This is a genomic window from Streptomyces sp. NPDC054783 (genome assembly GCF_053611725.1).
Window position 1 is genome coordinate 249064 of record NZ_JBSHAY010000009.1, and the last position, 43579, is coordinate 292642.

Sequence of the window (43579 nt, forward strand, 5' to 3'; positions counted from 1 at the left end):
TTTACTGGGCCGGCCCCTGTGCGGGGGGTGCCCCCCGCCCCCCCCGGTTGTTCAAGGGGGCGGGGGGGTAACAGGCCCCCCGGGCCCCCCCCGCGCCCCGCAATCCCCCCTCACCAGTGGACGACCACCTTGTCGCCCACCCGCACCTGAGCGAAGAGCCGCTGGATCGCCGTCTGGTCCCGGACGTTCACGCACCCGTGCGAGGCTCCCGCGTAGCCGCGCGCCGCGAAGTCGTACGAATAGTGCACGGCCTCGCCGCCGCTGAAGAACATCGCGTACGGCATCGGCGAGTGGTAGAGCGTCGACACCCAGTTCCGCTCCTTGCGGTAGACGTGAAAGACACCCTCTCGGGTCGGCGTGTACTGCGCCCCGAACCGCACCGCCGTCGTCGAGAGCGTCCGCCCGCCGACCATCCAGCGCAGCGTCCGCGTCGTCTTGTCGATGCACAGCACGCGCCCGGTCATACAGCGCGGATCGGGCGCGCCGGCCGGCTGACCACCCATCAGGTACAGCTCCCACGTGCCGGGCTGGTGGGTCATCCCCACCAGCCGCTGCCAGGTGACGGTGTCCGTCCGCCCGGTCCGCGGCAGCCCGCGCTTGCCCTGGAACCCCTGGACGGCCTGCTCGGTCGGAGCGTCGTACGACCCCGTCGGCCCGTCGAACAGCCAGCCCAGCTGGCGCAGCCGGGCCTGCAGATCCCGTACGCCCACCCCGCTGTCGCCGCGCGAGTACATCGGCAGGGGAACGGGCGCGGGAGCCGGCGCGGCCGGGGAGGGCAGCCGGGGAGCGGGCGTGGCGGAGGTCGGCTGCTCCGTCCGGGTGGGCCGTGCCGGGCGGCTTTCCAGGGACGGCGCCGGGCTCTGGGCGTACACCGGGGCCCGGGGCTTGCCGTCGGCGTCCGTGGGCTGCACGGTGCAGCCGCACAGGGCGGTGAGGGCGGCGAGTGCGGTGGCCGACGTGAGGACGGCGGGTCTTCGCGAGATCGTCATGCCGGGATGCTTCCCCGCGTGACCGCCGCCGAACGACGGGGCATGGTGAGGGGTGACAAGACGTACTCCGGAGGCATCCATGACGCGTGAGTCCGAGTCGGGACTGCCCATCGAGCCCCTCTACGGGCCGCGGGACCTGCAGGGCTGGGACCCGGCCGGGAGACTGGGCGAACCGGGCATGTACCCCTTCACCCGCGGGGTCTACCCGACCATGTACACCGGCCGCCCCTGGACCATGCGCCAGTACGCGGGCTTCGGCACGGCCGCCGAATCCAACGCCCGCTACCGGCAGCTGATCGCCCACGGCACCACGGGCCTCTCGGTCGCCTTCGACCTGCCCACCCAGATGGGCCACGACTCCGACGCGCCCCTCGCACACGGCGAGGTCGGCAAGGTGGGCGTGGCGATCGACTCGATCGAGGACATGCGGGTGCTGTTCGACGGCATCCCGCTCGACCAGGTCTCCACGTCGATGACGATCAACGCCCCGGCCGCCCTCCTCCTGCTCCTCTACCAGCTGGTGGCGGAGGAACAGGGCGCGCGCGCCGACCAGCTGACGGGCACGATCCAGAACGACGTGCTGAAGGAGTACATCGCGCGGGGGACGTACATCTTCCCGCCGAAGCCGTCCCTGCGCCTGACGGCGGACATCTTCAAGTACTGCACCGCCGAGATCCCGAAGTGGAACACGATCTCGATCTCCGGCTACCACATGGCCGAGGCCGGGGCGTCGCCCGTCCAGGAGATCGCCTTCACCCTGGCGGACGGCATCGAGTACGTCCGCACGGCGGTCGCGGCCGGCATGTCCGTCGACGACTTCGCGCCGCGCCTGTCCTTCTTCTTCGTGGCCCGTACGACGCTGCTGGAGGAGGTCGCCAAGTTCCGCGCCGCCCGCAGGATCTGGGCGCGGGTGATGCGGGAGGAGTTCGGCGCCCGGAACCCCAAGTCCCTGATGCTCCGCTTCCACACCCAGACGGCGGGCGTCCAGCTGACGGCCCAGCAGCCGGAGGTGAACCTGGTCCGGGTCGCGGTGCAGGCCCTGGCCGCGGTGCTGGGCGGTACCCAGTCCCTGCACACCAACTCCTTCGACGAGGCGATCGCGCTGCCGACCGACAAGTCCGCCCGGCTGGCCCTGCGCACCCAGCAGGTGCTGGCCCACGAGACGGACGTGACGGCGACGGTGGATCCCTTCGCGGGGTCGTACGCGGTGGAGCGGATGACGGACGACGTGGAGGAGGCGGCCGTCGATCTGATGCGGCGGGTGGAGGATCTGGGCGGGGCGGTCGCGGCGATCGAGCGGGGCTTCCAGAAGGCCGAGATCGAGCGGAACGCGTACCGGATCGCCCAGGAGACGGACTGCGCGGAGCGGGTTGTCGTAGGTGTGAACCGCTTCCGACTGGACGAGGAGGAGCCGTACGAACCCCTGCGCGTCGACCCGGCCATCGAGGCCCGGCAGGCGGAACGCCTGGACAAGCTCCGGGCCGAGCGGGACCAGCGGGCGGTGGACTCGGCGCTGGACGCGCTGCGGAAGGCGGCGGAGGGGGAGGAGAACGTCCTGTACCCGATGAAGGAGGCGCTGCGGGGGCGGGCGACGGTGGGGGAGGTGTGCAACGCGCTGCGGGGGGTTTGGGGGGCGTATGAGCCCTCGGAGGCGTTCTGACTCCCCGGAACCGGAGTGTCAGACCCCCGTGCGACACTCCTTTCCATGTTCGGCGTCATCGACCTCCCCACCTATCTGGCAGGACTCGTCCTGATCGTCCTGCTGCCCGGGCCCAACTCCCTCTACGTCCTCTCCGTGGCCGCCCGGCGCGGCGTGCGGGCCGGTTACACCGCGGCCGCCGGGGTGTGGTGCGGGGACACCGTGCTCATGACGCTGTCCGCCGCCGGGGTCGCCTCGCTGCTCAAGGCCAACGCTCTGCTCTTCGGGATCGTGAAGTACGCCGGTGCCGGATATCTGACCTGGCTGGCGATCGGGATGCTGCGGGCCGCCTGGCAGATGTGGCGGACCCGCAGAGAGCAGGCCGTGGCGGAGGACACCCCGTCCGGCACCGGAGATGAGCGGCCCTTCCGGCGGGCGTTCGTCGTCAGTCTCTTCAACCCCAAGGCGATCCTGTTCTTCGTCGCCTTCTTCGTGCAGTTCGTGGACCCGGGCTATGCCTATCCGGCCCTGTCCTTCGTCGTCCTCGGCGCCTTCGCCCAGCTGGCCAGCTTCCTCTATCTCAGCGCCCTGATATTCAGCGGCACGCGCCTCGCCGCCGCGTTCCGCCGCCGCAAGCGCCTGTCGGCGACGGCCACTTCGGTGGCGGGCGCGCTGTTCCTGGGGTTCGCCGTGAAGCTGACGCTGGCCAGCGCGTAAGGCAGGGTCAGAAGCCGGCCTCGGCCAGGTAGGCCCCGACCCCGTCCGACGAGTCTCCCGCCCAGCCCACATAGCCGTCCGGGCGGATCAGGAAGGTGCCCGGGCCGTAGGAAACGCACCCCCCTGGACCGCCGACGCGTCGCCGACACCGCCCTGCGGCTGCTCAACGAGGTCGGCCTGGACGGCCTGACCCTGCGCGCCATCGCCAAGGAACTGGACGTCAAGGCGCCCGCGCTGTACTGGCACTTCAAGGACAAGCAGGCGCGCTGCTGGACGAGATGGCGACGGAGATGTACCGGCGGATGGCCGCCGGTACCGCGCTCGATCCCGCCGACAGCTGGCAGGAGCGGCTGCTCAAGGCCGGCCGCGGACTGCGGACCGCGCTGCTCGGCTACCGCGACGGCGCCAAGGTCTTCAGCGGCTCACGCTTCACGGGCACGGAGCACGCCCCCCAGCAGGAGGCCGGCCTGCGGCTGCTGACGGAGGCCGGATTCAGCCTCGCCCAGGCCGTCCACGCGGGCCGCACGGTGAACGCGTACACCATCGGCTTCGTCACCGAGGAGCAGGGCGTACAGCCCCTCCCGGGCGAACGCCGGGAGGGGTACGACATCGAGGAACGCGCCCGGCGGCCGGCCGGCCACCCGCTCGCCGCCGAGGCCGGCAAGCTGCTCTTCGACGGCTACGACGAGCAGTTCGAGGAGGGGCTGGCGATCGTGGTCGCGGGGATCGGGGCGCGGTACGGGATCGGCTGAGCGGCGATCAGCGCCGGGCGGCGCGTGCCCGGCTGCGTGCCCGGCGGATCGCCCGGGTGACCATCGGCGGGAGCAGGTCCACGGCAATCCGGCGGCCCCGGCCCGGGCCGCGCCGCGGCGCGCGCCTGGCCGGCGTCTGCGCGGGAGAGGGAGAGGCCGCCGAGGCCTCCTGGGGCACCGGTGCCGGCTCCGGCTCCGCGTCCGCGTGCTTGGAGGGCGGGAACTCCGGCGCCCGCATCCCCTTCGACTTCAGCCGGACGATCCGGTGCCCGGCGGCCTCCTGGACGCTCAGGTGGCAGTCGGACCGCTCCCGCACCATGGCCAGCAGTTCCTCCTGGACCGGCTCCGGGTCGCCCCAGGTGCCGTAGAGCTTCTGGGTGCTCAGACATATCGGGCGCAGGCCGCGGTTGAGCACGGCCTCCCAGGTGGCGATGGAGACTCCGGGGGTGTGCTCGGAGCGGAAGTCGTCCAGGACGACGATCCCGTCCGGGAGCAGCAGATCGCGGGCGGTTCCGATGTCGCCGTGCACATGTTCGTACAGGTGGGAGGCGTCGATGTGCACGAACCGGCAGGAGTCCGGCTCGACCTCGCCGGGCACCAGCGAGCTGGGGCCCTGCAGCACACGGGGCAGTTCGTCGTGGAAGGAGAGGTAGTTGTCCTCGAAGACGCGCCGGGTCAGCGCGCTGTACGACTTCGACGACTCCGCCTGGTTGGCGTCGTCCGGCGCGTCGCCCTCGAAGAGGTCGCACACCGTGTACCTCTCGCCCGGCTGCTGGTGCCGGCCGGTGAAGATCGCGCTCTTGCCCATGTAGACCCCGACTTCGAGCAGGTCACCTCGTATCTCGGTGGTCTCCTGCCGGTTCAGGAACCAGTCGAAGAGCAGCTGGTCGAGCACCGGGAACCAGCCGGGGACGTCGTCGAGACGGCGGGGCGGTCGGGTCGCTTCCTGGATGGTGGCCATGCGGGGTGGGCACTCCCTCGGTACGGCGGCTGTGGGTTCCCTGCGGGGGGCCTGTGAGGCAAGGGCTTTACGGTGCCTGCCCGAGGAGCAGGTTCAGAACCCAAGACCAGGTGAACGGCTGCCCAACTTCCGCTCCTTCAGTGCCCGCTTCAGCCGCGGCCCGAACGGCCTCTCCACGAACCGGTGGATCAGCCAGGCCAGCACCAGCATGCCGAGCACGGTCACCGCGAGCGTCGGCCACGCGGGCAGGCCGAGTCCCCGGTGCAGCACCCGTATGACGAACCAGCCGAGGTGCTCGTGGACCAGGTAGAACGGGTACGTCAGCGCGCCCGCCGTGACCAGCCACGACCAGGAGGCCCAGCGCGTCCAGCCCAGCGCCACGGCGGCGACGGCCGCGAAGGCGACGGTGACGATCAGGACGACGACGTAGGGGTCACGGTGCGGGTGCGGACCCCACAGGCCACGCGTGGCCTCGCTCTGGGCGAGCAGCCAGGACATCGCGACTATGCCCCACGCGAGCAGGTCACTGCCGAAGCGGTGTATCAGGTACAGCGCCAGACCGCCTATGAAGAACGGGGCGTACTCGGGCATGACGACCTGGTTCAGCAGCTCGTTGCCGGACGAGTGGCACAGGACGGCCGCCACGGTCCACACGCACGCGAACAGCACCACCCGGCGGTAGGTCACCCCTCGCAGGACGACGAGCAGCGCGAACAGCACGTAGAAGCGCACCTCGACCCAGAGCGTCCAGCACACGCCCAGCACCCGGGTCGCGCCCATCGGCTGCTGGAGCATCGTCAGGTTGACCAGGAACTCGTCGAGCCGGACCGCGTGGACGACGACGGGCAGGGCCAGGGACGCCAACGTGACCAGGACCAGGGCCACCCAGTACGCGGGGTACAGGCGGGAGACCCTGGAGCGGAAGAAGTCACCGAGGGTGCGGCCCCAGCTGCTCATGCAGATCACGAAACCGCTGATGACGAAGAAGAACTGCACGCCGAAATTGCCGTACACGGCGGCCCGGGACAGGGTCGGGAAGAGGTGGGCCGGACTCCCGTGCCAGGAAGCGGAGACCGTGCCGCCGCGGCCCGTGTAGTGGTAGAGGCAGACCATCAGCGCGGCGACGAGCCGCAGACCGTCCAGGGCGAGCAGACGGCTCCGGGGCCTGGAGACGGGGGCCGTTCCGGGGGCGGCGGGAACGGGAGCGGCGGTGAGGGCGGGGGATGAAGCAACCATGGTGTGGGGCGCCTTGCCAGGGTTTCGGCGCCTCACACCCACGACCGGGCCGTTCGGCACACTGTTCGTCAACTGGTCGGTGAACGTTCACTCGGTGGTGTCAGCGGCGCACCGAATTGCGCAGACTGCGCGCCTTCTTCGCCATCCGGCGGACCGTCGGGTTGCGCGGGATGAACGCCAGCTGGGCCGGCACCCCGCCGGGCAGGGCCAGCGAGGACAGGCGTCGGCGCTTGAAGTAGCGCAGGGTGCGCTGGTTCAGGTTCCGCGCCAGCCAGACCTCGGCCTCCGGGCGCAGGCTCGGGTAGATCTTCGGCTGCATCGCGAAGCCCACCGCGCGGATCAGCGCGCCGAGCGTGTCCACGTCCATGCCGGCGCGCTGCTCGGTCACCGCGCCGCGGTCGCCCAGGGCGGGCAGCAGCGCGTCGACGATGGTCACCGGGACGCGGTTGCTGTTCTCGTACGGCGTCAGCTGCTCCAGCAGCACCTCGGTGCCGATCCGGGCGACCGGCAGGCCGTACAGGGCCTTGGCCGTGAGCAGGGCGGTGGAGAAGCAGCCGACGACCAGCGCCGGACGCATGCGCTGGTACAGCACCTCGGCCAGGACCGGGGTGTCGAGCACGGTCAGCTCCACCTTCAGCCGCTCCGCCTCCTGCTCCAGCAGGCGGGTGAAGCGGGCCGGGGCGGACGGGTGCGGCTTGAACACCACCTTGGTGTGCCCGAGCGCGGCCGCGCCCTTCAGCATCCGCACATGCAGGTTCTCCTCCTGCTCGGCGGTGAGGATGTCCAGCGCGGACAGGTACTGGCCGAGCAGCAGCGCCGGCTCCTCGATGTCCGGCAGCTCGGCGCCGGCCGGCGCCAGTTCGGCGAGGACCTTGGTGAAGGCGGCCGTCTGCACGAGCTCGCCCTCGACACCGAACTCGGTCAGCAGCAGCGGCTTCAGGCCCGGCACCAGGTCCAGGTGCAGCACCCGGTCCACGCGGGTGCCGACCAGCGGGTCGATCTTGTTGCGGGTGGGGCCGTAGCTCATCAGGCCGTCGGCGTAGACCGTCACCGGCGCGCCGGTGAAGATCTGCGCGAGCGCCAGGGAGGGGTTGACCTGGATCGACTCGACGGCCAGCTCCACCTCCTCGTCGCCGAGTTGCCACTCGTGGCGCAGGAAGCGTTCCCACAGCGGCATGTCGTCCACGCGGGGTGCCCAGCCGCCCGGGTGGAACGGGAAGATGGTCTCGTTGTACAGGATCACGCCGTCGAAGCGGTCGCGCAGCTTCTCGAAGCCCGGCGCCTCGTCCAGGGCGGGCGTCGTCTCGGGCGTGGCCGCGTTGTTGCAGACCAGCAGGATCCGCCGGTCGGCCGGGCGGAAGCAGCCGGAGTCCAGGGCGGCGGCGAGCGTGGCCGTGCCGTAGAGCGTCGACGCCTGGAAGATCTGGGTGGTCACGCGGCGGCCCCCGCGGAGGCGGGACGGCGGCGCAGCCGGCGCAGCTTGGTGGCGCGCTGGAGGTCCATGGAGTTCAGTGCGTCGTCCAGCACGTCCTGCGGCATGCGCCGCAGGGCGGCGGCACTCATGGATTTCAGTTTCTTCGCCACCGCGGGCTCGAACCTTTCGATGGATCCCAGATGATGGGAAATGATGGCGCAATAGGTGCGGACCGCCTTCGGCAGCAGCTCATCGGCATCCCGGTCCTGGGCGGTTTCCGCAATGACCTGATCGAACGCGCGAATGAAATCGAGCTGCCGGACATCGCCGATCTGGGTGAGCGAGGAGGCGACTCCGCGCCGGTAGAACACGCCGAGCATGCTCACCGCGGCGAAGGATTCGGCCTCCCGGTGCAGCTTCCAGATCCACGGCCGGTCCTCGGCCGTGCGCAGACCGTCGGTGAAGTGCAGCAGCCCCTTGTCCACCAGCCGGCGGTGGTAGACGCCCGCCCACGCGTACGCGTAGTCGACGGAGGTGGACCGGTCGGCGGGCAGGATCGCCTCCCGCGGGCTGAGCACCAGGTTCCGCCGGCCGACGGGCACCCGGTTCACCGTGCGCGACCGCGCGGTGCACTGCACATGGTCGGTGCGGATGAAGTCGCAGCCGAGTTCCCCCATGGCCGTGACCAGCTGCGGGTAGTAGCCGGGGGCGAGCCAGTCGTCGCCGTCCAGGAAGGTGAGGTACTCGCCGCGCGCCCGGTCGATACCGGTGTTGCGGGCGGTCGCCAGCCCTCCGTTCTGCTCGTGCCGGACGTAGACCGCTCCGGGCAGCTCGCGCTCCGCGCGCGCGAGAATCTCTGGTGTCCCGTCGCGCGAACAGTCGTCGACGAGAATGAATTCGAAGTCCTCACGCGCGTTCGCCTTCAGGCTCCTGAGCGTGTCGGGCGCGTATTGCTGCACGTTGTAGAACGGCACGATGACGGAGAGCTTGACCACGGCTTGAACGTTAGGACGAAGCCCGTCATTCGTCTTGACCGCCCGCTTGATGCTGAGTGAACGGCATGTGGCGAAGCCGTGAACCAGGCTTTTTTCCCGCGCCACGGCGGCCCGATTCGCCATTCGGCGATGTGCTGTTAACCGTTTGTTGCATTCAGGTTGGGCGGAACCTCGGAATGGCTTCCTAGCGTCTTCGGCGTGCCAGCAAGTGCTACGAAGTCCCTGCGGGTCGCCGTCCTCGCCGATTCCGACACCCGGTGGAAGTGGGGTGCGCTCACCGCGCAGCGCCTCGCCCCCGCGGACGCCGAGATCCGGCTCGACGGCTACCTCCTGCGGGGGCGCGCCACCCCGACGGCCCGCCAGCTGAAGGAGGTCGGCGTCCGGGCGGACTCCCTCCGCGAGGTCACCGGCGTCGAGTTCCTGCGCGGAATGGGTGGAGCCGCCGAAGACCAGTACGACGTCCTCATCCTCGCGCTCGTCGGCGGCGGCGTCCAGGCCATGCTGCACGGACTGCGCGCCGCCTGGGCGGGCGCCGGCCGGCGCCCCGTCGTCGTCACCGGATACGTCGGTGTCGTCTACGAGAAGCTCGCCGACGGCCTGCTGCTGCGGCACGGCGCCGACCTGGTCCTCGCCAACTCCCGCCACGACGCGGACCGGTTCCGGGCCGTGTACGAGGGCGTGGGCGCCGACGCCTCCTCGGTCACCGAGGTCGCGCTGCCCTTCCTCGGCGGGGCGCCGTACACCGGTGAACACGAGCCGTACACCGTGGTGTTCGCCGCCCAGCCGTCCGTCCCGGACAGCCGCAAGGACCGTACGTACCTGCTGAACCGGCTGATCGAGCACGCCCGGAAGCACCCCGAGCGCGAGGTGCTGCTGAAGCTGCGCTCCAGGCCGGGCGAACACACCACCCACATCGAGGAACTGCCCTACCAGAAGCTGGTGCAGGGCAAGGACCTGCCCGCCAACTTCCGCCTGGTGTACGGCCACATGGGCGAGGTGCTGGACCGCACCGACCTGCTGGTCACGGTCAGCTCCACGGCCGCCCTGGAGGCCCTGCACCGCCGCATCCCCACGGTGATCCTGACCGACCTGGGCGTGCGCGAGGTGCTCGGCAACCACCACTTCACCGGCTCCGGGTGCCTCGCCTCCTGGGACCAGCTCGACGCCGGGCACCGTCCGGTGCCGGACGCGGAGTGGGTGGCCCGGCAGGGCGTGGCCGCTGGGGGTACCCCCTCTGGGGGAGGGTCGTACGACTCCTATTTCGCTACCGCCCGTGAACGCATCGCCAAGCTGCTCGACCGCCCCGGCGGTCTGCCGCCCCTGAACCCCTACTACACCCCCGAGACCGCGCCCGGCTATCTGCCCGGCATCCTCGCCCGCCACCACCTCGGCCCCGACGGCGTTCCGCTCCCCGGTGCGCCCGCCGCCGACAAGGAGCCCGGACCGGTCCGCCAGATCGTGCGCCGCGCCGCGCGTGGCGCCTACCGCCACGGCGTGCAGCGGGTCGCCCCGGTGATCCGCCGGATGGGGGAGCTGTGACCTCTCAAGGAGATCGGATGTCCAACTCGGAAGCGGGACAGGGCGCGACCGTGCGCCGGGTGCTCGCGGTGATCCCCGCCCGCGGCGGCTCGAAAGGCGTGCCCGCGAAGAACCTCGCCCCCGTCGGCGGAGTCCCGCTGGTGGCGCGCGCGGTGCGCGAGTGCCGGGCGACCCGGCTGGTGACCGACGTCGTCGTCTCCACCGACGACCAGGCCATCGCCGCCGCCGCCCGTGAGGCCGGCGCCGAGGTCGTGCTGCGGCCCGCCGCCATCGCCGGGGACACGGCGACCTCCGAGGCCGCGGTCCTGCACGCCATGGACGCCCACGAGGCGCTGCACGGCGCGACGGTCGACGCGGTCCTGCTCGTGCAGTGCACCAGCCCGTTCATCGTCCGCGAGGACATAGACGGGGTGGCCGGCGCGGTCGTCGAGAACGGCGCGGACACGGCCGTCACCGTGGCCCCCTTCCACGGCTTCATCTGGCGCGAGGCCGACGCGGCGTCCGAGGGCGGCGTGGGCGTCAACCACGACAAGTCCTACCGCCCGCGCCGCCAGGACCGCCCCCAGGACTTCCTGGAGACCGGCGCCGCCTACGCGATGGACGCGGCCGGCTTCCGCAAGCACCAGCACCGCTTCTTCGGCCGTACGGAACTCGTCCGCACCGACCCCGCCCGGGTCCTGGAGATCGACGACCCGCACGACCTGGCCCGCGCCCGCGCGCTGGCGCCCCTGTTCGACGCGGACCGCCCCGGTTCGCTCCCCGCCTACGGCGACATCGACGCCGTAGTCCTCGACTTCGACGGCACCCAGACCGACGACCGGGTGCTGATCGACTCCGAGGGACGGGAGTTCGTCTCCGTGCACCGCGGCGACGGACTCGGCATCGCGGCCCTGCGCAGAAGCGGCCTGAAGATGCTGATCCTGTCCACGGAACAGAACCCTGTGGTCGCCGCCCGCGCCCGGAAGCTCAAGCTCCCGGTGCTGCACGGCATCGACCGCAAGGACCTCGCGCTGAAGCAGTGGTGCGAGGAGCAGGGCATCGCGCCGGAGCGCGTGCTCTACGTCGGCAACGACGTCAACGACCTGCCGTGCTTCGCCCTCGTCGGCTGGCCCGTGGCGGTCGCGAGCGCCCACGACGTCGTACGCGGCGCCGCACGCGCGGTCACCACCGTCCCCGGCGGCGACGGCGCGATCCGAGAGATCGCCAGCTGGATCCTCGGCCCCTCTCTCGATTCCCTCCCCAAGTAAGGACATCCCCCTGATGAGCACCAACTCCCGTCTGCGTACGTTCGGTTCGCGTGAGGTCGGCCCCGGCCGTCCCGTCTACATCTGCGGCGAGATCGGCATCAACCACAACGGTGAGCTGGAGAACGCCTTCAAGCTGATCGACGTGGCCGCCGAGGCCGGCTGCGACGCGGTCAAGTTCCAGAAGCGCACCCCGGAGATCTGCACCCCGCGCGACCAGTGGGACATCGAGCGCGACACCCCCTGGGGCCGGATGACCTACATCGACTACCGCCACCGCGTGGAGTTCGGTGAGGACGAGTACCGCCAGATCGACGAGTACTGCAAGGAGAAGGGGATCGACTGGTTCGCCTCCCCGTGGGACACCGAGGCCGTCGCCTTCCTGGAGAAGTTCGACGTCCCCGCCCACAAGGTGGCCTCCGCCTCCCTGACCGACGACGAGCTGCTGCGCGCCCTGCGCGCCACCGGCCGCTCGGTCATCCTCTCCACCGGCATGTCGACCCCGAAGCAGATCCGCCACGCGGTCGAGGTCCTCGGCTCGGACAACATCCTCATGTGCCACGCCACCTCCACCTACCCGGCGAAGGCCGAGGAGCTGAACCTCCGTGTGATCAACACGCTGGAGAAGGAGTACCCGAACGTCCCGATCGGCTACTCCGGCCACGAGACCGGCCTGCAGACCACCCTCGCCGCGGTCGCGCTCGGGGCGACCTTCGTCGAGCGTCACATCACCCTCGACCGCGCCATGTGGGGCTCCGACCAGGCCGCGTCGGTGGAGCCGCAGGGCCTGGAGCGCCTGGTCCGCGACATCCGCGTGATCGAGGCGTCCCTGGGCGACGGTGTCAAGAAGGTCTACGACTCCGAGCTCGGCCCGATGAAGAAGCTGCGCCGCGTCGCCGGTGTCGTCGCCGAGGCGGAGATCGCGGACGCGGCCGGCGAGCCGGTCACGGTCTGAACCCTGACCTCTTGAGCCCCTTACGACGGGACGGTCGTACGCCGATGAGCCCCCGTGCCGGTCACGCCGGCCACCCTCCCCGCACGCTCGCCTTCGTGGAGAGCCCCGTCCAGCTGCTGAACGTGCTGGAGTGGGCGCATCTGCACGGACTGCGCGGCGCGGACCCGGACCGGCTGCCGGGTGCGGAGCCGCTGCCGGGCACGGACCCGCTTCCGTCCGTGCCCGCGCAGGTGCGGCGGACGGTGGCCGGCGACCCGCCGCAGACCGGCGCGGACCTCACGGTGGTCGTCCTGTCCCCGACCGACCCCATGACCCGGGGCCAGCTGCGCCGCATGGCGGACCTGGCGCGGGACGAGGGGTACCGGGTGCGCTGGGAGGAGGCGCGGGGTGGCCCGGCCGCGCCCTTCTCGACGATCGGTGGCCTGGCGGGCGCGCTCCGCCGGGCCGACCGGGTCGTGATGGGCGACCCGTTCTCGCGGTATGTGCAGTTGCTGCTGACGATCACGCGGGCGAAGGACCTGGTCGTGGTCGACGACGGCACGGCGACGATGGAGTTCGTCGCCCAGCTGGCCCGGGGCGAGCGGCTGGTCCGCTGGCACCGCAAGGGTGGCCGCCCGGGGGCCAGGGACCTGCTGTTCGCCCCGGTGTCCTCCTCGGCCCGCCGCCGGCTGACGCCGAGCGCCCGCCGCAGGGTCGAGGTCTTCTCCTCCATGCCGGTGACGGAGACCCCGCAGGGCGTCACGGTCACCGCGAACGACTTCTCCTGGACCCGGGCCCGCTTCGGGCCGCCGCGCATCACCAAGGGCGCGGACATGGTGGGAACGTCCTTGGTGGAAACGGGAGTTGTGGACGGGGCGGCCTATCTGGAGGCGGTCCGCCACCTGGCCAAGACCCACGGCGCGACCCGCTATTTCGCGCACCGCCGCGAAAGCGCCGAGAAACTCCACCGCCTGGCCGCCGAGACCGGCCTGGAGATAGTCCGCCCGGACCTCCCCCTCGAGGTGATCGCCCGCCGGGGCCCGATCGGCCGTACGATCCTCAGCTTCCCCTCGACGGTCGTCCACACCCTGCCGCTGGCCCTCGCGGGCACCGGCGTGAGGGTGGCGGTCTTCGACATCGACCCGACCTGGCTGACACAGACCGCGTCCCCGCGGGCACAGGGCTTCCTGTCGGGGGTCACCGGCACGGCCCGGGACGTGCACCGGCTGGCGGCGGTGAGCCCGGCTTAGCCCTCGGAAGGCAGGCCAGGTTCGCACAGGGCGCGAGGCCGGGTTCCGGGACGCGCCCCGCGCCCCACGACCGAGGGCCGACCGGGTGTCACGCTCCGTCGTCCGGCCTGCGGGCCAGGACGAACGCCCGTGCCCGCTTCTCCTCCCCGGCCGGTTCCCGGCGTACCGTCGCCACCAGCTCCAGCCCGGCCTCCTCCAGCACCGCCGTGACCTGCTCCGGCGTGCGCCAGTAGTAGTCGAGATCGATCTCGTGGCCGAAGCGCTCCGGGAGGTGCATCCGGCCGGGCGCCTCGGAGGTCTGGAAGGCGAGGAGGGCATGGCCGCCGGGCTGGAGGGTGCGGTGGAACTCCGCGCAGGCCGTCGGCAGGTGCGCGTCGGGGACGTGGATGGTCGAGTACAGGGCGAGAATCCCGCCCAGGGTGGCGTCCGGCAGGTCCAGAGACGTCATCGAGCCGACATGGAAACGCAGTTGAGGATAGGTATCGCGGGCCAGGGCCACCATGGCGGGCGAGAGGTCGACACCGAAGGCCGGGACCCCCAGCCCGTCGAGGAGCCCGGTGACATGGCCGGGCCCGCTGCCCAGGTCGGCCACGGGGGCCTCGCCGCGCTCGGTGACCAGCTCGGCAAAGGCGCTGATCAGGGTGCGGTCCAGGGGATGCCGGCCGCCGGCCGGGAACTGGGCGGCGTAGTCCTTGGCGATCGCGTCGTAGGAGGCCCGGGTGGTCTGCAGGAAGGTCTCGGCACCGTCGGTGCGGGAGCTCTCGGTCGCGTCCGTCACGGGTGCGGACCCTACCCGCCGGAGGGGCGGGGCGTGGTCCGGTTCGTGGACATGGCGCGCGGGAGTGCCGGGAGCCGTGGTATGCGTGGAAGGAGAAAGAAGGGTTTTACCCACCACAGTCCGCCGCCATGCGTCCGCCGGTCAGATTTTCTTCCCCTAACGGGCTGAAGTTTTGTTGATCGAGGGGTAGTTGACCAGCCGGGCGTCCTACCCTTCAGAGGGTGAAGCAATTGATGTCCCTAGAGTCCGAGGCCGGCCTCGCGGGGGATGTGCTCCCCGGCGTGCTGAGCGAAGCCCTGCACGCCGAACTCGTCGCCTTCCGTCGCGACTTGCACATGCACCCTGAGCTGGGCAATCAGGAGTTCCGTACGACCGCCGCGATCAAGGAGCGGCTGGAGCTGGCCGGGCTTCGGCCCCGGGTGCTCGCCAAGGGAACCGGACTCGTGTGTGACATCGGTGTGGCGGAGGGTGAGCGGCCGGCCGTACCGATGCTCGCGCTGCGCGCGGACATCGACGCCCTGCCCATTCCGGACACCAAGACCGACTGCCCGTACCGGTCGACCGTGCCCGATCGGGCGCACGCCTGCGGCCATGACGTGCACACGACCATCGTGCTCGGGACCGGGCTCGTGCTGGCCGACCTGCACGCCAAGGGCCTGCTGCCCCGTCCCGTACGGCTGATCTTCCAGCCCGCCGAGGAGGTGCTGCCCGGCGGCGCGCTGGACGCCATCGAGGAGGGGGTGCTGAAGGGGGTCGAGCGGATCCTCGCCGTGCACTGCGACCCCCGCGTCGACGCCGGGAAGATCGGGCTGCGGCACGGCGCGATCACCAGCGCCTGCGACCGGCTGGAGATCGCGCTCGACGGCCCCGGCGGCCACACCGCCCGCCCGCACCTGACCACCGACCTGGTCACCGCCGCCGCCCGCGTCGCCGTCGACGTGCCCGCGCTGATCGCCCGCCGCGTCGACACCCGGGCCGGGCTGGCGCTTACCTGGGGGCGGATCGAGTCGGGACACGCCCCGAACGTCATCCCGCAGCACGCCGAGCTCTCCGGGACCGTGCGCTGCCTGGACCTGGACGCCTGGCGGCAGGCCCCCGACATCGTGCACGCGGCCATTGACGAGATCGCCACCCTGCACCGGGCCAAGTCCGAGATCACCTATGTGCGCGGGGTGCCGCCCGTCGTCAACGACCGGGAGTCCACCGAGCTGCTGCGCCGGGCGATGGCGGCGCGCCGCGGCCGGGACGCCGTCGAGAGCACCGAGCAGAGCCTCGGCGGCGAGGACTTCTCCTGGTACCTGGAGCACGTCCCCGGCGCCATGGCCCGGCTCGGCGTCCGGAGCCCCGGCGAGCGCACCGTGCGCGATCTCCACCAGGGCGACTTCGACGCCGACGAGCACGCGATCACGGTCGGCGTGGAGATGTTCACGGCAGCGGCCTTCCTGGAGCCGAACGAGGTACAGGGCTGACCTTGCGTGTCCCCGGCGGGGCCTTGAGTGGGGACCGGGGGTCTCGAGGCCGGAGGCCGCCGCGTCCCCGAGGCGGGAGTCCGGGGGCCGGCGGCGGGGAACCGGTGTCCCTCGAGGTGGGAGTCCGGGGGTTTCGGGGTGGGGGGCCGGCGTGCCCCCGCGGCTGCAGTCCGGGGGCCTCGATGCAGCAGTGTGGGGCCCCGGGGCGGAGGGCCGGCGCGTCACCGAGGCGGAAGTCCGGAGGCATCGGGAGGCAGGAGTCCGGAGGCATCGGGAGGCGGAAGTCCGAGGGCCCCGAGGTCGGAATTCGAGGGCTTCGAAGGCGGGAACCAGGGCCCCGAGGGCCCTTACCCCGCGCGGCGCAACACACTCGTAAGCCATTCGTACACGCTGCGCAACAGGGCCATGAGAGGCCCGAGAGGCCGAGTTCAGACGCTGTTTGCCTCGAATCGATAACGGAGTCGCGAGAGGGTTTTTTGCGACATCTACGCGCGTTACGATGCCGCGAAGCCGACGCCGCCGGGGCGTTTCGGCTCGAGCACTGGCATGGTGCTCACATCAAGCGCCGACACGGCGCTCAGGTCAGGTGAAGGAGCCTCCCGTGCGCCGGGTAGCCAAGCTTTCCGCTGCGTGTGCCGCCACCGCAGCCCTCGCACTGACTGCCACCGCGTGTGGCAGCACGTCCTCCGACAACAACGCCTCGTCCTCCCCCTCGGGTGGCGGCAAGGGCATCAAGATCGGTCTCGCCTACGACGTCGGCGGCCGTGGTGACCGTTCCTTCAACGACTCCGCCGCGCGCGGTGCCGACAAGGCCGCGAAGGAGTTCGGCGGCTCCATCAAGGAGCTGACCGCCAAGACCTCCGACACCGAGGCCGACCGCGAGCAGCGGCTGTCGGACCTGGCCCAGGCCGGCTACAACCCGATCGTGGCGGTCGGTTTCTCCTACGCCACGGCCGTGGAGAAGGTCTCGAAGCAGTACCCGAAGGCCAGCTTCGGCATCGTCGACTCGGTCGTGAACGCGCCCAACGCCGACAGCATCACCTTCACCGAGGAGCAGGGCTCCTACCTCGCCGGTGTCGCCGCGGCGCTGAAGACCAAGACGAAGCACGTCGGCTTCGTCGGCGGTGTCGACACCCCGCTGATCAAGAAGTTCGAGGCGGGCTACGTCCAGGGCGTCCACGACACCAACCCGAAGGTCAACGTCACGGTCCAGTACCTGAGCCACGGCACCGACCTGTCCGGCTTCTCCAGCCCCGACAAGGGCAAGGAGGCCGCGCAGGGCATGCTGGACAGCGGCGCCGACGTCGTCTACACGGCGGCCGGCTCCTCCGGCAACGGCGCGATCGAGGCCGTCAACGGCAAGAAGGGCGCCTGGGCCATCGGCGTCGACTCGGACCAGTACAACATCCCGGGTCTGGCCAAGTACAAGAGCTCGATCCTGACCTCCATGGTCAAGAACGTCGACGTCGGCGTGTACGACTTCATCAAGTCCGTCCACGACGGCAAGCCGCTGACCGGCAACAACGTCTACTCGCTCGCCAAGAACGGCGTCTCGCTGGCCACCAGCGGTGGCTTCATCGCCGACATCCAGCCCAAGCTGGACGCCGCGAAGCAGAAGATCATCTCCGGTCAGATCAAGGTCAAGACGACGACCAACCAGTGACCCGACCGGTACGGCCGGCCCGTCGATCCGGCGGTCCGGCCGTACCGTGGGACTTGAGGCTCGGCGCTGGGGCGCCTTCCGGGGCCCCCGCCGAGCCATAACAATGTGTCAACTCTACGCGTGTAGCGTGGAGTTGCCGCGCTAGCGTCGCCGACGCCCGCCACCTCCCCCATGCAGCCCCTTTCCTCGAGGAGAGTGCGCCATCAACGCGTCCAGCCCTCCCGCTGCCGTCGAACTGCGCGGCATCACCAAGCGCTTCCCCGGCGTCGTCGCCAACCGCGACATCGACATCACGGTCCGCACGGGCACCGTCCACGCCCTGTGCGGTGAGAACGGTGCCGGCAAGTCCACCCTGATGAAGATCCTCTACGGCATGCAGCAGCCGGACGAGGGCACCATCACGGTCAATGGCGACCAGGTCACCTTCCACGATCCCGGCGACGCCATCGCCCGCGGCATCGGCATGGTGCACCAGCACTTCATGCTCGCCGACAACCTCACCGTGCTGGAGAACGTCGTCCTCGGGGCGGAGAAGCTGTACGGCATCGGCAACAAGGCCCGCGCCAAGATCAAGGAGATCTCCGACGCGTACGGCCTGAACGTCCGCCCGGACGTGCTCGTGGAGGAGCTGGGCGTCGCCGACCGCCAGCGCGTGGAGATCCTCAAGGTCCTCTACCGCGGCGCCAAGACCCTCATCCTGGACGAGCCGACGGCCGTACTCGTGCCGCAGGAGGTCGACGCGCTCTTCGACAACCTGCGCGAGCTGAAGTCCGAGGGCCTCACCGTCATCTTCATCTCCCACAAGCTGGGCGAGGTGCTGTCGGTCGCCGACGAGATCACCGTCATCCGGCGCGGCACCACGGTCGGCACGGTCGAGCCGCGCGGTACCACCCCGAAGCAGCTCGCCGAGCTGATGGTCGGCAGCGAACTGCCCACCCCGGAGACCGAGGAGTCCACCGTCACGGACGTCCCGATGCTGAAGGTGGAGGGGCTGCACCTGGCGCAGACCGACCTCGAGGGCATCGAGCGGATCATCCTGGACCAGATCTCCCTCACCATCCACCAGGGCGAGGTCCTCGGCATCGCCGGTGTGGAGGGCAACGGCCAGTCCGAGCTGGTCGAGGCGATCATGGGGATGCGCCACCCCGACGCCGGTGTCATCACCCTCGACGGCACCGACATCTCCCGCACCCCCACCCGCGACCGCCGCGAGGCCGGCATCGGCTACATCCCCGAGGACCGCCACCGCCACGGCCTGCTGCTGGAAGCCCCGCTGTGGGAGAACCGCATCCTCGGCCACGTCACCGAGAAGCCCAACTCCCGCGGCCAGCTGCTCGACATCAAGGCCGCCCGCACCGACACCGAGCGGATCGTGCAGGCGTACGACGTCCGCACCCCCGGCATCGACGTCACCGCGGCCTCGCTGTCCGGCGGCAACCAGCAGAAGCTGATCGTCGGCCGGGAGATGAGCCACAACCCCAAGCTGCTCATCGCCGCCCACCCCACACGCGGCGTGGACGTCGGCGCCCAGGCGGCCATCTGGGACTACATCCGCGAGGCCCGCCGCGAGGGCCTGGCCGTGCTGCTGATCTCCGCGGACCTGGACGAGCTGATCGGGCTCTCCGACACCCTGCGGGTGATGTACCGCGGCCGCCTGGTCGCCGACGCCGACCCCGCCACCATCACCCCCGAAGAGCTGGGCTCCGCCATGACGGGTGCGGCCACCGGCCACCTGGAGCACACAGAGGACGACGCGCGATGAACAAGCTGACCTCACGGATCGACAAGGAGCGGCTGCTCCTCGGCATCGCCGCGCCGGTGCTGGCGGTCGTCGCCGCGCTCGTCGTCACCACCCTGGTGATCCTCGCGACCGGCAAGAACCCCGGCGACGCGTTCAGCGACATGGTGACCTACGGCTTCGCCAGCGACAGCCAGGTCTACATCCTGAACAAGGCGACGACGTACTACCTGGCCGGTGTCTCGGTGGCCATCGGCTTCCGGATGAACCTGTTCAACATCGGTGTCGACGGCCAGTACCGGCTCGCCGCGTTCGTCGCCGCCGTCCTCGGCGGCGCGCTGACCGTGCCCGGCTGGATCGCCATCCCGCTGATCCTGATCTGCGCCATGGCGACCGGTGCCCTGTGGGCGGCCATCGCGGGCATCCTCAAGGTGACCCGGGGTGTCAGCGAGGTCATCTCGACCATCATGCTGAACTCGATCGCCACCGCGATCATCGCCTACCTGCTGCAGCCGGGGAAGCTGGCCCAGCTGGAGCAGGGCGGCACCGTCGTCTCCACCAAGCCGCTGCCGTCGTCCTCGTACTTCTTCAGCATCAACGCCGGCCCGGCCGGTGAACTGTGGGGCTTCATCTTCATCGCCGCGGCCGTCGGCGTCGCGTACTGGTTCGTGCTCGGCCGCACCCGCTTCGGCTTCGACCTGCGCACCGTCGGCCAGTCCGAGAGCGCGGCCTCCGCGAGCGGTGTGTCGGTGAAGAAGATGATCGCCACCAGCATGATCATCTCGGGTGCGGTGGCCGGTCTGATCGGCATGCCGACCCTGCTCAACGACTCCTACGCGTTCAGCAACGACTTCCCGGTCGGCATCGGCTTCACCGGCATCGCCATCGCGCTGCTCGGCCGCAACCACCCGATCGGCATCGCGCTCGGCGCCCTGCTCTGGGGCTTCCTGGAGCGCACCACCAACCACCTGGAGTTCCAGGGCTACGACAAGGAGATCCTCGGCGTCATCCAGGGTGTCATCGTCCTGTGCGTCGTGATCGCCTACGAGGTCGTGCGCCGCTACGGCCTCAAGCGCCAGCAGCAGAAGGTCGGCGCCGAACTCGCCGCGCAGCCCGCCGCCCCGACGAAGAAGCAGGAGGTGGCGTGATGACTGCCACGATGACCGACACGCCGCCGCCCGCGGCGCCCAAGGCGGCGGGCGCGCCGCAGCGCTCCGGCCGCTCCTTCGGCCAGATCCTCCTGCTCGTCGCCGGTGCGCTGCTGCTCCTCGCCGCGGTCCGCGTGATCACCGGCTCCAACCAGCTCGACTCCGCCGGGCAGGTCAGCGCCGCGCTCGGCCTCGCCGTGCCGATCGGCCTCGCCGGCCTCGCGGGCCTGTGGTCCGAGCGGTCCGGCGTGGTCAACATCGGCCTCGAGGGCATGATGATCCTCGGCACCTTCGGCGCCGGCTGGGTCGGCTGGCAGTCCAGCCCCTGGCTCGGCCTGCTGTGCGGCATCGGCTTCGGTGTCCTCGGCGGCCTGCTGCACGCCGTCGCCACCGTCACCTTCGGCGTCGACCACATCGTCTCCGGTGTCGCGATCAACCTGCTCGCGCTCGGTGCCACCCAGTACCTCGCCAAGCTGTTCTTCGCGGGCGGCAGCGCGGCCAACGCGGGCGGCAACCCCAAGCAGTCCCCGCCGGTCGACTCGCTGCCGCAGGTCACCGTGCCCGGCCTCTCCGACGGTCTGCAGTCGCTGGAGAACCACCACTGGTTCCTCGTCTCCGACCTCGCCGGCATCATCGGCGGTCTGATCACCAACCTGTCCGTGATCACGATCCTGGCCGCGGTGCTGTTCGTCGGCAGCTGGTGGCTGCTGTGGCGCACCCCGTTCGGTCTGCGGCTGCGCTCCTGCGGCGAGAACCCGACCGCGGCCGAGTCCCTCGGCGTCAACGTCTACAAGTACAAGTACGCGGCCGTCGCCGTCTCCGGCGGCCTCGCCGGCCTCGGCGGCGCCTTCCTCGCGCTGGTCACCTCGCACACCTACCTCGAGGGCCAGACCGGCGGCCGCGGCTACATCGGCCTCGCGGCGATGATCTTCGGCAACTGGCGTCCGGGCGGCCTCGCGATGGGCGCGGGCCTGTTCGGCTACTCCGACGCCCTGCAGCTGCGCAACGGCGGCACGACCGTCCACGCGCTGCTGCTCCTGCTCGTCATCCTGCTCGTCGCCCTGGCAGGCTGGAAGCTGTACCGCACGTCGCTGTGGCAGGGCGCGGTCAGCCTCATCGTGGCCGCGCTGGTCCTGCTCTGGTACCTGGTCACCGACGAGGTCCCGAGCGACTTCGTGGGCGCCACGCCGTACGTCGTCACCCTGCTGGTGCTGTCGCTGTCGGCGCAGCGCCTGCGGATGCCGAAGGCGGACGGCATGCGCTACCGGAAGGGTCAGGGCAAGTGACCGAGGAAACCGCCGGGTTCGACTGGGAGGCGCTGCGAGAGGTGGCGCGTGAGGCGATGTCCCACGCGTACGCCCCCTACTCCGGCTTCCCGGTCGGCGTGGCGGCCCGGGTCGACGACGGCCGCACGGTCACCGGCTGCAACGTGGAGAACGCCTCCTACGGCCTCGGCCTGTGCGCCGAGTGCGGCCTGGTCTCGGACCTGCAGCGCACGGGCGGCGGCCGCCTCACGCACTTCTCCTGCGTGGACGGCAAGGGCGGCCTGCTCGTGCCGTGCGGCCGCTGCCGTCAGCTGCTGTACGAGTTCGGCGGCCCGGACCTCCTCCTGGACACCCCCGCCGGTGTCCTCCCGCTCTCCGAGATGCTGCCCCAGGCCTTCGGGCCCGGGCACCTCTCCTCGTAAGTCCCGTACGGCCCCCCTGCCCCGCTCGCAGGGGGGCCGCACACTTCGCACCTCCCGGAAGGAACCACACCCGCCATGGCCATGGACGCCATCTCCGTGATCCGCACCAAGCGGGACCGCGGCGAGCTGACCGACGAGCAGATCGACTGGGTCATCGACGCGTACACCCGCGGCGAGGTCGCCGACGAGCAGATGTCCGCGCTCGCCATGGCGATCCTGCTCAACGGCATGCACCGCCGCGAGATCGCCCGCTGGACGGCCGCCATGATCGCCTCCGGCGAGCGCATGGACTTCTCCACCCTGTCCCGCCCGACGGCCGACAAGCACTCGACGGGCGGCGTCGGCGACAAGATCACCCTCCCCCTGGCCCCGCTCGTGGCCGCGTGCGGAGCCGCCGTCCCGCAGCTCTCGGGCCGGGGTCTGGGCCACACCGGCGGCACCCTGGACAAGCTGGAGTCCATCCCGGGTTGGCGCGCGCTGCTCTCGAACGAGGAGATGCTGTCCGTGCTGGAGGGGACCGGCGCGGTGATCTGCGCGGCGGGCGACGGCCTGGCCCCGGCGGACAAGAAGCTGTACGCGCTGCGAGACGTGACGGGCACGGTGGAGGCGATCCCGCTCATCGCCTCCTCGATCATGTCGAAGAAGATCGCCGAGGGCACGGGCTCGCTGGTCCTGGACGTGAAGGTGGGCAGCGGCGCCTTCATGAAGACGCTGGACGACGCCCGCGAACTGGCGACCACGATGGTGGGCCTCGGCACCGACCACGGCGTGAAGACGGTCGCCCTCCTGACCGACATGTCCACCCCGCTGGGTCTGACGGCGGGCAACGCGCTGGAGGTCCGCGAGTCGGTGGAGGTCCTGGCGGGCGGTGGCCCGGCGGACGTGGTCGAGCTGACGCTGGCGCTGGCGCGGGAGATGCTGGACGCGGCGGGCATCAAGGACGCCGACCCGGCGAAGGCCCTGGCCGACGGCTCGGCGATGGACGTGTGGCGCCGCATGATCGCGGCGCAGGGCGGCGACCCGGACGCCGTGCTGCCCACGTCGAAGGAACAGCATGTGATCAAGGCTCCGGCCTCCGGAGTCCTGACCCGCCTCGACGCGTACGGCATCGGCGTCGCGGCCTGGCGCCTGGGCGCGGGGCGTGCGCGCAAGGAGGACCCGGTGCAGGCGGGCGCGGGCGTCGAGATGCACGCCAAGCCGGGCGACGCGGTGACCGAGGGCCAGCCCCTGCTGACCCTCCACACGGACACCCCCGAGCGCTTCGAGTACGCGCTGCAGGCGGTGCAGGGCTCGTACGACATCGCGGCACCGGGCACGGCCTTCACGCCGTCGCCCGTGGTGCTGGAGCGTATTGCCTGACCAGGGGATTTCCCTTCCGGGTGAACGGGATCGGTGGACCACCGCCGGTCCCGTTCGGCATGTTGGACGAGCCCACGGACGAGGTCGAGGGTGACTGCCTGCTGACCGACAACGAGTGGGGCGAACTCGTCCGGGTCTGGAAGCGCGGACGGAAGCGCCCAAGGGCTGCAAGGTGGAGATCATTCAGGCGCTCGTCACCGTGGTTCCTCACTCCGCCGTCGCTCACCACCGCATCCCGGCGCCCTTGCAGAGGCGCCTCTACGAGGTGATCCCCGATCCGTGGGGCGTCCATCATCGGCTGGCCCTGACGGTCCCCTCGCCGCCTCACGCTCACCGTCGGCTGACCCGGCGTCACCCCAGCACCGCCGCCACCCCCACCAGCACCGGCACCGACACCACGGTCGACAGCAGGACCGACTCGCGGGCCAGGCCCTCGGCCACGCGGTAGCGGCTGGCGTAGGTGAACAGGTTCTGCGCGGCCGGGAGGGCCGAGGTCACCACCACGTCGAGCAACGGCGCACCGTGCAGGCCGAAGACGTACCTCGCCAGGGCCCACGCCACCGCAGGCTGCCCCAGCGACTTCAACGCCACGGAAAGCAGCACCAGGTGGCGGTCCCGGCCCCGGCCGGGTGCCGAACTGCCGTGCAGCGACATGCCGAAGACCAGCAGCGCCGCCGGGACGGACATGTTGCCGATCAGGGTGAGGGGATTCATCAGCGGGCCGGGGACCGTCCAGCCCGCCGCCGACACCACGACCCCCGACAGCGAGCCCACCGCTATCGGATTGCGCAGCGGTGTCAGCAGGCGCCGCCACAGCGTGCCCTTCTCGCCCATGCCGGACAGATCCAGGATCGTCAGCGCGATGGGCGTCACCAGGACCACCTGGAAGAGCAGCACCGGTGCCACCAGGGACGCGTCGCCCAGGACGTACGCCGCGATCGGGATACCGAGGTTGCCCGAGTTCACATAACCGGAGCACAGGGCGCCGATGGTCGTACGGCCCACGCCCCAGCGGCACGCCGCACCGACCAGGGCGAACACCCCCGCGACCGCGGCCGTGCTCAGCGCCGTCACCAGCAGCCGAGCCGAGAAGAGCACCGACAGGTCGGCGCGCGCGAGGGTCGTGAAGAGGAGCGCGGGGCCCGCCACCGTGAAGGCCAGCCGGGTCAGCACCTCACCGCCCTGCGCCCCGAGCGTCCCGCGCCGCCCGAGGACATAGCCCACCCCGATGACGACCGTGATCACCGCGAACCCGCTCAGCACCCCCGTCACCCGACCAACCCTCCGAGGAGAAGGGGGAACCGGTCAATGTGATCCGTGCCGATGACGATCCGTGGCGATGAGTTCGGCCCGGCCCTCCGGTCTACCGCACGTGAAGGCCAAGGAACCCGCCGTGCTCGTGCTGCCCGGCCCCGTCACCCGGGACGAGGTGGCGGGGCTGTGTGCCCAGGTGCGGACGCTGCTGGCGGGCAGCGGCGCCCGCGTCGTCGTGTGCGACGTGGGCGGGCTCGGGCCCCCGGGCCTGGCCGCCGTGGACCTGCTGGCACGGCTGGAGCTGGCCGCCCGCCGGGCCGGCGGGCGGATCCGGCTGCGGGACCCCGATCCCGCGCTACACGCCCTTCTCGACCTCGTCGGGCTCCGCTTCCAGGTGGAGGGGGAGGCCGAGGAGCGGGAACCAGCGCTTGGTGTCGAGGAAGCAGTGGAAACCGGTGATCCGGCCCCCTGACAGCTCCAGCACCTGCACGGCCCAGGGACCGAAACCGCCCTTCTCCTCGTCCGGCTTGTAGTGCGCGAACCCTGGCAGGCCGTTGACCTGCACCGGCAGCAGACGCGACCCGGCGCAGGAGGCGCCCAGCGTCGACATGAAGCCGGTGATGTCGGCCGGGCCGCGCAGCCACAGGTCGAACGGCGGCATCGTCATGACGGCGTCCTCGTGCAGCAACGCCGTCAGCGCCGTCATGTCATAGCCCTCGAAGGCTTTGACATAGCGCTCCAGGAGTTTCTGCTGCTCCTCGTCCAGAGGATCGGACACCGCGCCCTCGGGGCCCGCGTCCGCGCGTTCCGCGAGCGTGGCCCGCGCCCGCTGCAGGGCGCTGTTGACCGAGGCGACCGAGGTGTCCAGCAGCTCGGCGACCTCGCTCGCCTTCCAGGCCAGCACCTCGCGCAGGATCAGCACCGCCCGCTGCTTGGGCGGCAGCTGCTGGAGGGCCGCCATGAAGGCCAGCCGGATCGACTCCTTCGCGACCGCGGCCTCCGCCGGGTCGTCGACCGTCGGCAGGACGCGCGCGTCCGGCATCGGCTCCAGCCAGGTGTGGTCCGGGCGGGGGGAGAGGGCCGCCTGTGCGAGCGGCGTCGATTCGGTCAGGTCCATCGGTCTCGCCCGTTTGTTGCCGGCCGTCAGCATGTCCAGGCACACGTTCGTCGCGATCCGGTACAGCCACGAGCGCAGGCTGGAGCGGCCCTCGAACTTGTCGTAGCTCCGCCAGGCCCGCACCAGGGTGTCCTGCACCGCGTCCTCCGCCTCGAAGGAGGAGCCGAGCATGCGGTAGCAGTACCCGGTCAGCTCGGTCCGGTGCTTCTCCAGTGCGACGTCCAGGTCCGCCGTCGCCGTGCTGTCGCCCATCGTCCACCCACCCCTGTGGCCGTCCCTGTAGCGCTCCTTCGCGCCCCAGCACCTTGGAAGCTACCGCAGGGCACTGACAATGGCGCCCAGAGTGGGAAAGGCGCAGGTCGGACGGGTGTCTGAGAACTAGGGTGGTTCGGCTCGGGGCGTCTTCAGGCCGCGATCGCGGCAAGCGAGCGCCGGGCCGCCACGGAGCCGAGGACCGTGATCGTCACCACGCCCAGCACCGCCAGGAGACCCACGCCGACCGTCCCCTCCCAGCCGTCCGCGTGGAAGGCCGTCGCGCCGACGGTGCTGCCGACGCTGGAGCCGATGTAGTACGTGGACTGGTACAGCGCCGAGGCCTGGGCGCGGCCCCGCGTGGCCGTCTTGCTGACCGCCGAGGAGGCGACCGCGTGGCCCGCGAAGAAGCCCGCCGTGATCAGCACCAGGCCCAGCAGGACCAGCGGCAGCGAGGGGACCAGCGAGAGCAGCAGGCCCGCCGCCGTCGTACCGCCCGCCAGGTACAGCGCGCCCCGGCGGCCGAGCCGGCCCACCAGCCGGCCCGCCGTGGACGCCGACACCGTGCCCACCAGGTAGACCAGGAAGACCGAGCCGATGATGCCCTGCGGCAGCCCGAACGGTGCGCCCGTCAGCCGGTAGCCGATCACCGTGTACACGCCGCCGAACACCGTCATGAACAGCGCGCCGATCGCGTACAGCCGCCGCAGCAGCGGGTTCGCGAGGTGGTCGCGGACCGTGCCGAGCAGGACGCGGGGCCGCAGCGAGCCCGCCGTGAAGTGCCTCGGCGTCGGCAGCAGCAGCCGGAAGGCGATCGCGCAGCCCACGGCGATCAGGCCGATCACGCCGACGGCGACCCGCCAGCCCCATTCCTGGGCCACCCAGCCGGTGATCACCCGGCCGCTCATGCCGCCCACGCTGTTGCCCGCGACGAACAGGCCGATGGCCGTGACCAGCGCCTTCGGCCGGACCTCCTCGGCCAGATAGGCCTGTGCCGAGGCCGGCAGACCGGCCAGCGCCGCGCCCTGCACCGCCCGCAGCACCACCAGCGCGCCGAGCGACGGCGCGAACGGCACCAGCAGCCCCACGGTCACCGCGACGGCCAGCGAGGCCGTCATCACCGTACGGCGGCCGAAGCGCTCGGACAGGGCGCTCATCGGCAGGACGAACAGCGCCAGTCCGCCGGTCGCGGCCGCCACGGTCCAGCTCGCCTCGCTCGCCGCGACCCCGAACTCGCCGGAGATCAGCGGCAGCAGGGCCTGCGTGGAGTACAGAAGGGCGAAGGTCGCGACTCCGGCTAGGAAGAGGGCGAGGCTCATCCGGCGGTAGCCGGGGCCGCCCGGAGTCATACGGTTGTCGGAGGCGGAGGCGGAGGCGGAGGCGGAGGCGGAGGCGGAGGTGTCGGAGACGGGGACGGTCATTGCGGCGTCCACGGCGATGGACGCCCCGGTACTGGCGGGAGACATGCCACGACCGTAGGTACGGCCCGTCTCATCCGTCCAATGCATGGAATCGCCATAATCGTTCCCATGCCGCATCAGCAGAGCTCACAGCCTCGCCTGTCACCGAACAGTGACACAGAAGACATGTCCGCGATGTCGCGGGTACTGGCTCCCCGTCTCGCGTACTTCGCCGGTGTGGCCCGCACCGAGCACGTCACCCGCGCCGCCCACGAGATGAACGTCCCGCAGTCCACCCTCTCCCGCGCGATGGCCCGCCTGGAACAGGACCTGGGCGTCGACCTGTTCGCCCGGCACGGCCGTACGGTCTCCCTGACCCCCGCCGGCCGCACCTTCCTCACCTCCGTCGAACGCGCCCTCGCGGAGATCGAGCGGGCCGCGGAGGAGGTGCGCGCCGACGCCGACCCCGCCACCGGCAAGGTCGCCTTCGGCTTCCTGCACACCATGGGCGCCGAGACCGTGCCCGGCCTCCTGCACGCCTTCCGGGAGGACCACCCGCGCGTCCGCTTCAGCCTGGTGCAGAACTACGGCGAGGCGATGCTGGAAGGCCTGCGCGCCGGCGAACTGGACCTCTGTCTCACCTCGCCCGTCCCCGAAGCCCCCGACCTGGTCGCCCGCCGCCTGGACGAGCAGAAGCTCCGCCTGGTGGTGCCCGCCGACCACCGGCTGGCCACCCGCCGCCGCATCCGCCTCGCCGAGGCGGCCGAGGAAACCTTCGTCACTCTGGAACCCGGCTACGGCCTGCGCCGCATCTTCGACGCCCTGTGCCGCGAGGCCGGCTTCCGCCCGAGGGTCGCCTTCGAGGGCGAGGAGGCGGAGACCCTGCGGGGCCTGGTGGCGGCGGGCCTGGGCGTCGCGCTTCTGCCACCGCCCACAGTCCCCAGGCCGGGAGTGGTGGAACTGGCGGTCACCGCCCCGAGAGCGGTACGGGAGATCGGCGTGGCGTGGCTGGCGGACCGCCCCGACACCCCACCGGTGGCCGCCTTCAAGAAGTTCCTGCTCTCGAGAAGGGGCAACCTGCTCCCCTCCTGAGGGACGCCTACCGCCTCAGCGACCGCCCGAACCCCGCAGCCAGCGGCATTCGAAGCCCGATCGGCGGCGGAGCGGCAAGCGCGTCCTCCACAGGGCGGGACACGGAGTGCCCGAACAACGCCCCCATCATGAAGTCGACGGCCAGAGAGGCGACCTCGTCCCGGTGCCCGTGCAACCCGTGCCCGTCGGAGTGCACTTCGAACCGGCAAACCTCCCGGTTGACCTTCTTCGCCCGCGCCGCGAACCGGAACGACAGCTCGGGATCGGTCCGCTCGTCATTCGTGCCGTGCACGATCAGCACCCGCCGCCCCACGAGCTGCTTCACCGGCTCGGCGGGCGCGGCTACGTCGTCCTCCGGCAGCCAAGGGGCGAGCGCGACAACGGAGTTGACGGCCTCGTGGCCGCCCGCCCGCAGCGCCGCCCGTCCGCCCATGTCCACCCCGACCAGGCACACGGGAACGTCCCCGTAGCGTCGTACGACCTCGTCTGCGGCCCACTCGGCATCCACGGCCAGATGCGCCTCGCTCCCGTTCCAGCCCCGGCAGCGGTAGTGGACGGTATGGACAGCCAACCCCTCCTCCCGCCCCGCGCGGGCGAGCCGTCGGCCCAGCGCGCGCAGCGCGATCGTCGCCCGCACGGGGGACGGCCTGCGGGTGGAGACCTCCTCCCCGCCGGGGAGCAACAGCACCGCTCCGCTCACCGCCGTCGGCACCGGGCCGACCGCCCTTCCCAGCCCGGCCGTTCGGACCGGTGTCGCTTGCTGTCCCATGACAGAACAGTGTCAGAAGGGGCGGTGTACCAAACCCGTACGGGCGGTCACCGTTGGGTATCGGCGGAAAACCGTCGCCGAAGAACTGTCGCGTTCGCGGGGATCTCTACGCGCGTAGGCGTTACAGTGCGGAAATGACGAGCCAGACTGCACCAAGTGGGGCCGTTCCGACGCCGGACCAGATCCGCCGGGCACCCAAGGTTCTGCTGCACGATCATCTCGACGGCGGTCTCCGCCCCGGAACCGTCGTCGAACTCGCCCACGCGAACGGCTATTCGGAGCTTCCCGAGACCGATCCGGACAAGCTGGGCATCTGGTTCCGCGAGGCCGCCGACTCCGGCTCGCTGGAACGGTATCTGGAGACCTTCAGGCACACCGTCGGCGTGATGCAGACGCGGGAAGCGCTCGTCCGGGTCGCCCGCGAGTGCGCCGAGGACCTGGCGGAGGACGGCGTCGTCTACGCCGAGGTGCGCTACGCCCCCGAACAGCATCTCGAACGGGGGCTCACCCTCGAAGAGGTCGTCGAAGCCGTCAACGAGGGGTTCCGGCAGGGCGAGCGGCTCGCCCGGGACAACGGCCGCCGCATCCGGGTCGGCGCCCTGCTGACCGCCATGCGGCATGCCGCCCGCTCCCTGGAGATCGCCGAACTCGCCAACCGCTACCGGGACTCCGGGGTCGTCGGCTTCGACATCGCGGGAGCCGAGGCAGGCTACCCGCCCACCCGGCACCTGGACGCGTTCGAGTACCTCAAGCGCGAGAACAACCATTTCACCATCCACGCAGGTGAGGCCTTCGGGCTGCCGTCCATCTGGCAGGCGCTGCAGTGGTGCGGCGCCGACCGGCTCGGGCACGGCGTGCGGATCATCGACGACATCGAGGTCCACGAGGACGGCTCCGTCACGCTCGGCCGGCTGGCGTCGTACGTCCGGGACAAGCGGATCCCGCTGGAGCTGTGCCCCAGCTCCAACCTGCAGACCGGGGCCGCGCCCTCCTACGCCGAGCATCCGATCGGGCTGCTGCGCCGGCTGCACTTCCGGGCCACCGTGAACACCGACAACCGGCTGATGTCGCACACCACCATGAGCCAGGAATTCGAGCATCTCGTCGAGGTGTTCGGTTACACGCTCGACGACCTTCAGTGGTTCTCTGTCAATGCAATGAAATCGGCGTTCATTCCTTTCGATGAACGGCTCGCTATGATCAATGACGTCGTCAAGCCGGGATATGCGGAGCTGAAATCCGAATGGCTGTTCCGGCAGACGGCCTCCACCAGCGGTTCTGCCGGTTCGGCGGGATAGCGGCGACTCGGCGGGCTGACGGGTTGTGAAAGACGGTTCACAACCCGTCCGCATTTCGGTGTTTGCGGCGGATGATCGGGCGTGTTTACGGTCGAGGACCGTTCATCGTTTTTGTTCTCCGTCCCCTATTTCAAGGACGCACTCACCATGAAGCACTCTGCCGTCAGGACTCTCGGTGTCGCCGCCCTCGGTGCCACTTTCGCCGCCGTCGGCGCCGGCGCGGCCAACGCAGCGGCCCCGGCCGTACCGGACGCGACCCCGGCGCTCGGCACGGTCTCCAGGACGCTGCCGGCCGGGGACGCCGGCATCGCCCAGCCGGGCACCACCGACGCCCTCACCCGGGGGCAGGACGCCCTGGGTGCCGGCATGGCCGCCGCGCGGCCGACCGTCGAGAACGCGCTGCAGGGCGGGGCGACCGGGCCGGTCCACAGCCGCCTCGGCGGACTTCCCGTGCAGGGCGCGCCCGTGCACGGCCTGCCGGTCAACGGCCTCTCGCTCGGCTGACGCCGGCTGCCGTACGACGCCGTCGGGGCGCCCCGGTCAGGACCGGGGGCGCCCTGTCGGCGTTTCGCGTACGGCCGTCACCAGGCGGTGGGCGGCTGTCACCAGGCGGTACTCGTCCGGTCCTCGGCCGGCAGCAGGATCCACAGCGCTATGTAGAGCAGGAACTGAGGGCCGGGCAGCAGGCAGGACAGCAGGAAGATCACCCGCATCGTCGTCGCGGAGGTGCCGAAGCGCCGTGCGAGTGCTGCGCACACTCCGCCGATCATGCGGCCGTGGGTCGGGCGGGCAAGGGTGGACATGTCGGCTCCTCCGTGGTCGTCGGTTCCTGTCGACGGCTGTCTTCCATCAGCTGTCTTCGACGATACGGACACGAAGCGGACGAAGCGTCACTCTATGGAGCTATCCCGACCCTGGGAATCGTCGGGGTACGCCCCTGAGACAGCTCCTCCTGGACGGTGACGGGCGCGGCCCCGGTGTGGTCCTCCAACTGCCGCCGCCGTACATGGGCGCGGCCCGCGGGTACGACCACCAGGTGGGCCAGCGCGACACCGGCCGTGTTCAGCAGCAGCGAGTCCACGTCCACGACCCGGCCCGGCACGCCGGTCTGCAGCAGGGCGATGCCGAGGGAGACCAGGGCGCCGGCGGCGGTCGTACGGATCAGGGAGGAGACCGGGGAGACGGCGAGCCTGCCGTGCGCCATCGGCAGCAGCACGCCCAGCGGGGCGAGCAGGGCCAGGCCCTCGCCGATGGGTCTGGCGGCCCCCGGCCAGCCCAGGGCCAGGTCGGCCCGGATGCCGGCGAGGGGGTGCAGGTTGGGGGGTGTCACCCAGGGGACGTCCAGGGGTCGCAGCATCAGCCAGGCGACGAGGGCGAGGTGGGCGACGAGGAGGACACCTCCTGCCACCCGGATACGGATCGCGGCGCTGTCGCCGCCGATGGAGCCTTGACGCTGCACGTCCCCCAAGACGCACTCCCGCACCCGATCGGTTCCGCCCCGCAACTTCCCGGTCGCCCTGCGCTCCGGAAAGGGGTTTCGCACACGGAGGGCAACCCCGCGACCCCTCCGGGTCGCTACCTCCGCGCGACCTCGCTGGACGGCGGCTCGACGCTGCCCGGGCGGTCGCGGACGTCGTCGGTGCACGCGTAGCGGCGCAGCGGTCCGTCGTCCGGGCCGCCGAGGATGACCGTGCCGTCGCCCTCCGTCGCCGCCGAGTCGGAGAGCGTGCACACCACCTGGGCCAGGGCGTAGGAGGTGAGCCGGGACGGCGCCGTGGTCAGGCGGAGCGTCTCCTCGGGGTCCCCGCGGCCGGGCCCGCGCACGGTGAGACCGCCCGGCACGTACGTCGTGTAGCCCGCGGAGCGCTCCGCGGCGGACGGGGACGCGGCGAGCTGGTCCAGGAGCCCCTGGGCCACGATCACGCGGCGCCGCGCGTCCGGAGTGCCCTCGGGGACGCGTACCGTCCGGTCGACGGTCACCAGGGACGCGCCGCAGAGCAGGAAGACCTGCACGGGCACGCCCTGCGCGGACTGCGTGGTCCGGTCCGGCCCCGGCAGCGAGCACGGCACCCGGGACGGCGCCGCCCCGAAGTCGGTCGGCACCTGGGTGGCCCGGATGCCGCAGCCGGAGAGCAGCAGGCCGAGGAGGGGCAGCGCCAGCAGGCGTCGCACGGTCAGGCGTCGTACGGACATCACCCCTCCCTTCCTGAACTTCCCGGGCTTCCGGAGTTCCCGGAAGCGTCCTTGTCGGTCTTTGTGCCCTCGTCGGCCTCCTCCGTCAGCCGGGAGGCGTCCCGTGGCAGCCGCAGTGTGAACACCGCGCCGCCCTCGGGCGAGTTGGCGGCGGTGATCTCGCCGCCGTGGATGTGGGCGTTCTCCATGGCGATGGACAGGCCCAGCCCGCTGCCCTCGGAGCGCGGCCGGGAGGCGCTCGCCTTGAAGAAGCGGTCGAAGACGTGGGGGAGCACGTCCTCGGGGATCCCCGGGCCGTGGTCACGCACCGCGATGACCAGGTCGTCGCCGTCTATGCGCACCGACACCCGCACCGGCGACCCGCCGTGCTTGAGCGCGTTGCCGATCAGGTTGGCGAGGATGACGTCGAGCCGGCGCGGGTCGAGGCGGGCGTGGATGCCGCGCTCGGCGTCCAGCTCGACCGCGTCCAGCCAGGCCCGGGCGTCGATGCAGGCGGTGATCTGGTCGGCGAGGTCGACGTCGTCCAGGACCAGCCGGGCGGTGCCCGCGTCGAAGCGGGTGACCTCCATCAGGTTCTCGACCAGGTCGTTCAGGCGCCGGGTCTCGCTGACCACCAGCCGGACCGCGGGCTCGATCATCGGGTCGATCCCGCCCGCCTCGGAGTCCAGCTCCTCCTCCAGCACCTCCGTCACGGCGGTGATGGCGGTCAGCGGCGTCCGCAGCTCGTGGCTCATGTCGGCGACGAAGCGACGCGAGGCGTCGTCCCGCGCCGCCATCTCTGCGACCCGCTCCTCCAGCGCCTCGGCGGCGTTGTTGAACGTCCGGGAGAGATCGGCGAGTTCGTCGGTCCCCGACACCCGCAGCCGCGTGTCCAGCCTGCCCTCACCGAGCCGCCGGGCGGCGACCCCCAGCCGGTGCACCGGCTTCAGCACGGTCGTGGCCGCGGCCTGTGCGAGCAGCGCGGCGCCGATCAGCGCGAGCCCGGTGGCGATGCCCAGCGACCAGGCCAGCGAGTTGAGGTCCTTCGCCTCCGGCTCCAGCGACTTGGCCATGTAGCCCGTGGGCCCGCCGCCGATCACCCGCGAACCGGCCACCAGATACGGCGTGCCGTGGTCCACGACCCGCTGCCAGTACAGGTGGTACGGCTCCTTGTTGGTGTCGGTCACCTGCTGCTGCTTGTTCACGGCCGCGCGCAGCGACTTGGGCACGTCCTCCAGCGAGAAGCCGTTGATGCCGCCCGAGTTGCCGTACACCGTCTTGCCGTCGGCGTCCTGGGCGACCAGCAGCACGCTGAAGTGCTGGCTGCTCGCCGCCATCTGGCCCGCAGCGCGCTGGAGTTGGTCCTGTGTGGGGTGCGCCGGCAGCGCGCCCGCGCGGTTCTGCATCTCCTGCCGGAAGTCGCGCAGCACCGCGTCCTGGGCCCGGGTGAGCACCGCCTCCCGGTTCAGCCAGTAGGCGATGCCGGACGCCGAGACGGCGGCCGTCAGCGCCACCAGCGCGAAGACGACGACCAGGCGCAGCCTGAGGCTGGTGAACCTGAGCCGCGACAGATTTCCCTTGCGCCCCGCGGCCCAGCCGCGCAGCCCGCGTTGCTTGTCGGTCACTGAGGGGTGTCCAGGCGGTAGCCGACACCACGGACGGTACGGATCAGCGTCGGGGACGACGGCACGTCCTCGACCTTCGCGCGCAGCCGCTGCACACAGGCGTCCACGAGCCGCGAGTCACCGAGATAGTCGTGCTCCCACACCAGCCGCAGCAGCTGCTGCCGGGACAGCGCCTGACCGGGCCGCCGGCTCAGCTCCAGCAGCAGCCTCAGCTCGGTCGGGGTCAGCTGCAGATCCTCGCCGTTCTTCGTCACGGTCATCGCCGACCGGTCGATGACCAGGCTGCCGAACGTCGCCGAATCGCTGGACTCGCGCTCCCCGCGCCGCAGCACCGCCCGGATCCGGGCGTCCAGCACCCGGCCCTGCACCGGCTTGACCACATAGTCGTCGGCGCCGGACTCCAGCCCGACCACCACGTCGATGTCGTCGCTCCGCGCGGTCAGCAGGATGATCGGCAACTGGTCGGTGCGCCGGATGCGACGGCACACCTCGAAGCCGTCGATGCCGGGCAGCATCACGTCCAGCACGATCAGGTCGGGCCGCTGCTCGCGCAGCAGCTTCAGACCGTCCTCACCGCTGGCAGCGGTCGCCACCCGGTGACCCTGGCGCGTCAGGGAGAGCTCCAGGGCCGTGCGGATGGCGTCGTCGTCCTCGATCAGCAACAGGGAAGGCACGGGCTCATTCTGGCCCATGGACGGGCTGTCGTACGACCCGCCGACACCGGGCCTTCCCTACCGCCACCATCTGTGCACTTCCTGTGACGACGCTGGACCGGACCCCTGTGACAGGTCTGTGACAGTCGGCGGACACGTCCATGAAGTCGCCCCGGCAGTCTTTTGGGCACGGGCAGGGCGGCCAGCCGAGCCGGCCCGGGCAGGACCGAACGACCGGAAGTCCACCACGGGGAGCGCGAGATGAACACGCTGCACAGCATCAGCACCAGCGCCGTAGTCACGCGACTGCACGATGTGCACCGGGGTGCCGAGAAGTCCGGTGCCGTGAGCGGGCGGGGGTGCGCTCGCGGCACCGGGCGTCAGCACACCGCCTACATGACGGTGGTTGACGCGCACACGGGGGAGACGCACGGGGGATCCGCGTACAGGGAGGACTCGGGGGAGCAGCGCCGTTCCCTGACGGAGGCGGAGTTCACCGCCTACGTCCAGGAGCGCCGCGCCTCCCTGTACGCCACCGCCTACCACCTGACCGGCGACCGCTTCGAGGCCGAGGACCTGCTGCAGAGCGCGCTGTTCTCGACCTACAAGGCGTGGGACCGGATCAGCGACAAGGCCGCGGTCGGCGGATACCTCCGCCGCACCATGACCAACCTGCACATCAGCGCCTGGCGGCGCCGCAAGCTCAACGAGTACCCGACCGAGGAACTGCCGGAGACGCCCTCCGACACGGACGCGATGCGCGGCACCGAGCTGCGCGCGGTCCTGTGGCAGGCGCTGGCCCGGCTGCCCGAGCTCCAGCGCACCATGCTGGTCCTGCGCTACTACGAGGGCCGCACGGACCCGGAGATCGCGGAGATCCTCGACATCAGTGTCGGCACGGTGAAGTCCAGCATCTGGCGCTCGCTGCGCCGGCTGCGCGAGGACGAGGTCCTCAGCTTCGGCCGTGACGAGGAGAACGCCTTCGGCGAACTGGTCGCCTGAAGGTCAGGGGTCACCGCGAGGTGACCCGGCGGGGGAACACGGGGGACACGGGGGAAAAACGGAGGGGGACACGGGGGATACGGGGGAGCACGAGAAGCGGGACTGGAGGGTCGGGGGGCCCTGTCCAGTCCCGTTTCCGTTTCCGCCGTTCCCGTGTGGCTTCGTACGGCGGTTACGCCACCGTCTGCCGACGCGCGTGCCGCCCCGCCGCCGCTGCCGCGAGCCGCCCCAGCGCCTCGTCGCGGTCGCACGGATGCGCACCCAGTGCCACCTGGCGGGAGACGATCGAGCGTTCCGCGCGCATCAGCCGCCAGCCGCGCCGCAGCAGGAACGGCACCGACTTGCGGCCCTCCTTCAGATCCCGCAGGAACCGCCGCCGGAACGTGGTGACCGGCCCGCGGCTCAGGCACAGCGCGTCCGCGAGCACGCCCAGTTCCCGGCAGCGCGCGACGATCTCCGCGGCGAAGACGCCCTCCGCTATGAACAGCGGGGTACGGCCGATGTGCAGCGTCTCCTCGCCGCTACGGGCGCTCAGCGCGATGTCGTACACCGGCACCGGCGCCGAACCCGTCGCGCACAGCCGGGTGATGGCCTCCACCGCGACCTGGGTGTCCCAGGAGTCCGGGTGGTCCCAGTCGATGTCCGAACTCCCCTCCACCAGGGGCAGAGTGGGGTTGTCGCCCTCCTTGTAGAAGTCGTCCAGACGCAGGACGGGAAGCCCGGAGCGGGCGGCGACGAGGGACTTGCCCGAGCCCGAGGGGCCGCACAGCAGCACGACGCGGGCGGGGGACGGGGGATGAATGCTCACGGAACACCAGTTTGACGTATGGCGGGGTGCCTGCCGACCCCGCGGGTCGGCTTTTGAGCGTGACTCCCGCCTCAACTACCCTTCGTGTCGACAGCTTCACCCTGAGTATCAGAAGGTGGCCCGGCAATGACACGACTGACGTCCCCCCGCAACCACACCGCGCGGCGCGCCCTGATCGTCCTCGCGACCGCCTCGGCGGCGCTGGGTGCGGGCGCGGCGACGGCGTCCGCGGACGCCGCTCGCGTCCCGGACGTGCCCCTGCGGCCCGCCTCGCTCGGGGCGATGGCCCCGCAGGAAGGCGCCCAGGTGCCGGGACTGACCGACTACGCCGCCATCCCCGTCCAGGCCCTGCAGTACACCCCCGTCGCCCACACCCGTGTCCTGCCGGCGGACGACGGCGACCTCGGCGGCCTGACCGGACCGCTCGCCCGGATGGGCCCGATCGGCGCCGTCCCGGCGGCGGAAGGACTCGGGGGAGTGCTGGGCGGCCTGACCGGGGCCCAGGGCTGACCGCGGACGAGGGAGCCGCGCCGCCCCTGGACGGAGGGGCGGCGCGGCTCCCGGCTGTCGTGGCCGTCAGGCCGTCGTGGCCGTCAGTACGACGAGCCGGACGCGCCGAGCGACCCCGTCGGATGCCACACCGTCTTCGTCTCCAGGAACGCCGTCATCTGGTCGATGCCCGGCGTCTCGAAGTAATCCACAGCCTGTGGACGAAGAACCCGCTTCAGATTGTCGGCCGCCGCGATCTCCAGCTCCTTCGCCAGCTCCTCGTCCGCACCCGCGAGGTCGATCGCGTTGACGTCCTGGTGCGCGGCCAGCGGCGCCGCGAGCTCGGCCGTACGGCCGGAGAGGATGTTCACCACACCGCCCGGCACGTCGGAGGTGGCCAGCACCTCGGCCAGGGACAGGGCCGGAAGCGGGGACTTCTCGCTCGCGATCACGACCGCCGTGTTGCCGGTGGCGATCACGGGCGCGAGCACCGAGACCAGGCCCAGGAACGACGACTCCTGCGGGGCCAGTACGACGACCACGCCCGTCGGCTCGGGGGAGGAGAGGTTGAAGAAGGGGCCCGCGACCGGGTTGGCGCCGCCGATCACCTGGGCGATCTTGTCGGTCCAGCCGGCGTACCAGACCCAGCGGTCGACGGTCGCGTCCACGACCGCGGCGGCCTTCGACTTCGACAGGCCCTCGGCGTCGGCCACTTCCCGGACGAACTGGTCCCTGCGGCCCTCCAGCATCTCCGCGACGCGGTAGAGGACCTGGCCGCGGTTGTACGCCGTCGCGCCGGACCAGCCGCCGAACGCCTTGCGCGCGGCCACGACCGCGTCCCGGGCGTCCTTGCGGCTCGACTGGGGAGCGTTGGCCAGCCAGTTGCCCTTTGAGTCGGTCACCTCGTACACCCGGCCGCTCTCGGAACGCGGGAACTTCCCGCCGACGTACAGCTTGTAGGTCTTGAACACCGACAGTCGTGCATCAGACATCGAGGTACGCCTCCAGGCCGTGGCGGCCGCCCTCGCGGCCGAAGCCCGACTCCTTGTAGCCGCCGAAGGGCGAGGTCGGGTCGAACTTGTTGAACGTGTTGGACCAGATCACGCCCGCGCGGAGCTTGCTCGCGACCGCCAGGATGCGCGAGCCCTTCTCGGTCCAGATGCCCGCCGACAGGCCGTACTGCGTGTTGTTCGCCTTGGCGACCGCCTCGTCCGGGGTGCGGAAGGTGAGGATCGACAGCACCGGGCCGAAGATCTCGTCGCGGGCGATGGTGTGCGCCTGGGTGACGTTCGTGAACAGCGTCGGGGCGAACCAGTAGCCGGAGGACGGCAGTTCGCAGGCCGGGGACCAGCGCTCGGCGCCCTCCGCCTCGCCCTGCTCGGCCAGCGCGGTGATCCGGGCCAGCTGCTCGGCGGAGTTGATCGCGCCGATGTCGGTGTTCTTGTCCAGCGGGTCGCCGAGGCGGAGCGTGGACAGGCGGCGCTTGAGGGAGTCCAGCAGCTCGTCCTGGATCGACTCCTGCACCAGCAGACGGCTGCCCGCGCAGCAGACCTGGCCCTGGTTGAAGAAGATGCCGGTGACGATGCCCTCGACGGCCTGGTCGATCGGCGCGTCGTCGAAGACGATGTTGGCGCCCTTGCCGCCCAGTTCGAGGGTGAGCTTCTTCCTCGTGCCCGCGACCGTGCGGGCGATCTCCTTGCCGACGGCCGTGGAGCCGGTGAAGGCCACCTTGTTCACGTCCGGGTGCGCGACGAGCGCGGCGCCCGCGTCGCCGTAGCCCGGCAGGATGTTGACGACACCCTTGGGCAGCCCGGCCTGGCGGCAGATGTCCGCGAAGAACAGGGCGGAGAGGGGGGTCGTCTCGGCGGGCTTCAGGACGACCGTGTTGCCGGTCGCCAGCGCCGGGGCGATCTTCCACGCCAGCATCAGCAGCGGGAAGTTCCAGGGAATGACCTGGCCGGCGACGCCCAGCGGCCGCGGGTTCGCGCCGAAGCCCGCGTGGTCGAGCTTGTCCGCCCAGCCCGCGTAGTAGAAGAAGTGGGCCGCCACCAGGGGCAGGTCGGCGTCCCTCGTCTCCTTGATCGGCTTGCCGTTGTCCAGCGTCTCCAGGACGGCCAGCTCACGGCTGCGCTCCTGGATGATCCGGGCGATGCGGAACAGGTACTTCGCGCGCTCGGAGCCGGGCAGCGCCGACCACTTCTCGAAGGCCCTGCGGGCGGCCTTGACCGCGCGGTCGACGTCCTCGGTGCCGGCCTGGGCGACCTCGGACAGCACCTCTTCCGTGCTGGGGCTGACCGTCTTGAAGACCTTGCCGTCGGCCGCGTCCGTGAACTCGCCGTCGATGAACAGCCCGTAGGAGGGGGCGATGTCGACGACCGAGCGGGACTCGGGCGCCGGTGCGTACTCGAAAACCATGATCGATCAGTCCACCGTCACGTAGTCGGGGCCGGAGTAGCGGCCGGTGGCCAGCTTCTGACGCTGCATCAGCAGATCGTTCAGCAGCGAGGAGGCGCCGAAGCGGAACCAGTGGTTGTCCAGCCAGTCCTCGCCCGCGGTCTCGTTGACCAGGACCAGGAACTTGACGGCGTCCTTGGAGGTGCGGATGCCGCCGGCCGGCTTCACGCCGACCTGGACGCCGGTCTGGGCGCGGAAGTCCCGTGCGGCCTCCAGCATGAGGAGGGTGTTGGCCGGGGTCGCGTTCACCGCCACCTTGCCGGTCGAGGTCTTGATGAAGTCGGCGCCGGCCAGCATGCCGAGCCAGGAGGCGCGGCGGATGTTGTCGTACGTCGACAGCTCGCCGGTCTCGAAGATGACCTTCAGCCGGGCGGACTGGCCGCAGGCCTCCTTCACGGCGATGATCTCGTCGTACACCTTCAGGTACTTGCCGGCGAGGAACGCGCCCCGGTCGATGACCATGTCGATCTCGTCGGCGCCGGCGGCGACGGCGTCGCGGACGTCGGCCAGCTTCACGTCGAGGGCGACACGGCCGGCCGGGAAGGCGGTGGCGACCGAGGCGACCTTCACGCCGGAGCCGGCGACGGCCTCCTTGGCGACGGCCACCATGTCGGGGTAGACGCAGACCGCGGCGGTCGCCGGGGTCGTGCGGTCGGTGGGGTCGGGGTGGACCGCCTTGGCGCCGAGCGCCCGGACCTTGCCCGGGGTGTCCGCGCCTTCCAGCGTCGTCAGGTCGACCATCGAGATGGCGAGGTCGATGGCGTACGCCTTCGCGGTGGTCTTGATGGATCGGGTGCCGAGAGACGCGGTGCGCGCCTCCAGGCCGACCGCGTCGACGCCGGGCAGCCCGTGCAGGAAGCGGCCCAGCGTGCTGTCGGACGCGGTGACGTCAGCGAGAGCGTGTGCTGTGGGTGCAGTGGTGGGCATGGTCACCGGACGAGCATATCTACGCGCGTAGCAAATGTATAGCCCGGGTGCTCATATACCGCCCGAAGATCACAGCTGAGCGCCGGTTCCGGGGCGTGTGGCGGCACCGCCGCCGGTGTCATGCAGACTGGGCCCATGACCACGCCCGACCACCAGTCACCCGCGTCACAGCCCCCGGTCCCCGCGGCGAAGGACCGGATCTACCGCTCGCCCATGGCGCTCGTGGGCGGCGTGCTGCTGCTCGTCGTCATCGGCTGGCTCGGCTTCGACGCGCTGTTCCAGGGCCATGGCCGTGCGCCGTGGCTGGCGCTCGCCGGGATGATCCTGATCGTGCCGCTGGTGATCGCCTTCACACTGCGCCCGGCGGTCTTCGCGGGCGAGGACCGGCTGCGGGTGCGCAATCCGTTCCGGGTGATCAGCCTGCCCTGGGGCGAGGTCGCCTCGCTGCGCTCCGGCTACTCCAACGAGGTCGTCGCCAAGTCCGGCGGCAAGTACCAGCTGTGGTCGGTTCCCGTGTCGCTGCGGGGCCGCAAGAAGGCGGAGATGCGCAAGTCGCGGGCGGCGGCGGAGGCGGGGCGCGGCCGGGAGCAGACGCGCCGCAGCCTCGGCTTCGGCGGCATGGGCGGCTTCGGCGGCACCGGCGCCGCGGGCCTGCCGACCGGACCGACCCGCGCGGAGACCGACCAGGTCATGGACGACCTGCGGGAGCTGCTGGACCGGCGCGGCGAGGCGGAGTCGGCGCAGGGGGAGGTCACCGTGCGCTGGGCGTACGAGGTGATCGCGCCCACGCTGGCGGGCGCGGTGCTGCTGCTGATCCTGCTGGTCACCAGGTGAGGTTCGCCGGGCGCCCGGTGCGGGCGGCCGGCCGGGCACGGTCCCCTGGCCGCGGGGACGGGCGGGGGCGGCCGGGGGTCACAGCGAGCGGCAGCGCGGGCTGTGGATCATGCGCGAGCCTCCGCCGCCGTACGTCCTGGACGGATGGAACCTGCTGCTGAAGTCCATGGGGATGTCCAGCGCGAAGAAGTTCTTTCCGTTCCCCGTCCGCGCGCGCAGGCGGATCCGGTGCTCGGCCACCGGCACCGCCTCGGGCAGCCGCAGGAGCCACGTCTGCGTCCACCGCCCGGCGGGGGGCCTGGGGTCACCCGGGAGGCGTGCGCCCATCTGCGCCAGCAGCTCGGGCAGCCGGTACCACCTGTCCAGCATCTTCACCGGACCGAACTTCATGATCACGTTGCAGGTGACCCGGGTCAGGTCGACGGCCTCCTTGAGGTGGCCCTCCATCTCGCAGCGGACCTGGTGCCCGAGCCACGGCAGTGCGGGTGTCAGTGTGATGGTGAGGATGTCCAGGACGTAGGTGTCGTCGCTGACGTCTTCCACCAGACCCACAGTCATCTCACTCACCCCGCGGTGTCTCGAGTACGGGACGCCCTCGGGCCGCGCCCCGTTCATCCCCGGGAGAAGGGGGCAGCGACCCGTGGCGTGCGTCTTGCGCCATTTCCCCACCCGTTCGGGGCGGGCATCGATGGGACGGAAGCCGACGGCGGTCGCGTCGGGACAGGCACCGACGACAAGGCGCGCTCCGGCGGACATCACCGGACGGTCGGGCCGGTGAGCGAAAGGACGGCCACCCGGACACCCGGCGTGCGGCGTCTCGTGTCCGGTTCCCGGTGGGATGCGCACGGCACGCGGGCCGTCGGTCCATGGTCGGGTCTGGGGCTCCGGCCCGATTCCGGCGGGCCGGAGCCCCGTTTCGTGCGGCGGGTTGTGGGCTACCTCCCGCCGTTCCCGCCGTCGCCGTCCCAGCCGTCCCAGCCGTCCCAGCCGTCCCAGCGGTGGATCACGCGGAAGCTGGCCACCACGCCGTCCTTGATGTGGATGCCGTGGACCTGCCGCACGTGCACGCCTTCCGAGGAGCTGTGGGGTCCGACGGTGGCGACGGGGGCGCCGTTGTCGCAGACCACCCCGCGGAAGACCTCGACGGTGTTGTGGCTGTCGTTGCGGATGTTCAGGCTCCGGGCGCCCAGACCGCTGACCACGGTGACGCAGTCGCCCGGCTCGGCGGAGTACGACCGCTCGTTGATCTGGATCCGGCCCCAATCCCAGCCCCGGCGGCCGCCCTCGCGGCCCTCGTTGCCCTTGCCCTGCCCGGCTTCGCCGCCGAGGGGAGCCGCGGCGGCGAGGGCCGGGGCCGACTGGGATGCCGGGGCGGAGGCCGCCGAGGCGTAGGTGATACCGGTCGCGGCCAGGGCGGCGGCGGACGCGACACCAGCAGTGACCACGGTGGAACGGGGGAGCTTCATATCGCTTCTCCTGTCTCCGGTTTCCGGGACACCGGCCCTTCAGCCGGCTTGTGAGTAAAAATACCCAGACCAGTCATATAGGTCATATAGGAAGACAGGTTTTGAGGGCCGATAGGGGTATTTTTCGTGCTGCGCACAGCCCCTCGAGGGCACCGACGGCCCATCAAATGGCCGTGAAGAAAAGAAGATTGACCGACTATTAGCCCTTTCGACTTATCTTCTGACGCCTGCTCACTTCCGTCGTGTCGCGGCGTGGCGCACCGCGTCACAGCGTGTCGCCGCGGCGGCGGAGGCGGGTCGTGTTACGGGGAGCGTCACCCTCGACCGCTGCCGGCTGCCGGCTGCAGGGCGTGCGACCACGCCGCCAAGGGGGAAGGGCCGTTCGCTTCCGGAGAGTTGAGGAATTCCGCCCGGAACGACGAGATGGGGTGCCCCGGGCCGGGGCACCCCATCTC

At 71.2% G+C, this 43579-nt stretch carries 41 protein-coding genes and 1 pseudogene; 21 read left to right on the forward strand and 21 right to left on the reverse strand.

Annotated features, from left to right (window positions below; translation table 11 throughout):
• Positions 1 to 110: 110 nt before the first annotated feature.
• Positions 111 to 989, reverse strand: coding sequence for a L,D-transpeptidase family protein (locus ACWGJ5_RS18850; protein WP_453310788.1), 879 nt, complete (start codon positions 987 to 989; stop codon positions 111 to 113).
• 79 nt (positions 990 to 1068) lie between these two features.
• Here ACWGJ5_RS18850 and ACWGJ5_RS18855 point away from each other — a divergent pair, with 79 nt between their 5' ends.
• From ACWGJ5_RS18855 to ACWGJ5_RS18865, 3 genes and pseudogenes are all read left to right on the forward strand, one after another.
• The gene (locus tag ACWGJ5_RS18855) at positions 1069 to 2649 is read left to right on the forward strand and encodes an acyl-CoA mutase large subunit family protein (RefSeq protein WP_453310789.1); all 1581 of its coding nucleotides are present in this window, start codon (positions 1069 to 1071) and stop codon (positions 2647 to 2649) included.
• Between the two features lie 45 nt (positions 2650 to 2694).
• Positions 2695 to 3345, forward strand: coding sequence for a leucine efflux protein LeuE (gene leuE / locus ACWGJ5_RS18860; RefSeq protein WP_453310790.1), 651 nt, complete (start codon positions 2695 to 2697; stop codon positions 3343 to 3345).
• Between the two features lie 123 nt (positions 3346 to 3468).
• A pseudogene (locus ACWGJ5_RS18865) lies at positions 3469 to 4097 on the forward strand (TetR/AcrR family transcriptional regulator C-terminal domain-containing protein).
• Between the two features lie 7 nt (positions 4098 to 4104).
• Here the strand turns inward: ACWGJ5_RS18865 and ACWGJ5_RS18870 are convergent.
• The 4 genes from ACWGJ5_RS18870 to ACWGJ5_RS18885 form a co-directional block, all read right to left on the reverse strand.
• Positions 4105 to 5058, reverse strand: a complete 954-nt coding sequence (locus ACWGJ5_RS18870) for a class I SAM-dependent methyltransferase (RefSeq protein WP_453310791.1) — start codon at positions 5056 to 5058, stop codon at positions 4105 to 4107.
• Between the two features lie 93 nt (positions 5059 to 5151).
• Complete coding sequence (locus ACWGJ5_RS18875; RefSeq protein ID WP_453310792.1) at positions 5152 to 6294, reverse strand: acyltransferase family protein; 1143 nt, start codon at positions 6292 to 6294, stop codon at positions 5152 to 5154.
• A 100-nt stretch (positions 6295 to 6394) separates the two neighbouring features.
• Entirely contained in the window at positions 6395 to 7729 is a 1335-nt protein-coding gene (locus ACWGJ5_RS18880; RefSeq protein WP_453310793.1) for an alpha-2,8-polysialyltransferase family protein, read from the reverse strand.
• Positions 7726 to 8703, reverse strand: a complete 978-nt coding sequence (locus ACWGJ5_RS18885) for a glycosyltransferase family 2 protein (protein ID WP_453310830.1) — start codon at positions 8701 to 8703, stop codon at positions 7726 to 7728. The genes ACWGJ5_RS18880 and ACWGJ5_RS18885 overlap by 4 nt, the downstream gene beginning before the upstream one ends.
• Before the next feature lie 198 nt (positions 8704 to 8901).
• On the opposite strand from ACWGJ5_RS18885, the gene ACWGJ5_RS18890 reads away from it, so the two are divergent.
• From ACWGJ5_RS18890 to ACWGJ5_RS18905, 4 genes are read left to right on the forward strand one after another with little or no spacing between them, the layout of a single operon-like run.
• Positions 8902 to 10242: a DUF6716 putative glycosyltransferase gene (locus ACWGJ5_RS18890; RefSeq protein ID WP_453310794.1), complete on the forward strand. Its 1341-nt coding sequence runs from the start codon at positions 8902 to 8904 to the stop codon at positions 10240 to 10242.
• Positions 10243 to 10259: 17 nt separating this feature from the next.
• Positions 10260 to 11489, forward strand: a complete 1230-nt coding sequence (locus ACWGJ5_RS18895; protein ID WP_453310795.1) for a cytidylyltransferase domain-containing protein — start codon at positions 10260 to 10262, stop codon at positions 11487 to 11489.
• Positions 11490 to 11502: 13 nt separating this feature from the next.
• On the forward strand, positions 11503 to 12441 hold the full coding sequence (locus ACWGJ5_RS18900; RefSeq protein ID WP_228621076.1) for an N-acetylneuraminate synthase family protein: 939 nt from the start codon (positions 11503 to 11505) through the stop codon (positions 12439 to 12441).
• 44 nt (positions 12442 to 12485) lie between these two features.
• Positions 12486 to 13670: a hypothetical protein gene (locus ACWGJ5_RS18905; protein WP_453310796.1), complete on the forward strand. Its 1185-nt coding sequence runs from the start codon at positions 12486 to 12488 to the stop codon at positions 13668 to 13670.
• Positions 13671 to 13758: 88 nt separating this feature from the next.
• Here the strand turns inward: ACWGJ5_RS18905 and ACWGJ5_RS18910 are convergent, their stop codons facing one another.
• Positions 13759 to 14448 (reverse strand): class I SAM-dependent DNA methyltransferase, encoded by a 690-nt coding sequence (locus tag ACWGJ5_RS18910; RefSeq protein WP_453310797.1) that lies wholly within the window; start codon positions 14446 to 14448, stop codon positions 13759 to 13761.
• A gap of 233 nt (positions 14449 to 14681) precedes the next feature.
• Between ACWGJ5_RS18910 and ACWGJ5_RS18915 the strand changes: the two genes are divergently transcribed.
• From ACWGJ5_RS18915 to ACWGJ5_RS18945, 7 genes are all read left to right on the forward strand, one after another.
• Complete coding sequence (locus tag ACWGJ5_RS18915; RefSeq protein ID WP_453310798.1) at positions 14682 to 15917, forward strand: amidohydrolase; 1236 nt, start codon at positions 14682 to 14684, stop codon at positions 15915 to 15917.
• 601 nt (positions 15918 to 16518) lie between these two features.
• Positions 16519 to 17580, forward strand: a complete 1062-nt coding sequence (locus ACWGJ5_RS18920; protein WP_453310799.1) for a BMP family lipoprotein — start codon at positions 16519 to 16521, stop codon at positions 17578 to 17580.
• 235 nt (positions 17581 to 17815) lie between these two features.
• On the forward strand, positions 17816 to 19342 hold the full coding sequence (locus ACWGJ5_RS18925) for an ABC transporter ATP-binding protein (protein WP_453310831.1): 1527 nt from the start codon (positions 17816 to 17818) through the stop codon (positions 19340 to 19342).
• On the forward strand, positions 19339 to 20466 hold the full coding sequence (locus tag ACWGJ5_RS18930) for an ABC transporter permease (protein ID WP_453310800.1): 1128 nt from the start codon (positions 19339 to 19341) through the stop codon (positions 20464 to 20466). The genes ACWGJ5_RS18925 and ACWGJ5_RS18930 overlap by 4 nt, the downstream gene beginning before the upstream one ends.
• Entirely contained in the window at positions 20466 to 21752 is a 1287-nt protein-coding gene (locus ACWGJ5_RS18935; protein ID WP_385311184.1) for an ABC transporter permease, read from the forward strand. The genes ACWGJ5_RS18930 and ACWGJ5_RS18935 overlap by 1 nt, the downstream gene beginning before the upstream one ends.
• On the forward strand, positions 21749 to 22153 hold the full coding sequence (locus tag ACWGJ5_RS18940; protein ID WP_228621068.1) for a cytidine deaminase: 405 nt from the start codon (positions 21749 to 21751) through the stop codon (positions 22151 to 22153). Before ACWGJ5_RS18935 ends, ACWGJ5_RS18940 begins: the two co-directional genes overlap by 4 nt.
• A 75-nt stretch (positions 22154 to 22228) precedes the next feature.
• Complete coding sequence (locus ACWGJ5_RS18945; RefSeq protein WP_453310801.1) at positions 22229 to 23512, forward strand: thymidine phosphorylase; 1284 nt, start codon at positions 22229 to 22231, stop codon at positions 23510 to 23512.
• Between the two features lie 351 nt (positions 23513 to 23863).
• On the opposite strand, the gene ACWGJ5_RS18950 is transcribed toward ACWGJ5_RS18945, so the two are convergent.
• Entirely contained in the window at positions 23864 to 24784 is a 921-nt protein-coding gene (locus tag ACWGJ5_RS18950; RefSeq protein WP_453310802.1) for an AEC family transporter, read from the reverse strand.
• Between the two features lie 67 nt (positions 24785 to 24851).
• On the opposite strand from ACWGJ5_RS18950, the gene ACWGJ5_RS18955 reads away from it, so the two are divergent.
• Positions 24852 to 25238, forward strand: a complete 387-nt coding sequence (locus ACWGJ5_RS18955) for an STAS domain-containing protein (RefSeq protein WP_453310803.1) — start codon at positions 24852 to 24854, stop codon at positions 25236 to 25238.
• Here ACWGJ5_RS18955 and ACWGJ5_RS18960 read toward each other — a convergent pair.
• Together ACWGJ5_RS18960 and ACWGJ5_RS18965 are read right to left on the reverse strand one after the other, a co-directional pair.
• Positions 25122 to 26135: a sigma-70 family RNA polymerase sigma factor gene (locus tag ACWGJ5_RS18960; RefSeq protein ID WP_453310804.1), complete on the reverse strand. Its 1014-nt coding sequence runs from the start codon at positions 26133 to 26135 to the stop codon at positions 25122 to 25124. The two genes, ACWGJ5_RS18955 and ACWGJ5_RS18960, sit on opposite strands and share 117 nt — an antisense overlap.
• A gap of 152 nt (positions 26136 to 26287) precedes the next feature.
• Positions 26288 to 27601 (reverse strand): MFS transporter, encoded by a 1314-nt coding sequence (locus tag ACWGJ5_RS18965; RefSeq protein WP_453310805.1) that lies wholly within the window; start codon positions 27599 to 27601, stop codon positions 26288 to 26290.
• A gap of 63 nt (positions 27602 to 27664) precedes the next feature.
• Between ACWGJ5_RS18965 and ACWGJ5_RS18970 the strand changes: the two genes are divergently transcribed.
• Positions 27665 to 28627 (forward strand): LysR substrate-binding domain-containing protein, encoded by a 963-nt coding sequence (locus ACWGJ5_RS18970; protein ID WP_453310806.1) that lies wholly within the window; start codon positions 27665 to 27667, stop codon positions 28625 to 28627.
• 7 nt (positions 28628 to 28634) lie between these two features.
• Here ACWGJ5_RS18970 and ACWGJ5_RS18975 read toward each other — a convergent pair whose 3' ends face one another.
• Complete coding sequence (locus ACWGJ5_RS18975; protein ID WP_453310807.1) at positions 28635 to 29396, reverse strand: alpha/beta hydrolase; 762 nt, start codon at positions 29394 to 29396, stop codon at positions 28635 to 28637.
• A gap of 134 nt (positions 29397 to 29530) precedes the next feature.
• Between ACWGJ5_RS18975 and ACWGJ5_RS18980 the strand changes: the two genes are divergently transcribed.
• Both ACWGJ5_RS18980 and ACWGJ5_RS18985 read left to right on the forward strand, forming a co-directional pair.
• Positions 29531 to 30694 carry an adenosine deaminase gene (locus tag ACWGJ5_RS18980; protein ID WP_453310808.1) on the forward strand — a complete coding sequence of 388 codons (1164 nt, stop codon included), beginning with the start codon at positions 29531 to 29533 and terminating at the stop codon, positions 30692 to 30694.
• Between the two features lie 147 nt (positions 30695 to 30841).
• Positions 30842 to 31198 (forward strand): ATP-binding protein, encoded by a 357-nt coding sequence (locus tag ACWGJ5_RS18985; protein WP_453310809.1) that lies wholly within the window; start codon positions 30842 to 30844, stop codon positions 31196 to 31198.
• Between the two features lie 98 nt (positions 31199 to 31296).
• Here the strand turns inward: ACWGJ5_RS18985 and ACWGJ5_RS18990 are convergent, their stop codons facing one another.
• The 5 genes from ACWGJ5_RS18990 to afsQ1 all read right to left on the reverse strand — a co-directional run bounded on the left by ACWGJ5_RS18990 (position 31297) and on the right by afsQ1 (position 35165).
• Positions 31297 to 31497 (reverse strand): PspC domain-containing protein, encoded by a 201-nt coding sequence (locus ACWGJ5_RS18990; protein WP_228621059.1) that lies wholly within the window; start codon positions 31495 to 31497, stop codon positions 31297 to 31299.
• A gap of 92 nt (positions 31498 to 31589) precedes the next feature.
• Positions 31590 to 32153: a VanZ family protein gene (locus ACWGJ5_RS18995; RefSeq protein WP_453310832.1), complete on the reverse strand. Its 564-nt coding sequence runs from the start codon at positions 32151 to 32153 to the stop codon at positions 31590 to 31592.
• Between the two features lie 116 nt (positions 32154 to 32269).
• The gene (locus ACWGJ5_RS19000) at positions 32270 to 32887 is read right to left on the reverse strand and encodes a hypothetical protein (protein ID WP_453310810.1); all 618 of its coding nucleotides are present in this window, start codon (positions 32885 to 32887) and stop codon (positions 32270 to 32272) included.
• Positions 32887 to 34491, reverse strand: coding sequence for an ATP-binding protein (locus tag ACWGJ5_RS19005; RefSeq protein ID WP_453310811.1), 1605 nt, complete (start codon positions 34489 to 34491; stop codon positions 32887 to 32889). The genes ACWGJ5_RS19000 and ACWGJ5_RS19005 overlap by 1 nt, the downstream gene beginning before the upstream one ends.
• Entirely contained in the window at positions 34488 to 35165 is a 678-nt protein-coding gene (gene afsQ1 / locus ACWGJ5_RS19010; RefSeq protein WP_190012869.1) for a two-component system response regulator AfsQ1, read from the reverse strand. Before afsQ1 ends, ACWGJ5_RS19005 begins: the two co-directional genes overlap by 4 nt.
• A 240-nt stretch (positions 35166 to 35405) precedes the next feature.
• Here afsQ1 and ACWGJ5_RS19015 point away from each other — a divergent pair, with 240 nt between their 5' ends.
• Entirely contained in the window at positions 35406 to 36146 is a 741-nt protein-coding gene (locus ACWGJ5_RS19015) for a SigE family RNA polymerase sigma factor (RefSeq protein WP_453310812.1), read from the forward strand.
• Positions 36147 to 36318: 172 nt separating this feature from the next.
• Here ACWGJ5_RS19015 and ACWGJ5_RS19020 read toward each other — a convergent pair whose 3' ends face one another.
• Positions 36319 to 36954 carry a uridine kinase family protein gene (locus ACWGJ5_RS19020; protein ID WP_453310813.1) on the reverse strand — a complete coding sequence of 212 codons (636 nt, stop codon included), beginning with the start codon at positions 36952 to 36954 and terminating at the stop codon, positions 36319 to 36321.
• Positions 36955 to 37080: 126 nt separating this feature from the next.
• On the opposite strand from ACWGJ5_RS19020, the gene ACWGJ5_RS19025 reads away from it, so the two are divergent.
• The gene (locus ACWGJ5_RS19025; RefSeq protein ID WP_453310814.1) at positions 37081 to 37464 is read left to right on the forward strand and encodes a hypothetical protein; all 384 of its coding nucleotides are present in this window, start codon (positions 37081 to 37083) and stop codon (positions 37462 to 37464) included.
• Between the two features lie 83 nt (positions 37465 to 37547).
• Here the strand turns inward: ACWGJ5_RS19025 and ACWGJ5_RS19030 are convergent, their stop codons facing one another.
• Genes ACWGJ5_RS19030 through deoC form a run of 3 tightly spaced genes read right to left on the reverse strand, consistent with a single transcriptional unit; the run spans position 37548 to position 40824 of the window.
• Entirely contained in the window at positions 37548 to 38435 is an 888-nt protein-coding gene (locus tag ACWGJ5_RS19030; RefSeq protein WP_453310815.1) for an aldehyde dehydrogenase family protein, read from the reverse strand.
• Complete coding sequence (locus ACWGJ5_RS19035; protein ID WP_453310816.1) at positions 38428 to 39858, reverse strand: aldehyde dehydrogenase family protein; 1431 nt, start codon at positions 39856 to 39858, stop codon at positions 38428 to 38430. The genes ACWGJ5_RS19030 and ACWGJ5_RS19035 overlap by 8 nt, the downstream gene beginning before the upstream one ends.
• A 6-nt stretch (positions 39859 to 39864) precedes the next feature.
• Positions 39865 to 40824, reverse strand: coding sequence for a deoxyribose-phosphate aldolase (deoC, locus tag ACWGJ5_RS19040; RefSeq protein WP_453310833.1), 960 nt, complete (start codon positions 40822 to 40824; stop codon positions 39865 to 39867).
• Between the two features lie 135 nt (positions 40825 to 40959).
• Between deoC and ACWGJ5_RS19045 the strand changes: the two genes are divergently transcribed.
• The gene (locus tag ACWGJ5_RS19045) at positions 40960 to 41658 is read left to right on the forward strand and encodes a PH domain-containing protein (RefSeq protein WP_453310817.1); all 699 of its coding nucleotides are present in this window, start codon (positions 40960 to 40962) and stop codon (positions 41656 to 41658) included.
• 78 nt (positions 41659 to 41736) lie between these two features.
• Here ACWGJ5_RS19045 and ACWGJ5_RS19050 read toward each other — a convergent pair whose 3' ends face one another.
• Together ACWGJ5_RS19050 and ACWGJ5_RS19055 are read right to left on the reverse strand one after the other, a co-directional pair.
• Positions 41737 to 42216 carry a hypothetical protein gene (locus ACWGJ5_RS19050; protein WP_453310818.1) on the reverse strand — a complete coding sequence of 160 codons (480 nt, stop codon included), beginning with the start codon at positions 42214 to 42216 and terminating at the stop codon, positions 41737 to 41739.
• Between the two features lie 377 nt (positions 42217 to 42593).
• On the reverse strand, positions 42594 to 43124 hold the full coding sequence (locus tag ACWGJ5_RS19055; RefSeq protein WP_453310819.1) for a hypothetical protein: 531 nt from the start codon (positions 43122 to 43124) through the stop codon (positions 42594 to 42596).
• Between the last annotated feature and the right edge of the window lie 455 nt (positions 43125 to 43579).

Coding starts and splice junctions, on each gene's coding strand:
- ACWGJ5_RS18850 (WP_453310788.1), bottom strand. CDS start 989: ATGACGATCTCGCGAAGACCCGCCGTCCTCACGTCGGCCACCGCACTC.
- ACWGJ5_RS18855 (WP_453310789.1), top strand. CDS start 1,069: ATGACGCGTGAGTCCGAGTCGGGACTGCCCATCGAGCCCCTCTACGGG.
- leuE (WP_453310790.1), top strand. CDS start 2,695: ATGTTCGGCGTCATCGACCTCCCCACCTATCTGGCAGGACTCGTCCTG.
- ACWGJ5_RS18870 (WP_453310791.1), bottom strand. CDS start 5,058: ATGGCCACCATCCAGGAAGCGACCCGACCGCCCCGCCGTCTCGACGAC.
- ACWGJ5_RS18875 (WP_453310792.1), bottom strand. CDS start 6,294: ATGGTTGCTTCATCCCCCGCCCTCACCGCCGCTCCCGTTCCCGCCGCC.
- ACWGJ5_RS18895 (WP_453310795.1), top strand. CDS start 10,260: ATGTCCAACTCGGAAGCGGGACAGGGCGCGACCGTGCGCCGGGTGCTC.
- ACWGJ5_RS18900 (WP_228621076.1), top strand. CDS start 11,503: ATGAGCACCAACTCCCGTCTGCGTACGTTCGGTTCGCGTGAGGTCGGC.
- ACWGJ5_RS18905 (WP_453310796.1), top strand. CDS start 12,486: ATGAGCCCCCGTGCCGGTCACGCCGGCCACCCTCCCCGCACGCTCGCC.
- ACWGJ5_RS18915 (WP_453310798.1), top strand. CDS start 14,682: ATGTCCCTAGAGTCCGAGGCCGGCCTCGCGGGGGATGTGCTCCCCGGC.
- ACWGJ5_RS18930 (WP_453310800.1), top strand. CDS start 19,339: ATGAACAAGCTGACCTCACGGATCGACAAGGAGCGGCTGCTCCTCGGC.
- ACWGJ5_RS18935 (WP_385311184.1), top strand. CDS start 20,466: ATGACTGCCACGATGACCGACACGCCGCCGCCCGCGGCGCCCAAGGCG.
- ACWGJ5_RS18945 (WP_453310801.1), top strand. CDS start 22,229: ATGGCCATGGACGCCATCTCCGTGATCCGCACCAAGCGGGACCGCGGC.
- ACWGJ5_RS18955 (WP_453310803.1), top strand. CDS start 24,852: ATGAGTTCGGCCCGGCCCTCCGGTCTACCGCACGTGAAGGCCAAGGAA.
- ACWGJ5_RS18960 (WP_453310804.1), bottom strand. CDS start 26,135: ATGGGCGACAGCACGGCGACGGCGGACCTGGACGTCGCACTGGAGAAG.
- ACWGJ5_RS18965 (WP_453310805.1), bottom strand. CDS start 27,601: ATGTCTCCCGCCAGTACCGGGGCGTCCATCGCCGTGGACGCCGCAATG.
- ACWGJ5_RS18970 (WP_453310806.1), top strand. CDS start 27,665: ATGCCGCATCAGCAGAGCTCACAGCCTCGCCTGTCACCGAACAGTGAC.
- ACWGJ5_RS18975 (WP_453310807.1), bottom strand. CDS start 29,396: ATGGGACAGCAAGCGACACCGGTCCGAACGGCCGGGCTGGGAAGGGCG.
- ACWGJ5_RS18980 (WP_453310808.1), top strand. CDS start 29,531: ATGACGAGCCAGACTGCACCAAGTGGGGCCGTTCCGACGCCGGACCAG.
- ACWGJ5_RS18985 (WP_453310809.1), top strand. CDS start 30,842: ATGAAGCACTCTGCCGTCAGGACTCTCGGTGTCGCCGCCCTCGGTGCC.
- ACWGJ5_RS18990 (WP_228621059.1), bottom strand. CDS start 31,497: ATGTCCACCCTTGCCCGCCCGACCCACGGCCGCATGATCGGCGGAGTG.
- ACWGJ5_RS19000 (WP_453310810.1), bottom strand. CDS start 32,887: ATGTCCGTACGACGCCTGACCGTGCGACGCCTGCTGGCGCTGCCCCTC.
- ACWGJ5_RS19015 (WP_453310812.1), top strand. CDS start 35,406: ATGAACACGCTGCACAGCATCAGCACCAGCGCCGTAGTCACGCGACTG.
- ACWGJ5_RS19025 (WP_453310814.1), top strand. CDS start 37,081: ATGACACGACTGACGTCCCCCCGCAACCACACCGCGCGGCGCGCCCTG.
- ACWGJ5_RS19030 (WP_453310815.1), bottom strand. CDS start 38,435: ATGTCTGATGCACGACTGTCGGTGTTCAAGACCTACAAGCTGTACGTC.
- ACWGJ5_RS19035 (WP_453310816.1), bottom strand. CDS start 39,858: ATGGTTTTCGAGTACGCACCGGCGCCCGAGTCCCGCTCGGTCGTCGAC.
- deoC (WP_453310833.1), bottom strand. CDS start 40,824: ATGCCCACCACTGCACCCACAGCACACGCTCTCGCTGACGTCACCGCG.
- ACWGJ5_RS19045 (WP_453310817.1), top strand. CDS start 40,960: ATGACCACGCCCGACCACCAGTCACCCGCGTCACAGCCCCCGGTCCCC.
- ACWGJ5_RS19050 (WP_453310818.1), bottom strand. CDS start 42,216: ATGACTGTGGGTCTGGTGGAAGACGTCAGCGACGACACCTACGTCCTG.
- ACWGJ5_RS19055 (WP_453310819.1), bottom strand. CDS start 43,124: ATGAAGCTCCCCCGTTCCACCGTGGTCACTGCTGGTGTCGCGTCCGCC.